Source organism: Actinoplanes sp. NPDC023936 (genome assembly GCF_040639325.1).
GTDB lineage: Bacteria > Actinomycetota > Actinomycetes > Mycobacteriales > Micromonosporaceae > Actinoplanes.
Map to the genome: position 1 here is coordinate 1 of NZ_JBEZZR010000053.1, position 51358 is coordinate 51358.

48 protein-coding genes and 1 pseudogene are annotated in these 51358 nt (G+C 68.7%); 24 read left to right on the forward strand and 25 right to left on the reverse strand.

What is annotated here, in order from left to right; all coding sequences use genetic code 11:
• The first annotated feature begins 130 nt into the window (after positions 1-130).
• Positions 131-739 (forward strand): DUF2399 domain-containing protein, encoded by a 609-nt coding sequence (locus AB0F72_RS38535; protein WP_360442897.1) that lies wholly within the window; start codon positions 131-133, stop codon positions 737-739.
• Here AB0F72_RS38535 and AB0F72_RS38540 read toward each other — a convergent pair.
• From AB0F72_RS38540 to AB0F72_RS38555, 4 genes and pseudogenes are all read right to left on the reverse strand, one after another.
• Positions 728-1472: pseudogene (locus tag AB0F72_RS38540) on the reverse strand (transposase family protein). The gene AB0F72_RS38535 and the pseudogene AB0F72_RS38540 overlap by 12 nt on opposite strands.
• Before the next feature lie 662 nt (positions 1473-2134).
• Positions 2135-2821, reverse strand: coding sequence for a hypothetical protein (locus AB0F72_RS38545; protein WP_360442901.1), 687 nt, complete (start codon positions 2819-2821; stop codon positions 2135-2137).
• The gene (locus AB0F72_RS38550) at positions 2818-3318 is read right to left on the reverse strand and encodes a hypothetical protein (protein ID WP_360442904.1); all 501 of its coding nucleotides are present in this window, start codon (positions 3316-3318) and stop codon (positions 2818-2820) included. Before AB0F72_RS38550 ends, AB0F72_RS38545 begins: the two co-directional genes overlap by 4 nt.
• A gap of 753 nt (positions 3319-4071) precedes the next feature.
• Positions 4072-4896, reverse strand: a complete 825-nt coding sequence (locus tag AB0F72_RS38555) for a hypothetical protein (RefSeq protein WP_360442907.1) — start codon at positions 4894-4896, stop codon at positions 4072-4074.
• A gap of 454 nt (positions 4897-5350) precedes the next feature.
• Between AB0F72_RS38555 and AB0F72_RS38560 the strand changes: the two genes are divergently transcribed.
• Genes AB0F72_RS38560 through AB0F72_RS38570 form a run of 3 tightly spaced genes read left to right on the forward strand, consistent with a single transcriptional unit; the run spans position 5351 to position 9203 of the window.
• Positions 5351-5665, forward strand: a complete 315-nt coding sequence (locus tag AB0F72_RS38560; RefSeq protein ID WP_360442910.1) for a hypothetical protein — start codon at positions 5351-5353, stop codon at positions 5663-5665.
• Positions 5662-6798 (forward strand): hypothetical protein, encoded by a 1137-nt coding sequence (locus AB0F72_RS38565; protein WP_360442913.1) that lies wholly within the window; start codon positions 5662-5664, stop codon positions 6796-6798. Before AB0F72_RS38560 ends, AB0F72_RS38565 begins: the two co-directional genes overlap by 4 nt.
• A 44-nt stretch (positions 6799-6842) precedes the next feature.
• A complete protein-coding gene (locus AB0F72_RS38570) occupies positions 6843-9203 on the forward strand; it encodes a DEAD/DEAH box helicase family protein (protein ID WP_360442916.1) in 2361 nt (786 codons plus the stop codon).
• A 50-nt stretch (positions 9204-9253) separates the two neighbouring features.
• Here AB0F72_RS38570 and AB0F72_RS38575 read toward each other — a convergent pair whose 3' ends face one another.
• The 3 genes from AB0F72_RS38575 to AB0F72_RS38585 form a co-directional block, all read right to left on the reverse strand.
• Positions 9254-9472, reverse strand: coding sequence for a type II toxin-antitoxin system HicA family toxin (locus AB0F72_RS38575; RefSeq protein WP_360442919.1), 219 nt, complete (start codon positions 9470-9472; stop codon positions 9254-9256).
• Positions 9472-9684, reverse strand: a complete 213-nt coding sequence (locus AB0F72_RS38580; protein ID WP_360442922.1) for a hypothetical protein — start codon at positions 9682-9684, stop codon at positions 9472-9474. Before AB0F72_RS38580 ends, AB0F72_RS38575 begins: the two co-directional genes overlap by 1 nt.
• Before the next feature lie 246 nt (positions 9685-9930).
• The gene (locus AB0F72_RS38585) at positions 9931-11658 is read right to left on the reverse strand and encodes a plasmid pRiA4b ORF-3 family protein (RefSeq protein WP_360442925.1); all 1728 of its coding nucleotides are present in this window, start codon (positions 11656-11658) and stop codon (positions 9931-9933) included.
• Positions 11659-12180: 522 nt separating this feature from the next.
• Between AB0F72_RS38585 and AB0F72_RS38590 the strand changes: the two genes are divergently transcribed.
• The 6 genes from AB0F72_RS38590 to AB0F72_RS38615 all read left to right on the forward strand — a co-directional run bounded on the left by AB0F72_RS38590 (position 12181) and on the right by AB0F72_RS38615 (position 16169).
• Positions 12181-13320 (forward strand): hypothetical protein, encoded by a 1140-nt coding sequence (locus AB0F72_RS38590; protein WP_360442928.1) that lies wholly within the window; start codon positions 12181-12183, stop codon positions 13318-13320.
• A 306-nt stretch (positions 13321-13626) separates the two neighbouring features.
• Positions 13627-14067, forward strand: a complete 441-nt coding sequence (locus AB0F72_RS38595) for a hypothetical protein (RefSeq protein ID WP_360442931.1) — start codon at positions 13627-13629, stop codon at positions 14065-14067.
• Between the two features lie 40 nt (positions 14068-14107).
• Positions 14108-14263, forward strand: a complete 156-nt coding sequence (locus AB0F72_RS38600) for a hypothetical protein (protein ID WP_360442934.1) — start codon at positions 14108-14110, stop codon at positions 14261-14263.
• Between the two features lie 34 nt (positions 14264-14297).
• Positions 14298-14606, forward strand: coding sequence for a hypothetical protein (locus tag AB0F72_RS38605; protein WP_360442937.1), 309 nt, complete (start codon positions 14298-14300; stop codon positions 14604-14606).
• 10 nt (positions 14607-14616) lie between these two features.
• Positions 14617-15846, forward strand: coding sequence for a hypothetical protein (locus tag AB0F72_RS38610; RefSeq protein WP_360442940.1), 1230 nt, complete (start codon positions 14617-14619; stop codon positions 15844-15846).
• The gene (locus tag AB0F72_RS38615; protein ID WP_360442943.1) at positions 15843-16169 is read left to right on the forward strand and encodes a hypothetical protein; all 327 of its coding nucleotides are present in this window, start codon (positions 15843-15845) and stop codon (positions 16167-16169) included. Before AB0F72_RS38610 ends, AB0F72_RS38615 begins: the two co-directional genes overlap by 4 nt.
• A 190-nt stretch (positions 16170-16359) precedes the next feature.
• Here the strand turns inward: AB0F72_RS38615 and AB0F72_RS38620 are convergent, their stop codons facing one another.
• From AB0F72_RS38620 to AB0F72_RS38630, 3 genes are all read right to left on the reverse strand, one after another.
• Entirely contained in the window at positions 16360-18498 is a 2139-nt protein-coding gene (locus AB0F72_RS38620; protein ID WP_360442946.1) for a glycosyl hydrolase, read from the reverse strand.
• Complete coding sequence (locus tag AB0F72_RS38625) at positions 18495-19268, reverse strand: HlyD family efflux transporter periplasmic adaptor subunit (protein WP_360442949.1); 774 nt, start codon at positions 19266-19268, stop codon at positions 18495-18497. The genes AB0F72_RS38620 and AB0F72_RS38625 overlap by 4 nt, the downstream gene beginning before the upstream one ends.
• Before the next feature lie 63 nt (positions 19269-19331).
• Positions 19332-20945: a glycosyltransferase family 2 protein gene (locus AB0F72_RS38630; protein WP_360442952.1), complete on the reverse strand. Its 1614-nt coding sequence runs from the start codon at positions 20943-20945 to the stop codon at positions 19332-19334.
• Positions 20946-21391: 446 nt separating this feature from the next.
• On the opposite strand from AB0F72_RS38630, the gene AB0F72_RS38635 reads away from it, so the two are divergent.
• Complete coding sequence (locus AB0F72_RS38635; protein WP_360442955.1) at positions 21392-21862, forward strand: helix-turn-helix domain-containing protein; 471 nt, start codon at positions 21392-21394, stop codon at positions 21860-21862.
• A gap of 9 nt (positions 21863-21871) precedes the next feature.
• Entirely contained in the window at positions 21872-22360 is a 489-nt protein-coding gene (locus AB0F72_RS38640; RefSeq protein ID WP_360442958.1) for a PIN domain-containing protein, read from the forward strand.
• Between the two features lie 135 nt (positions 22361-22495).
• Here AB0F72_RS38640 and AB0F72_RS38645 read toward each other — a convergent pair whose 3' ends face one another.
• Complete coding sequence (locus AB0F72_RS38645) at positions 22496-23161, reverse strand: hypothetical protein (RefSeq protein WP_360442961.1); 666 nt, start codon at positions 23159-23161, stop codon at positions 22496-22498.
• 198 nt (positions 23162-23359) lie between these two features.
• Between AB0F72_RS38645 and AB0F72_RS38650 the strand changes: the two genes are divergently transcribed.
• The gene (locus tag AB0F72_RS38650; protein ID WP_360442964.1) at positions 23360-25141 is read left to right on the forward strand and encodes a hypothetical protein; all 1782 of its coding nucleotides are present in this window, start codon (positions 23360-23362) and stop codon (positions 25139-25141) included.
• Here the strand turns inward: AB0F72_RS38650 and AB0F72_RS38655 are convergent.
• From AB0F72_RS38655 to AB0F72_RS38670, 4 genes are all read right to left on the reverse strand, one after another.
• Positions 25138-25752 (reverse strand): DUF6346 domain-containing protein, encoded by a 615-nt coding sequence (locus tag AB0F72_RS38655; RefSeq protein ID WP_360442967.1) that lies wholly within the window; start codon positions 25750-25752, stop codon positions 25138-25140. The two genes, AB0F72_RS38650 and AB0F72_RS38655, sit on opposite strands and share 4 nt — an antisense overlap.
• Before the next feature lie 60 nt (positions 25753-25812).
• Entirely contained in the window at positions 25813-26490 is a 678-nt protein-coding gene (locus AB0F72_RS38660) for a hypothetical protein (RefSeq protein ID WP_360442970.1), read from the reverse strand.
• A gap of 87 nt (positions 26491-26577) precedes the next feature.
• Positions 26578-27243 (reverse strand): lytic transglycosylase domain-containing protein, encoded by a 666-nt coding sequence (locus AB0F72_RS38665; RefSeq protein WP_360442973.1) that lies wholly within the window; start codon positions 27241-27243, stop codon positions 26578-26580.
• A 120-nt stretch (positions 27244-27363) separates the two neighbouring features.
• Positions 27364-28422, reverse strand: a complete 1059-nt coding sequence (locus AB0F72_RS38670; RefSeq protein WP_360442976.1) for a DUF2293 domain-containing protein — start codon at positions 28420-28422, stop codon at positions 27364-27366.
• Positions 28423-28688: 266 nt separating this feature from the next.
• Between AB0F72_RS38670 and AB0F72_RS38675 the strand changes: the two genes are divergently transcribed.
• The 4 genes from AB0F72_RS38675 to AB0F72_RS38690 are packed head-to-tail and all read left to right on the forward strand — an operon-like array spanning position 28689 to position 35484.
• Positions 28689-29561 (forward strand): DUF559 domain-containing protein, encoded by an 873-nt coding sequence (locus tag AB0F72_RS38675; protein WP_360442979.1) that lies wholly within the window; start codon positions 28689-28691, stop codon positions 29559-29561.
• Between the two features lie 2 nt (positions 29562-29563).
• Complete coding sequence (locus AB0F72_RS38680; RefSeq protein ID WP_360442982.1) at positions 29564-30247, forward strand: hypothetical protein; 684 nt, start codon at positions 29564-29566, stop codon at positions 30245-30247.
• Positions 30247-33453 carry a DUF87 domain-containing protein gene (locus AB0F72_RS38685; RefSeq protein WP_360442985.1) on the forward strand — a complete coding sequence of 1069 codons (3207 nt, stop codon included), beginning with the start codon at positions 30247-30249 and terminating at the stop codon, positions 33451-33453. The genes AB0F72_RS38680 and AB0F72_RS38685 overlap by 1 nt, the downstream gene beginning before the upstream one ends.
• 45 nt (positions 33454-33498) lie before the next feature.
• Positions 33499-35484: a prolyl oligopeptidase family serine peptidase gene (locus AB0F72_RS38690; protein ID WP_360442988.1), complete on the forward strand. Its 1986-nt coding sequence runs from the start codon at positions 33499-33501 to the stop codon at positions 35482-35484.
• Positions 35485-35600: 116 nt separating this feature from the next.
• On the opposite strand, the gene AB0F72_RS38695 is transcribed toward AB0F72_RS38690, so the two are convergent.
• Complete coding sequence (locus AB0F72_RS38695) at positions 35601-35936, reverse strand: hypothetical protein (protein ID WP_360442991.1); 336 nt, start codon at positions 35934-35936, stop codon at positions 35601-35603.
• A 25-nt stretch (positions 35937-35961) separates the two neighbouring features.
• On the opposite strand from AB0F72_RS38695, the gene AB0F72_RS38700 reads away from it, so the two are divergent.
• The gene (locus AB0F72_RS38700) at positions 35962-36747 is read left to right on the forward strand and encodes a hypothetical protein (protein ID WP_360442994.1); all 786 of its coding nucleotides are present in this window, start codon (positions 35962-35964) and stop codon (positions 36745-36747) included.
• Positions 36748-36749: 2 nt separating this feature from the next.
• On the opposite strand, the gene AB0F72_RS38705 is transcribed toward AB0F72_RS38700, so the two are convergent.
• The 7 genes from AB0F72_RS38705 to AB0F72_RS38735 form a co-directional block, all read right to left on the reverse strand.
• Complete coding sequence (locus tag AB0F72_RS38705) at positions 36750-37286, reverse strand: hypothetical protein (RefSeq protein ID WP_360442997.1); 537 nt, start codon at positions 37284-37286, stop codon at positions 36750-36752.
• Positions 37287-37309: 23 nt separating this feature from the next.
• Positions 37310-38692, reverse strand: a complete 1383-nt coding sequence (locus AB0F72_RS38710) for a hypothetical protein (protein ID WP_360443000.1) — start codon at positions 38690-38692, stop codon at positions 37310-37312.
• A gap of 215 nt (positions 38693-38907) precedes the next feature.
• Entirely contained in the window at positions 38908-39195 is a 288-nt protein-coding gene (locus tag AB0F72_RS38715; protein ID WP_360443003.1) for a hypothetical protein, read from the reverse strand.
• Positions 39192-40304 carry a hypothetical protein gene (locus AB0F72_RS38720; RefSeq protein WP_360443006.1) on the reverse strand — a complete coding sequence of 371 codons (1113 nt, stop codon included), beginning with the start codon at positions 40302-40304 and terminating at the stop codon, positions 39192-39194. The genes AB0F72_RS38715 and AB0F72_RS38720 overlap by 4 nt, the downstream gene beginning before the upstream one ends.
• Positions 40301-40603, reverse strand: coding sequence for a type VII secretion target (locus AB0F72_RS38725; RefSeq protein WP_360443009.1), 303 nt, complete (start codon positions 40601-40603; stop codon positions 40301-40303). Before AB0F72_RS38725 ends, AB0F72_RS38720 begins: the two co-directional genes overlap by 4 nt.
• A gap of 56 nt (positions 40604-40659) precedes the next feature.
• On the reverse strand, positions 40660-41064 hold the full coding sequence (locus tag AB0F72_RS38730; protein ID WP_360443012.1) for a YbaB/EbfC family nucleoid-associated protein: 405 nt from the start codon (positions 41062-41064) through the stop codon (positions 40660-40662).
• Between the two features lies 1 nt (position 41065).
• Entirely contained in the window at positions 41066-42211 is a 1146-nt protein-coding gene (locus tag AB0F72_RS38735) for a hypothetical protein (RefSeq protein WP_360443015.1), read from the reverse strand.
• A gap of 157 nt (positions 42212-42368) precedes the next feature.
• Here AB0F72_RS38735 and AB0F72_RS38740 point away from each other — a divergent pair, with 157 nt between their 5' ends.
• The 3 genes from AB0F72_RS38740 to AB0F72_RS38750 are packed head-to-tail and all read left to right on the forward strand — an operon-like array spanning position 42369 to position 44165.
• Positions 42369-42686: a hypothetical protein gene (locus AB0F72_RS38740; RefSeq protein WP_360443018.1), complete on the forward strand. Its 318-nt coding sequence runs from the start codon at positions 42369-42371 to the stop codon at positions 42684-42686.
• On the forward strand, positions 42679-43806 hold the full coding sequence (locus AB0F72_RS38745) for a putative T7SS-secreted protein (protein ID WP_360443021.1): 1128 nt from the start codon (positions 42679-42681) through the stop codon (positions 43804-43806). The genes AB0F72_RS38740 and AB0F72_RS38745 overlap by 8 nt, the downstream gene beginning before the upstream one ends.
• Positions 43800-44165, forward strand: coding sequence for a DUF6188 family protein (locus AB0F72_RS38750; protein WP_360443024.1), 366 nt, complete (start codon positions 43800-43802; stop codon positions 44163-44165). The genes AB0F72_RS38745 and AB0F72_RS38750 overlap by 7 nt, the downstream gene beginning before the upstream one ends.
• Positions 44166-44196: 31 nt before the next feature.
• Here the strand turns inward: AB0F72_RS38750 and AB0F72_RS38755 are convergent, their stop codons facing one another.
• Together AB0F72_RS38755 and glpK (AB0F72_RS38760) are read right to left on the reverse strand one after the other, a co-directional pair.
• A complete protein-coding gene (locus AB0F72_RS38755) occupies positions 44197-45918 on the reverse strand; it encodes a glycerol-3-phosphate dehydrogenase/oxidase (RefSeq protein WP_360443027.1) in 1722 nt (573 codons plus the stop codon).
• 22 nt (positions 45919-45940) lie between these two features.
• Positions 45941-47398, reverse strand: a complete 1458-nt coding sequence (gene glpK, locus AB0F72_RS38760) for a glycerol kinase GlpK (RefSeq protein WP_360443030.1) — start codon at positions 47396-47398, stop codon at positions 45941-45943.
• 86 nt (positions 47399-47484) lie between these two features.
• Here glpK (AB0F72_RS38760) and AB0F72_RS38765 point away from each other — a divergent pair, with 86 nt between their 5' ends.
• The 3 genes from AB0F72_RS38765 to AB0F72_RS38775 form a co-directional block, all read left to right on the forward strand.
• Entirely contained in the window at positions 47485-48243 is a 759-nt protein-coding gene (locus AB0F72_RS38765; RefSeq protein ID WP_360443033.1) for an IclR family transcriptional regulator, read from the forward strand.
• On the forward strand, positions 48240-49700 hold the full coding sequence (gene glpK, locus AB0F72_RS38770) for a glycerol kinase GlpK (protein WP_360443036.1): 1461 nt from the start codon (positions 48240-48242) through the stop codon (positions 49698-49700). Before AB0F72_RS38765 ends, glpK (AB0F72_RS38770) begins: the two co-directional genes overlap by 4 nt.
• Before the next feature lie 61 nt (positions 49701-49761).
• Positions 49762-51358, forward strand: a 1597-nt coding sequence (locus AB0F72_RS38775) for a M1 family metallopeptidase (protein WP_360443039.1), incomplete at its 3' end; no start/stop codon positions are given.

The window sequence follows — 51358 nt, forward strand, 5'->3', positions numbered from 1 at the left end:
CCTACGGGCCGCCCCAGCGGCAGCCCACCACCCACCCGAACCGAATCACCAGCCACTGCCCACGAGCAGCCAACCCCAAAAACCAACAGGCTCTAAGGCCCGCGACGATGTGCATCATTTGCTCGCCGCAATGGGCTTCGACCACGAGACACTCATCGCGCTCGGGGTGGCCCGTAACCCGTACATAGGGCTCGGCGGTCCGATCCTGCTGTACACGACCGGCGGCTCCGTCCTCGACCTGTCGGCGATGCCTGGCCCGCATGACATCCGGCTGAGCCCCCACGCGCTTCCGCGATTGGCCGTCACCGGGCAGGACGGTGTCCTGCTGGTAGTGGAGAACCGGCAGGCGGCCGAAACGGTCTGTGACACCCGGCCCGACTTGCCGGTCATCTGGTGCCACGGGCAGCCGCCCGCAGCCGTCGTGTCGATGATCACCCAAGCGGCGGGGCAGATCTCCGAAGTCGTCATTTGCGCGGACGCCGACCTCGGTGGTGTCCGCATCACCGCACGCATCCACGATCACATGCCACCCGGAACCACCGTCCACGTCGTGGACGTCGGCACGGTCCAACACGACGAGGGGCGACCCTTCAACAGCCATAGCCGTACTCATCTGTGGCAGCTTGCGCAACGTTCGGACGAGGTCGGCGCCTTCGCGCGACGATGCCTGGACCGGGGCTACGCGATCGAGCAGGAAGCCACCGCCCGAGCCGCCCTGCAGGGCATCCTAAATCGCTAACCATGAGGCTTTTTCATCCTGCGTAGCGGTTGGCTTCGACGTGGTGCAGAACGGGATGGCCTGCAGGATCGCGGTTGCTCGGCGTGGACAGCAACGCAGCTTGACGAGGATCCTCCAAGTCTTGAGGGTGGCGATCGCCCGCTCGCCGAGGGCGCGGATCTTCGCGTGCGCTCGGTTGACCGCCTTCTGCCGGCGTGACAGCTTCGGCCGGAAAGCGGCGCCGCTTGAATGGGGTGCGCACGCTACCGCGGGCACCTTGATAACCCTTATCGGCGAAAGTCAGGACGTCTGCGCTGGTCAGCGCGTCGATGATGCCGTGGGTGCGGGCGGCGGTCAGGTCGTGGGTGGCGCCGGGCAGCGCGGCCGAGGCCCACACCAGGCGTCCGAACGCGTCGGCGATGACCTGCACGTTCACGCCGTGACGCTTGTGCTTGCCGGAGTAGTACGGCTTCTGGTCGGCGACCCGGTCGATCGGGATCAGGGTGCCGTCCAGGATCGCGTATGCCAGCTGCCGGATGCGCCGCATGGCCGTGGCCAAGTCCTCGACCACCGTACTGAGCAGGGCGATTGCCTCTTGGACGTAACGCCAAGCGGTCGCGATGCCGATCTCGAAGCCGGCGGCGAGGCGGGTGTAGGTGTCACCGTTGCGCAGATGGGCCAGGGCCAGCAGCGCCTGGCGACCGGGGTTCAGCCGCCGCCATCGGGATTTGCGCTGCTGGCGATGGCCGCGGATGCGGTCGGCGAGGTGGTTCAGGGTCCGGCTGGACAACGAGATCGTGGACGGGTAAGACAGCATGGCGAGGCTCCCGGTCGGGGCATCGGGTTTTGGTCGATTTGCTGTCCTACCTGGAGCCTCGCCCTCATCGATCACCGACCCCCAGCGACCGGGACTGACCTGCAAGATCAGGTTGGAAAAGGCTCCATGACCAGTTACGCGCCCAACGCCTCGGGTCGTCGTACTGCCCGTGAGCGGGTCAAGCGTCCCGGCAACGGGCCGCCGGTGACGGTGGCCGGGAGGTTCGCACAGTGCGTCGTCCGGGCCACATAACACTTGACCTGGGCATATGCGCGGGTGGAATAAAGCATTGCGCGAACCGCGTCGGCGGCGAGGTCATCGTTGCCGAGGGCGGACCGGTCGATCTTGCCTCGCTCGTAGACGGGTCACCGTACACGGCGAACGGCGGGTGAGACAGCTTTGGGCGGAGGTACCGCGCCCATCATGCGAGATCACCGAGAGCGGTGATCTGGACACTGATGTTTCGACCCGAATCGATGTCATCAGTAGCCTGAGTTTGACGACGTCGGCGGGTGTTTCCAGCGTCTCTCGGCAGGAAGCAGCATCGGCATCAAGCGCGAATACGAGATATGAGGTCTCGGGCGGGCACCAGTCTAGGGTTAGACCTGGTGGCCGAAATCAAAGCCGGCCACCCACGCCTTCAACACTTCTCTGATCTGCGCGCGAACATACGTCTGGAACCGGGTTTCCGGCATCGCAGCGAACTGGAACGGCAGTCGCTTGGCGTGGCTGAGGCACTTGTTCGCGTGCGTTGAGAACGTGTTGCTCACGAAAAGACTTGCCATTGACGGCGGGAAGCTTTTCCGCATGCCGACGTATTTGATGGCTTCGTCGCGAGGTACACCGAGCGGGTAGTACTTGCCCTCGATCGTCAGTACGCAGCCGGACGGCTTCGGCAGTTGCTGCTTGTCCCGGCTCTCACGGGCCGCCTTCGTGTCGATGAGCAAAACGTCCGACTCGCCGTCGAAGTTCTTCCACTGGACCTTGACTCGAAGATGAACCTCAACCGGTCGAGCGGCACCAAAGTACAGGACGGCATGCGTGAACGACCGCCGCCGGGCGTGGATGACGCCAGGTGCCCCTCGTAGAACGAGATTCTGCACCTCTTTCTCGTAGCAGTCCTCGTATATCACCCGCCCACCACATTCGGCTGCGGTCGCGATCACCTGTGCGAACAGATAGCCCTCGTAGATCCTATCCGCCTCATCGGCGTGAGTGAATGGGGTGGTCACACCCTGCATGGCGCTTGCCAGTTCGGTAAGCAGGTCACCGATGGGATCAGTCACTCCGGCACCACCGCCTGCCGCAAGGTGATCAGGGAGCCGATGACCCGCTGCCGGTTCTGCGCATCGACGGCGGTTTCGGACCGCCAGGAGATGACGGCTTCCTCATCGTCTTCGTCGAGGGCTGTGACGATCTGTTCGGGGACCGCGACCCTTCCCTGGAAGCCGTCGGTGAGTACGCGTACCGTCTCGGTGCGAAGGTTCGGCAAATCGCGGTAGACCGCGAGCATCGCGTCGAGCAGTAGCAAGACTCGTTCCTCACCCGTATACGGCCGCTCTACGATCTCGGGTTCGATCCTGCTGCGCTCGTCCGAGCGTATTCCGTACCCGTATGGGGAGCCGCTGCGTCGCCGGTAGTGGCTACTGCTGCCCTCGGTAACCGATTGGGCGTGGCCCTCGGCGATGGCGGCGTCCACTGCCTGTACTACCCATTGCAGCTCATGATCGGCACACAACTGCCGAAGGGTTTGATCGACCCGGGCCAACTCCGCAGCCTCCATCGGCGAGACCCTCTCCGCATCTCGTGTGCAGTGCCGGCGTGCTTACGCAGGACTGGGTGACGCTCGCGGTACGCGCCGTTCCCTCCAAGACACCATAGTGGACTTGAGGGTCCATCGGTGTCCGCTCCTCCGTTAGGCGACTCCCCAAGCCAGCGCTCAAGCCCTACGAGATTGCGGCGATTCATCCCGACGATTTACTCGTGAATCAGCTCGATCTTTACCCCGGAGTGATCATGGAGGTGCTTGTCACCAGGCAACTTCATATCGGCGAGCGCCGGAGATCCTGGTCCTGCTGGAATGAAGCCGGCGTACCCAGGTTCGCAGCTGGAGTGCGACGCCATCTTCGCCCATCCGGGCTCGGTAACTCAGCACGTCGAGGCTGCCGACGGCGGCCGTAAGCCGGGTCATCGGATCGCCCTTATGCCTCTTGAGCTGTTCGAACGTCCCGGCAATGGGTCGCCGGTGACGACGGTTGGGCGGTTCGCATGGTGCATCGTCCGGCCCACCTTTGTCTGCCTGGGGGCGACCCCCAGACCCACGTTACGGTGGGCGCGGGGGATGGCCCGGTCACGGTGGGAGGCCTGGCTGGGCATCCTCCGGCTGCCTGGCCGCCAACGTCGAAGCTGGCGATCTGGCGGGTGGATGACGTTGGGCAGGCTCGGCGGGGCGCAACCGTGCTGCGCGGTGCGATCATGCCCGGCGCACCGAACCGACCGCCTGCTCCACGTCACGTGGTGACGTGAGGCGACTGCGTCACGGTTCGTTTCGCTGCGCCGGAGTGTCCGCCTTGGTGCCTTCGCCCACGTAGAACTGCATTTCGTTCCAGTGGTCGAAGTGGTAGGTGACGTCCGGGGTCAGCGCCAAGTCGCGTGTGAACAGCAGGAGTTCGATATCGAGGTCGCCCAGGACTTCCGCCAGCCATTCATGCCAGTCGTCTCCGTCGTCTTCGAACAGGTCAGGTGCCATGTCGGCGAGCATTTCGGCCTGTCGGAAGATGAGGTAGAGAGCTAGTTCCTCCAGGACGGTGTGGGCAACGAGGTCTCCATGAGCAAACCGTCGGCGGAGCCTGACCACCGCAGCCTTCAGCCCGTAAACGAACTCGTAGTCGTATCGGGGCAGGAACTGCGGCGGCAGGTCTTCGTCCAGCCAGGACGCCGCGAGTTGACCCACATGTGTTCCGCGGGGCTCGCTGGCGAGGGCGCTGAGGTCGTCGGCGATGTGGTCGTAGACGAGATCACTCCCGACCGCGAATCCGATCGCACACGTCCGGCCGTTGAGTTCGCTGAGTGCCTCAGACCACGCCTCGTGGCTGCGGTCGATCTTCTCTAGCCAATCGATGTCAGCGTTGTCGGGATCGGCCTCTGCCTCTGCACCTGGCAGCTTGCTCCATCCCAGGGCTCGGCAGACACCACGGACCTTGTCGTGGCGGATGGCGCCTCCGGCTTCATAGCGGCTCCATGACTTCGCGCCGATTCCTGCCTTCGCTGCGGCTTCTTCGATGCTGAGGCTGAGGGAAAGTCGTCGTTCGCGGATGGCCGTCGCCTGGTCGGTGCTTCCCGACTTGGTACGGGGAACCATGAGGCATCCTTTCTGGCCGGACATGACATGGTCAGTGTGACGGTTGATCGTGTCGGCGTCGAGGCGGGAATTTCGCGACGTTCTTGAAGGCCTGGCGACAGTGAGAGGCGATCAGGTCTCGTTGCCGAGGAATCGCCGACGCGGGGCCGGGACGCGGTTCATCAGCCCGGCGCTCTCCCTCCCGGATTCGGACCTGACGCATCCTGCGTACCTGGCGATTTCGTCCGGAGAGGACCGCCCGGCGCCCGCTTGGCCATCGCCAACGATCAGCGCGTGTCCCAACGCCGCGTGAGCTGGTCAAACGTACTGATAGCGGGTTTCCTGGGATGTTGATGGGGCGGTTCGCGTGGTGCAACGTCCGGCCGGCGTTGATCTTGCATGCGAATGACAGCTTGGTGGTTCGCTGTCGTCGGCTGCTGGAGAAGCGCCGGAGGTGGTTCTCTATCCTGCGCGGGTGTCTTCGCTCAGTGATGCCGAGCTCGATGCCTTGGTCGCCGAGGCGGTTGTGGACTGCTACGACGAGCATGAGCAGCTCAGTGGCCTGTTTGCCATGATTGAGGGCGATCTGGCGGTGCCGTTCGAGACCGAGGTTCTCGGCGTGCCGGTGGTGGTCCGAAAGGTGGATCTGCGCTCGTCGGGGATCGTCGCGATCTGCCACCGTGGCCGGTTGCGGCAGGCGATCGGGATTCTGGACCTTCCGTTGCCGGATCCAGCGCCGGATGGTGCGCAGTGGATCGAGGCGTACCGGTGGTGGGCGGGCGCACAGTGAGCGAGTACCAGTACTACGAGTTCGTGGCGCTTGACGAGACTTTGACGGCGAAGCAGCAGGGTGAGTTGCGTGCGGTGTCGTCGCGGGGGCGGATCACGTCGTCGAGTTTCGTCAACGACTATCAGTGGGGCGATCTCAAGGCTGATCCGGCCAAGTGGATGGAGCGGTATTTCGACGCGCATCTGTATCTGGCGAACTGGGGTACGCGGCGGATCATGCTGAGACTGCCCCGAGCGGTGCTGGACCCGGAAACGGTGGAGGATTTCTGTGTCGGCGATTCGGCAGCTTCCTGGGCGACCCGTACCCATGTGATCCTCGATCTTCGTAGTGAGGACGAGGACGGCGACGAAGAGTGGTGGGACGAGGAAGGGCGGCTCGCGGCGATCGTGCCGGTCCGGGCCGAGCTGGCCGGCGGTGATCGGCGGCTGCTGTATCTGGCTTGGCTGCTGTGTGTGCAGAACCGTGAGTTGACTGATGAAGAGCCGGAGCCTCCGGTCCCGGCCGGGCTGGCGAAGCTGAGCGGGCCGTTGCGGGCCTTGGCCGATTTCCTTCGTCTGGATCCTGATCTGCTGGACGTGGCGGCGGTGAGCCGGCCGTTGATCGAGAAGGAGCCCTCCGCCGCCGACCTACGGCGATGGGTGAAGGCCCTGCCGACGGCGGACAAGGACGAGGTGCTGCTGCGGGTGCTGCGCGGGGATGCCTGGTTGCTGCGGTCGGAGTTGCTGCGGCAGTTTCACGGTGTGCGGGAGGAGTCGCTCGCCGGCGGAGGACGGACCGCAGGGGACCTGCTCGCCGCTGCTGAGGAACGATGGGCGGCGCGGCAGCAGCAAGAGCGGGAGCGGGAGGCGGCCGAGCGTCAGCGTCGTGCGGAAGCGGCGGCCGCGGCCCGCGAGCAGCGTCTGGACGAGTTGGCCTGTGACCCGGTCCGCACGTGGAACCAGGTGGACGAGTTGATCGCAACGAAACGCCCGAAGGACTACGACACGGCGGTGGCACTGCTTTCAGATCTTCAAACGCTGGCGGTACGGGAGGGTGAGATCTTCGAGTTCGCGGAGCAGATGACGCGACTGCGGGAGCGTCATGCGCGGAAGCCGAGCCTGATCGACCGTTTCGACCGGGCCCGGCTTGACTGAGTCGGCTGTCGGGCTTGCGGCGGCCGGCGTGTGAAGATTGGCCGGTGGTGTCCGTTGACGCGGTGACTGACGGCGAGTTCGCTCGGCTGCGTCGTGAGCTGGAGCGGTTACGGTCGGAGAACCACCGGCTGTCGCGTTTGCTGGGGCTGCGCGGCCAGGACACCGCTCCGGCTCCGGAGCAGCTCGCCGCGATAGCCACGCCGGGACCGGTCATGATGGCGTCGCCGGTGCGCGAGAAGTTGGCCTTCTATGCCAACCTGTTCCGGGCGCGGCGGGATGCCTATGCGAAGCGATGGGAGAACAACCGGCTCGGAACAGCGGGCTGGTCTCCCGCAGTGGCGGGTGGCTGGCGCAAGGGAATGGACCGGCGCACGGCGGCCTATCTGCCGCTCACCGCGGAGGTGGTTGCCGCCCATCTGGTCGGTGATGTGTTCATGGGCCTGTATCCGCTGCTCACCGATAACACCTGCCAATTCCTGGCCGCGGACTTCGACGGCAGCACCGCGATGCTCGATGCGCTGGCCTATTGCAAAGCTGCCCGAGCCAGCGGTATCCCGGCGGCCTTGGAGATCTCCCAGTCGGGACGCGGGGCGCACGCCTGGATCTTCTTCACCCACCCGATTCCAGCTGCCACGGCCCGGGCAATCGGGACGGTCCTCCTGCACGAGGCCATGGTGCTGCGCGGCTCGATGGATCTGCGCTCGTACGACCGGCTGTTCCCGAACCAGGATGTCCTGCCTGACGGAGGACTTGGAAACCTGATAGCGGCCCCGCTGCAGGGCCAGCGCCGCAAGGACGGTCTCACGCTCTTCCTCGACCTTGCGACCCTGGAACCGTACGAGGACCAGTGGGCTTTCCTGTCGGTCCTCGACCGGCTCAGCCCCGGCGACGCGGAAAAAATCGCCCGCCGTGCCAAACAGGCCGTTGTGGGCGCCGGTGTGGCGAAGATGAGCAGGTCGGACGCAACGAAAGTCCACCCGCCATTGCCGATGACGGTGCAGGCAGATCTCGCGGCGGGACTGAGTATCGACATCTCGCAACTGCCGGCGGCCGCGCTGGCCACGTTCAAGCACGCGGCCTCGCTGGCCAATCCGAAGTTCTACGAGTTGCAGCGGCTTCGCAAGTCAACCTGGGACACGCCGCGGTTTCTTCGTGGGTACGACATCACGTTGGACGGTCGCCTGGTCCTGCCGCGCGGGTTGCGGCACGCTGTCGGAAGAATAGTCGAGGAGGCCGGATCCCGGCTGGTGATCACGGATACGCGGGATGCCGGCAGGGAGATCGAGGTCGCTTTCACCGGCGAGCTGACCACCAGGCAGAGCGCCGGGGTGAGTGCGATGCTCGCCCACGACGACGGCATGCTGGTGGCTCCACCGGGCTCCGGCAAGACCGTCATGGCCTGCGCGATGATCGCCGAACGCGCCACCTCGGCCCTGATTCTCGTCGATCGCAAAGCGTTGGCCGAACAGTGGCGATCGCGCATAGAGCAGTTCCTCGGCGTACGACCGGGGCAGATCGGCGGCGGCCGGCGCAGGCTCACTGGTGTGGTGGATGTTGCGATGCTGCCCTCGCTGGCCCGGCGTGCCGACGTCGCGGACCTCACCGCCGGGTACGGGCACGTGATCGTCGACGAATGTCACCACCTTGCTGCCGCCGCGTACGACCATGCGGTCAAGCGGATCGGCGCGCAGTTCTGGCTCGGGCTCACCGCGACACCGACCCGCCGTGACGGGCTAGGGGAACTCGTGACCTGCCAGCTCGGCCCTATTCGGTACACCGTGACCGCCGAGGACCCGGATACCCTCGCCGCCGTCTGGCAGGAAGAGACCGGCCCGCGACGCCTGTTGTTCGTGCACGAGACCCAGTTCCGGGCTGATGAGGAGGACCTGTCGTCACCGGGCGCACTGGCGGCCGTGCACCGCTCCCTGATCGGGGATGAAGCACGAAACAGCCAGATCGTCGACGACATCGCGGCTGCCCTCGCCAAGGGGCGGAACTGTCTCGTGCTGACCCGCCGGGTCGCCCACGTCGAAACTCTGGCTTCGCTCCTCGCGGATCGCGGACATCAAGCACTCCTGTTACAGGGTGGAATGACCACTGCGGATCGGCGTGCTGCAGTCGACCGGCTCGCCGAGGCGAAGGTCGGCGACGGGATCCTCGTCATCGGCACCACGCCGTTCATCGGCGAAGGTTTCGACGCACCCGTACTCGACACTCTGTTCCTGGCCGGGCCCATCTCCTTCGACGGTCTGCTGATCCAGTGCGCCGGCCGAGTCATCCGCGCGGCACCCGGCAAGGACCTCGCGGAGGTGCACGACTACCACGACCCGGCAACGCCGATCCTTGCCGTTTCGCTGCGGCGTCGTATGCCCGGCTACCGCGCACTGGGCTTCGTCAAGCCGTAGCGGCGTTTCGAGTCACGTTTGCCCGCATGAAGAACCATCAGGCAGGACGCTCAGGGTGCGAGTTGGTCGATCGTCATGCTGACATCGCTGAGGATGCCCCGCAGGGTGCCCTTGGCGATGTCACGGTTGCCGTGTACGGGAACCGTGGTGCCCCGCCCGTCGGAATGACGCATGACGTGATGGCTGCCAGCAACCCTTGCCACCTTGAATCCGTGCCGTTCCAAAGCGCGCACGATGCGAGAGCCGGAGACAGCGGGAAGAGGCGGCATCAGGCAGTGACGGTCACGGAAAGTTCTCGGGGAACGCCGAATTCCTCGATGAGACCAGCCAGTGCCTCGCGGAGGTCCTCCAGCGCGGCTTCCTCGGTGTCGCCTTCGCCGTGCGCTCCCACGCCCGGACGCAGTTGCGCGTGGGCGCACCACACGCCATCCTCGTCGAGCTCCACGACGACCGGCACAGTTACCGTGCGAGATTCGGCCATGTGGCCACGATAGCGCGAACCGGTGATCGACTATCAGCGCGTTTCCACCACCGCCCTTCTAGGTCGTGAGCTGGCCAAACGTCCACGTAGCGGGTAGCCCGGAACGATGATGGGGCGGTTCGCGTGTGCAACGCCCGGCCCAGCCCGCCGATGAGCATGGCATTCGCAGAGGACCAGGTGAACTGTGCGAACCAGGCGGAGGGCGATCCCGAGTTACGGATCAGCCTTCGACTCTGTCGTACGCCGTCACCGGTCTTCGTCGTCGGTGCTGTTGAGTTTGGCGAGGCGCCGGTTGGTTTCGGCGAGGTCGAACGGCTCGGGCTCTTGCGGGTCGTCCTCGGACCAATACTCGACGGGGGAGTCACCGGAGAAGCCGGTACACAGGGGGTACGTGATACCGGGGTCGCGTTCGGTGGTCCGTTCCAGGGTGATCTCATGCCACCAGCTCGCACCGAAGTCGTACTCGTAGCGGATCTTCTTGGCCGCCGTGGCGAGCACGTCCCGTAGCCGTACGCCGGATTCGTCTTTCTCGTCGCCGCCCAGGTCGAAGAACGGGTCGCTGTACCGTTTGCCGCCGGCCTCGAACTGGTGCAGGTGGTCGCCGTCCCAGCCGAACAGGATCTGGATGACCGCATGCAGGTCACCGAGCGTGATCGTGGAGGGCACCAGGATCCGCCGCCAGATCGGTGGGCGCCAGCGCATCAGCCCCACCTTGAGCTGGTACATCTGGTCGATCGATGGGACAGCGCCCGAGTCCAGGAATTCGCGTACCGCGGCGGCGACGCGGGCGGCGTCTGGGTGATCGACGCCCGCCGCCACGTTCACGCGGGCTTCCAGGCTTTCTCCGGGGAGGCGGTCGAACAGCACGGTCAGCGCCTCGTCCGGACCGATCCCGTCCAGGGCGGCCGTGGCGAACTCGACCGCAAGCCACCGGGCGTCGGCGGGCGCGATGCGCGGCTCGTCATCCGCAATGGCGGTCAGGGACACCCGGGCATGCGCGCCGAGGTTCGGCAGATGCGCCACCGCCTGCCACGCGGCCAGTGCCTCGTCGCCCAGGCTGTCGGCCACGTCGCCGGCCCCGATCCGGGCCGCTGCCGACAGATCCGCGGCTGCGGTCAGCAGTTCTCGGGCCGCGTCGGCCGGGCGTCGGTACTCGATCCATTGCCAAGCCGCCGGCCACGGGTCCGTGCCGCGGCGCACATGGTCGGCCAGCAACTCGACTACGGCATCGGCCGGCATGTCGAGGGTGACGGTGCGCGGGCGGTCGGCCTGAGCCTTGGCCAGCGACCACCGGCCCAGCGCGGTCACCGCAGCGGTCGTGCTGTTGTGGCCGGTCACCGCGCCGAGCCGCCGGAGCAGGTCTACCAGACCGGCGAACGGATCACGGGTCTCGTAATCCGCATACTGGGTGAGCGAACCGACGTATCCCAATCCCAGCGGGTCCTCGTTCTCCTCGCGCCGCTCGATGATCGCGACCACCCTGGGCCAGAGGCTGTTCGGGTCCGCGCCGTCCGGCATGGTCACAGCCTCCAAGAACGCGAGCGCCAAGGTGATCACGCTTCCTTCGTGCCGGGTGTCGGACTCGGCCGTGCACACGGCCCGGAACCCGGCCCACCACGCGTCCAGGGCTTCGGTGTCCGTCGATGAGGACCCCTGTTCCAGTGCCGGCCCGGCCGCAGCGACCGAGCCGCTGATCTTCAACAGTCCTGAGCCGAGGGCGAAACTCCATGGCCGGTGCAGGGCGGGCACATCCGCTGCCGTGCGCACCCTGTCCGGCACCGGAACTCCCACCACGGTTCCGGCGGCAGCGACATCAGCACGACGTACCACCCGGCCGGCCGTCACCGTCCGACCGGGACGGCCCACCCACTTCGCCAGCGCGCAGGCTTGCTCGGCCATCAGGCAGCTGCGGGCCAGGCGTGCCGCGTCGGCGACATCGAGAGGAGCATCCACCGGGAAGGGCTGCGAGTCCATCCGCGAACGCTATCCGCATGGCGGCGTCCCGCTGAAGCTGGGGACCTGAAGGATGGACGCGAGCCGGAGTACCGATGAAGTCAGGGCACTGATGGGTCTCGTCGTAGAGCGTTCGTGTAATGATCAGTTGGCCGGCTGCCAGGGATCATGAAGGCTTCACCGCATCGTCGAGTTCTCTGATGCTGAGCGCCGCCATGGGTCCTCCCTCGATGGCGAAATTTGACAGCAATGCTGGCGCGCCAGCCGGGCATGTCGTGCCCGCCAAGAGTGATGTGCCGGGCGTGCCGACCCAGTCATGTGGGGTGGTTCGCATGGGTGCAACGCCCGGCCCACTTCATGCTTCGCCTGCGTGTTCATGCTCGTCGAACGTGGCGAACCGCGAACCGCGGGTCGCTCGAGCCTGGTGCCGGGCTCGATGTGGTAGACGGGTACATGCCCAAGAGTCGTGGTCGTCCCGCGGGACGAGGTAAGCCGAGGCGCCCGCAGCGCCCGGTGCATGAGTTGCGGTTGTCGGATCGGTTGATGCGTGACGCGGTGACGATCGTGTCCGAGGACAGTGCGCTTGACGTCGAGCGGTGGGCCAGTGGGTGGCTCGGCTCGGCGTGGTCGGCCGCGGGGCCGGGCGAGCGTGAGCCGGAGAAGATCTTCCACCTGGAGGTGGCGGGGCGGGCGTCGACCCGGCCGTCGCCGCGCGGGCTGGCCGCGGTGGCGGCGCTGCGCCGTGTCGCCGCTCCGGACGAGTGGTTGCTGCTGGATGGCACCTTGGAGATCTTGTCGGAGAGTCAGCCGACGCCGGAGTGGTTCGAGGTTCCTGCCTTCGAGCCGGTTCGGGCGTGGCGGGCGGTGGATGTCTGGGACAGCGAGCACGTGGTGTTCGTCGAGTTCGCCGGGCAGACGCCGCACACGTTGATGGCGCAGATCTCCCTCCCCGGCGGTGTGCTGCTGGAAAAGTTGGCGGTGCTGCAGCCCGGGGCCGCGGAGACCTGGGACCGGCTGCGTGAGCCCGGTGAGGTGCCGATGCCGGCCGTCGAGTGCCCGGTCGATGTCGCGTTGGCGGAGCTGGCGGATGCTCTGCGGACCACGGACATGATCTGGCCCCGCCACGATGACGAGGACTTCGTCGACTTGCGGGCGCTGGCCTGGTCGCGATGCTTGCCGTACCTGCCGGACTTCCGTGACTGGCAGCCGACGAGCGATGAGGAACGGGAACGGCTGCTGGACGGCTTCGCGCAGGCCGACGACACGGTCGCCAGGTCGCTGGCCGATCTGTTCCTGGACTACGGCGATGGTTACATGACCAGCGGCGCGCTGTGCTGGAGCCCGAGGCAGGTCGGCTTGTTCCTGGCCGACTGGTTGCCGCGCAAGGCGGCGCTGGACGCCGAGCAGCGTGCCGCGCTGCCGGATGTGTTACGGCGCTGGATCCGGTATGCCCTGGAACGCCGTGCGGTTGACCCGGTATGGATCAGTCCGGTGGTCGAGGCTGTCGACACGTTCCTTCCCGCGTTCGAGGAGGCGTTCGACGACTCGGCGGCGTGGGGGCCGGCCAAACAGATCGCCGCGGAACTGGCGGCCCGCGGTATCGACCTCACCGACCCGGAGGCTGTCGACGGAGCAGTGCGGGGACTCAACGCCGAACGCCTCGCTCGGTTTCCGATCGACTGATCACCCGAATGAGGTACGCCGTGACGATGTCGTTCTGGCGGCTCATAGGTCGGTGGTTGATGCCGGGTTGCTACGACGGGCCGGTGACCTCAAGGGCGAGTTGGTGGCGTTCTCTCAGCAGCCACGCTACGACCGGGCTGCATCGGATTTCCTGACCGAGTACGGCAACGGCATGGAAGACGCCGATGAGCAGCGATGGATGCTGCTCTGGGACTGCTTCGTACTCGAGCACAGGCCGGCGAACGGCCGGACGGTGGTGGAACAGTTCGTTGATGCCGGCCGGACCTGCCCGAGGCCGAGCGGGAGATGGTGCTCGGCTGGCGCGATGTGGTGCAGGGTCCGTTCGAGGTGCTGCGGAAGGACGGGTTGGCGCTCGTGGTGGAGGGCCTGGTCGACGATTTGACGTACCGGGTCCGATCGAACATGGGGCCGGCCGTGTTCCGGCAGATGCCGCGCCGTTCGTTCATCATTGCCCGGCTGGTGGCGGTCGGTGACGAGTGGATGTTGAGCGGGCCGGTGCAGATGCTGCGGGCGAGCGAGCGGGACTTCGCCTATCAGCTCGCGCTGGACATGTCGTTGCGTACGCCGGCGGCGGTGTTCCGGAATCCGGAGAAGCAGGCTCGGGCATGGGAGCACCAGCGTGCTGACGGGGCACGGTTCGTCGAGTTCTTCGGCACTGATCTGCTGGTGGTGCCGGGGGGAGCAGGCACAGGAGCGACTCGACGGCTACAACACGTACTGTCGTGACGCGGTTCTCGGTCCGGAACCGAAGGAGGTTCCCTCTTCGGTGTCGATGACGTTGCCACCGGATCTGACCGACGCGGAAACGGTGGCGATCATCTACGACGAGACGGACGGACTCGGTTTCTACGCGGAGTTCGGCCTTGTGGAAGAAGCGTTCGCGAACCCTGACCTGCTGCGATGCCGCCGGTGGCGTGAGTAGACGCTGTCCTATCTCGAGGACGACGTTGCCCCACTTGGAGACGATCTCGATCGGGGTGTGGTCCTGGTTGACGCGCCATGAGCGGGAAGCGCGATTCGCGTTCCTCGATGGCGCGCGACTGCTCATGCGTGAGCTGGTCAAACGTCCGCTCGCGGGCTACCCGGAACACCGGCAGAGCGGTTCGCGTGCGCATGTTCGGCAGGCGGTCCTGCGGGAGCATGCCGGGGCAGTCGCCTCCGATCCTGAACCGGCCGACCTGGATATCGGTAAACGTCGAATGAAGCAACGTGCGGACCCGGGCGGGTTCGTGGCGCTGGCCGTCGGCGGAGGTGGGCTCCAGTGAGTGATCTTCGATGAGCAATCCACTGGTCGCTGAGGTGCACCATTCCACCACCTGGTCGACTGGATTGGGGCTGGTCGAAGACGCCCGGCAGGTCGCCGACGGAATACGGGATAACAGCTGGGTCGACGTCACGCTCGGCGGAATCGGCGGTAGCCTCGACGCCCTCGCGGTGGGGGTCGATCCGCTCGGCTCGCTCTTCGCCTGGGGCGTCGGCTGGCTGATGGAACATGTCAGCCCGTTGACGGAAGCTCTCGATCGGCTGGCCGGAAACCCGGACGAGGTTGCCGGGCATGCGGCGACGTGGCAGAACGTGTCTGCCGCTACCTCGGAGGCTCAACAACGGTACGCGTCCGCGATTCGGGCGCAGACCGCCGACTGGATCGGTATGTCCGCCAATGCGTACCGTTCCCAGGCCGCCGAGCAGCTCACCACGATCCAGGGGATCGCGACGGCCACGAACGCCATCGCGTACGCGGTCGAGGGTGCCGGTCTCCTGGTCGGGATGGTTCGGGAGATCGCTCGTGAATTGATCGCCCAGTTCGTGGCGACGCTGGCGGTGCGGTTGCCGCAGTGGCTGGCGGCGGAGGGCATCACGCTTGGCCTGGCCACGCCCGTGGTCGCGGGACAGATAGCTTCACTGGTCGCCCAATGGGCGAATCGAATCCAGCACTTCATCCGGGCGCTCCTGCACAGCCTGCGGCGCCTCAGTGAAAGGCTCACCGAGCTCGTCGCAGTTCTCGGCCGCCTCCAGAAAGTGCTCGGACGGCTGAGCCGCACCGACCCGACGGCAGTGCCGGCCGGGCGCGGCGCGCCTTCGGGTGGCTCCGCCGGGAGGGGCGAGGCCGGTCTGTTCCGGGAAGGCGACGGTATCGTCCGTAACGGCGAGAAGCTCCTGATGAGCAGGGCGAACGTGCTGGCGGTCGCGGAGAAGTTCGGGATCGATCTGCGGGACGTCCGGTTTTCTTTGGACAAGATTCGGCGCGGGTCCGGCCCCGGCAAGGAGTTCTATGGTGTGACGATGCCGGACGGCGAGATCAAGCTGGCACGTGACGCGTTCATGAATGAGCAGCAGTTGGCGCGGACCTTGGCGCACGAGACATTTCACCTCACCGAGCTGCGCGGCGGGATGAAGTACCCGTGGAACGAGGCCGACCGTGCCGCCTATGAGATTCGTGCATACGCATACGAGGAGCAGTGGTGGCAGACGAAGAAACACCTGCTCGACCCGGAGCAGGGATGACGGATCCCAGCCGTAGGTGGCAGGCCTGGTTCGATGCCTTCACGAAGATCCGGGACGCATGGCCCACCCGGCTCGATGTCCGCTGTCCGGATGGTGATCAAGGGCACCTGCACATCACGTACACGGGAAGCGCAGAGTCCAGGGTTGGCTTCGCGACGATGTGGTGCGACGTGGGTCGTGACGGCATCTTTCTTCCGCGGGTCGGGATTCCGGAAGGCGCGGAGATGCTGTCCTTCGAAATGACGGCGGAGGAACGAGCCGCCGTCATTCCCGACATCAGCCTCATCCCGATAGGTCCGTCCATCCCGGACGAGGATGAGTGAGATCTTCGAATTCGCCGAGCGGATGACCCGGCTGCGGGAGCGGCACGCCCGCAAGCCGAGCCTGATCGACCGTTTCGACCGGGCCCGGCTGGACTGACTCGGCTGGCGGGCGCGCGCCGGCCGGCCCAAGGGCATGGACCGGCCGTCCGGCGGCGTGGTGCCTCGCCCTTCCGCTCGGGACCGTCGTTCCTCAGCCTCCGGGCGCCCGGAGGATTCGGGGAGCGTCCGTCGGCCCGAACGCCAGCGACCCCACCGGCGCGGGGGCGTTCGGCTGTGGGGGTCCCAGCACGGCCAGGGCCTCGACCCAGTATCGGACCATCGCCCGGCTGGTGCTCTCCTCTCGGGTGACGCCCGCGTCGAGCCGACGGCGGGCGGCCTCCGGGTCGGACAGGGCGAGGTCGGCGGCGAAGAGGTTGCCCCAGACCGCGGGCTTGTCGCCCAGTTCCTTCTGGCGGGCGGCGGACGGGCCGCGGTAGAACGCGCCGGCGGTCAGCGGCAGCAGCTGGATGCCGAGGACGGACTCCGGCTTGGGGTCGAACCAGGTCGCATAGTCGATTTTGGCGTCCCAGACGATGCCCGCGGTGGTGTGCGCGTATCCGGCCTCGCGGGTCAGCCCTTCACCGAGCCAGTACATCCGGGCCGTCGCCGCCTCCAGGGCGTAGTGGGCGATGCCGTACCCGGTCATCGCCGCGTTGTCGCGGACGACTCCCCACCGGGCCACTGCCTCCCAGGCCGCCACCGCTTCGCTGGACGACTCCTGGTTGTTGCCGTCCGCGAAGGGGGCGAACCCGGAGGCGGCCGAACTGCCGAGATAGGCGTTGAAGGCCCGAAACGGGGGCAGCCCGCTCGCCGGGCCGATCGCCAGCGATCCGGCGTAGTCGCGGACGATCAGGTCGACCACGTCGCCGTACTCGCGGGCGAATCCGGGATCTGCTGTTGCCAGCACGGCGGCGGCGCGGACCAGGTAGCCGTACTGGAAGTGATGGTCGTTGTAGTCCTGTGCGCCGAACTCGGCCGGAACGGCTATCAGCCCACCCCAGGTCGGGTCGTAGCCGAAATAGCGCCCGTCGGACGGTCCGGTGTGGGTCAGCCAGTCGACGAGTTGCGGCCGCAGCCGGTCGAGCGCCGCCGTGCGCTGAGCGTCCGCGCCGGCGGCGGCCGCGACCTCGGCGATGGTGGACAGCCGGCCGAGCTCCTTGAGTCCGAAGTAGCTGCCGCCCGCGCCGGGCGGATCGGCCAGGTCACGGTCCAGGTCGGCGAGCACGGCCTGGTGCGCGGCCTTGCTCAGCGGCACCTCGGGCACGGCGGTGAGCAACCCCGGCATCGGGGTCTTGACCTGCACCGCGTCGGCCGTGACCACCGACATCGTTCCCCGGGCGTCCGGATAGGAGCCGGCCAGCGGCGCCGGCCCGGCGACCAGGCCGGCCTGGTGGTGCGGCAGCAGGGCCCACGCGCCGGCCCCGCCGGCGGCCCGGCGTGCGGTGAGTGTCTGGCTGACCGTGCCGGCCGCGGCGTCGTACGCCGTGGTGGCCGTGGTCTGCACGATCGGATCGGTGGTGCTGGCCTTCTCCCAGCTCGCCTGATCGGCGCCGGCCGGCACCCGGGCGACGGCGAGCTGCTCGCCCGACCCGGTGACGGTGGTCCCGGCCTGCGTCAGATCGGTGCCGAGAACGTCCCAGCGTGCGCCCGCGATGTCGAGCCGGGCCCGGGTGGCCGAGCTGCCGACGTCGCGGAAGGTGCCGTTCAGGGTGGGCGCCGCCCCGTCGAAGCGCAGCCACACCACCGGGCTGCCCTGCGCGAGGGTGACATCGACGTGGCCGCCACCGGCGAGCCCGACGCGCAGGACGACGTGGAAGGCGCCGTAGCCGACGACGCTCACGGCGCCGGTGGCAGCGCCGACGGTGAGGGCCGGCACGAACGGGGTGATCACGGCATTCGCGGAGGCGGTGAGCGGCGCGCCGCTGATCTGCAGGCCGCCGGCGGCGGCCTGCACGGCCAGCGGGTGGGTCCAGATCGGTTGGGTACGGGGCCCGGTCAGTGCTGAGCTCCACCACTGGTTGGTCGGCGCCGCCTGGCCCGCGAGGTCGCCGGCCTGCGTGGGGGCCTTGGTCGGGGCGGACCCGGCCGGCAGCTTCTCGGCGATGCTTCCGCTGCCGGTCACCACCGGAACGGTGAGCGGCGACGCGGCGGCGTCCTCCATGACCGTGCCGGCGTTCCGCGCCGGCGCGGCCGGGACCCGGTCCACCGGCTCGGCGTCCGGTGTGGAGGTGCACGCGGTCAGCGCGGTGAGCGCCGCGATCCCCGTCATGGCCAGGATGCGGCGGCTCATGCGCTGTTCACGGCAGGGGTGCTGCCGGTCGCAGTGGTGGTGTCGACGACGACGGCGAACTGCAGCCCCGGCACCAGCGTCCGCACTGTCGCCCGGGCCGCCGGATCCGGCCGCAGCACGACGGTCAGCTCGTCCGCACCGCTCGCCTGCTGGCCGGCATCGACCTTGGGCTCGACCTTCTCCAGTGTCGTGGTGATCCGGCTGGACAGGCCGGGACCTGTCACGTAGGCGGTCATCCCGAGCCGGAACTTGCGGAGCTTCTCGAGCGGCACGTCTACCGCGAAGACGACCTTGGCCGGGTCGTACAGGGTGACGATCGGCTCACCGGCCCGGGCGATCTGCCCGGGCGCCACGTTGATCTTGGTGACGATGCCGGCGGCGGGCGCCTGCAGCTTCTGTACGCGCCGCCCGCCGCCGTCCGCGGTCAGGGTGATGGTGGCCAGGTCCGCGCCGGCGGTGACGCTCGTCCGCTCGGTGGTCATCATCTCGGTGACGACGGCGGCATCGGCCGAACCGACGGTGATCGGCTGCGCGGTGAGCACCGCCTTGCCGGCATCCACCATGTTCCGTTCGGCGAGGCGCTGCCGCACGATGTGGGTGCCGCCCGCGCCGGCCGCCGTCAGCAGGATCAGCACCACCACGCCGGTACGCATGACTCGCAGCGCACTGCGTCCTCGGCGCTTCGGCGTCGGGGCCGCCGGTTCGGGACGCGGAATGACAGTGGTCGAGCTGTTGTCGAAGGTTCTGGCATTGTCGATCGTGGCGCTCATGGTGGTACACCTCTCGGCGGTGCGGCCCGGATCAGGCGGCGGATGGTGGCGGGCAGAAGCCGGTCAGGCAGTGGCCGCGACGTGCTGCGGCTGGGTGGCGGATGGTCCGCCGTAGGGCGTCGAGCGCGGGACTTCCGGCGATCCGGCCGGCGGTCTGGCGCCGTGCCGGATCCGGCCGCCGGTGACCGATTCGAGGATCATCCGGCCGAGGATCAGAACGATCATGGAAGCCCAGCCGACGGAGAGCCAGGTAGGCGCCGGATCGGCCATCACCAGCACACCGACCACGATGGCGGTGACGTTCAGGACGAGCAGGGCGAAGAGCGGCATGACCGCCCACAGCGACCGGGTGCCGTCGCCGCCGGCGTTGGTGACCTTCCACTTCGCCGGCCGGCCGACCAGCACGCCGCCGAGCGCCCGCATATGTACCGGCGTCGCGCCGATGCTGGCCACGATCGCCGACAGCTTGAACCCGCCCGACTGCAGCCAGGTGACCAGCAGCACGGCCGCCTGGAACGGCAGGTAGTGGGTGGCCCAGGCGAGGCCGTCGGCGCGGATCGGGCTCAGCGCGAAGAGCAGGTAGAGCGCCGGGAACAGCATGAAGGTCAGCATCGCCATGGACAGCAGGTAATGCGTGCCGCAGAACAGGTACTGCAGTCGCTGGTCGATGGTCAGGCCGATGCCGCGCCTGAACAGCCGCCCGCGTAGCAACACCTCGAAACCGCCGCCCGCCCAGCGCAGCTGCTGCTTCAGGTACGAGGGGACGTCCTGCGGGGCCAGCCCGCGGGCCAGCACCTGCGGGACGTAGATCGACTTCCAGCCGCGCTTGTGCAGCTCGATCGACGTCCAGAGGTCCTCGGAGTTGCTGCCCGTCCAGATGCCGCCGATGGTGTCCAGTGCGGTCCGGCGGAACATCACGTTCGTACCTACGCAGAACGCGGCGTTGAAGTGGTTCTTGCCCGGGCAGACGAGCTCGTAGAAGATGCGCTGAGCCTCGCCGGAACCGGTGGCGACCAGATTCACGTTGTTCGTGTAGTACTGCGGGGACTGGACGAATGCGACGTCCGGGTCGTGGAAGTGCGGCAGGACGCTGAGCAGGAAGTTCGGCTCGGGCACATGGTCGGCGTCGAAGATGACCACGAACTCACCATTCGTACGGGCCAGCGCGGCGTTGACGTTGCCGGCCTTCGCATGCTCGCCGCCCGGGCGGCGTAGGTAGCCGATACCCACCTCGTCCGCGATCTCGCGCAGCTCCTCGTTGTCGCCGTCGTCGAGCAGGAACGTGCGGTGCGGCAGAACCATGTCGCGGGCCGCGACCATGGTGCGCCGGACCAGCGCCGGCTCCTCGCCGTACGCGGTGATGAAGACGTCGATGGACGGCGCCTCCGCGCCGGCCCGCAGCCGGTTGCGCCAGACCGTGGCGTCCACCGATTCGGGCCGGTCGTCGTGGGCCAGGATGGTCCACCACGTGCCGATCAGGTGCAGGGCGGTCAGGCCTTCGGCGGCCAGCATGGCGAACCAGAGCCAGCCGGGCCCGCGGTACGCCGGGTTGAGCAGGAAGAGCTGATAGAACAGCGTGGCGGCGAGCGCCGCGATGATGGCGACGCGCGTCGAACGCTGCAGCGGCCGCCATGCCAGGCGAGCTGCCCGGGCCGGCGGAACTGGCGGTGCCGTCATGAATGCTCCCGAAAGCCTTCGATATCCAGCGCCGTGGATTCGGTGCCGTAGACCAGGGAACAGGAACATCCGCCGGCGCGCGACCCACCCGCGTCGAACATTTATATTCGGCGCGGGTTACGAGTTCAGAAAATCGTCATCTTCATGTGGACTTATGATCTTCATTCATCGATTTGTGCCGCTCTGAGCTGCGGATAATCATTTAGAAATGTAAATCTTTTGTGACCGGCAGGTCTCTTTTTTTCGGGCTGTAGGGCTGGCTAGTGGGTGAGGTCACATGGCTTGCGGACGGGTGCGATGGGTTCTGTCAATGCGACCGAAACGCTGCCGAAACGAGGCAGCCTCGGTTCGGGTGGACTACTTGCACGTATGCCCGGCTACTGCGCGCAGGATGTTCCAAACCGTACTGGGCTTTCGAATTTTTCGAATAGCGGTATGCTCAGGTCATGTCGAGCACGCTGCGTGAACGAACTGTTCTGCCACCGGAGGACCCTGCCGACCTGGTGCGCTTCGCGCGGGGTCTGGCCGACGCTGAGGCCCCAGCGCGAGCGAAGCTGGTGGGGCCGGACGGATCGCAGATCGACATTCCGGCCGAGCTCTACGAACTGCTGCGCGAGGTCGTCGGTGCCCTGTCCCAGGGCATGGCCATCTCGATCGCCCCGCACAACACGATGCTGACGACCCAGGAAGCGGCTGACCTGCTCAACATCTCGCGGCCGACACTGGTTCGGCTGCTCACTGACGGTGAGATCCCGCACAGCATGCGTGGCCGGCACCGGCGCGTCCTGCTGCGCGACATCCTCGAATACTCTGAGCGCACCCGAGCCGAGCGCCGCAGCGCCCTCGACCAGATGGCAACCGATGCCGAGGATGACGGGCTGTACGAGATCACCATTGACTCCCAGCCGTCCAGGTGACCACCGCCCATGGTCGCGTTCCCCGCGTTTCTCGACACCTGTGTGCTCTACCCCGCCTACCTGTGCGACACGTTGCTTCGCCTCGCCGAAGCCTCCGCGTACCGGCCGTTGTGGTCGGCTGATGTCTTCGCCGAGCTGCGGCGCAACCTCGGCGACCGCGGGCTACCACCGGATCGGGTCGACCGGCGGCTCGGGCAGATGGCCCGGTCATTCCCCGACGCCCAGGTGACGGGCTATGAGTCACTCATCGACGGTATGACGAACCATCCCAAGGACCGGCACGTCTTGGCTGCGGCCGTGGCGATCCACCCTGACGACTTCCTTCTCGACCAGCTCGATCTCTACCCCGGCGTGACCATGGATGTGCTCCGTCGCCAAGCCGCTTCCTACCGGCGGGTGCCGAACACTGTGCCGGAGATTCTGGTTCTCCTTGACCGCACTGGCGTACCCGGATTCGCGGCTGAAGTGCGGCGTCATCTCGGGCCGCCGACTTGGTAGCGCAGCCGACCGAGCAGCCGACGCCGGTTTCAAGCCAGGGGCCCGTTGCGGCGACACCCCGCCGGTCGGCGAACGCCTGATCGGCACGCTGTGATTGAAGCGCCGTCGCGGCCAGATGCCGCACTGCTTGGAATGTCAGAGCTTCTCCGTGGTGTCCGAGACGCTCGCCCGTGACCAGGCAAGGTCGAAGATGCGTAGGCAAAAGTCGTACATCGGGCTGGGGTTCTGGAATACGGTGCAGGGGGAGTTGCGGCCGTGCTCCCGCGGCGAGTAAGTGGTCAGGTAGGCGATCCGGTCAGTCGCGATCATGCGTGCGAGGTGCGGAAAGTCGTAGAGCCTGAGCTCCACCTCGGCCCGATCACCGCAGTGAGCCAGGAGATAATCCACGTTGGCCTTGACCTGGCGGCCGAGTAAGCCGGCACGGAAGGCGGCGTCGTGCTCGCTCACCTCACGTTCGCGATGGTCCAGCCAGCTCCCTTCGACGCTGGTGCTTGGGTCGGGGAGCAGGATCTTGACAGGCACTCGCCCGGATCGTCGGCTCCACAGGTCAGCGAAGCTGTCACGAGTGAGTTCGTTGCCGCGGCTGGTAAATATGCGAACCCATTTCGCATTCTGCAAGTCATCGGCGAGTGCCGCATTCGCCAATGACTGCTTGGGATAGGTCCGAGTGACGCCGGCACCGGTCAGCCGTGAGAGCCAATTGATCAGCCTTCCGCGAAGCCTTCGTGATCCAAACCATGCGACCCCCGCCACCAGCAGGCTCGCGGTCAGCGAACTGAGCACTCCCCAGGTGAAATCCACGAGTCATCCCCTTCCGTGGTTCCTCTATTCTCGACACTTGTGCAAGTAGAGTTGCCACCCGGAGCGAATTTGACCTTGACTCCCGGTGAATGCCGTTCGTGGCTGAGGCGCGTTCCGCGGACACCTGAGGCGAAGCAGGCGTGCGACTCGCTCCGGCCCCGTGGGCTGGGATTCTTCCGGGCCAGACCGCCGCTCCCCGTGCTTCTGTTCCTGGCAGCCAGGGAAGGGCGGCTGATCGGATCGGCGGACGCGTTCGCCGTCATCGAGCCGCCGATCGCCCGGATGTCCGAGTGGAACGCGGCGATGCGAGTTCTGCCACGGGATGTGCGGGCGATCGCCTGGCTGGCCCGTGCTTGGCAGTTCATACTGCCGGTGGCCCCGGTATTGATCGCCATGTTGGTGGCGGTTCCACTGGTTCTCCTCCACAGAGCGAACGCACTCACCGCGCTGGTGCTGATCCTGGCAGGCCTGACAGTGTTGGCCGGCGACATGACAGTCTCCGTGATCCGGCTCGCCGGGGAACTCATCCGGTCGGGGAGCGCGAATACGACCGACAACGAGATCATTGGCAATGAGCTACGGGGACACTGCTGGACCATAGCCTTCGGTCATGCCCTCGAACCCGCCGATGTGGACCGGCTCAGCGCGGAGGCATTCCGGCGAGTGTCGGCGCTGACGGACGCGATGTTGCCCGAGGACCCGGCATTCGGTTCCGAATGCCTCGGCGTTCGTGTCCAGAGTTTCGCCGGACGCGATGCCCGGGATGCTCTTGGATCTCTGCCTTCGCTTCAACGGATTCCGCGGACTGACTGGTTCGTCATCGGTGCCAGGACAGACTTCAAGAGACCAGATCACGAGGCCGTCCGGCCGTTGAGCATCGTCCGGCTCATGCTCGTGGCCACGACCCTCTGTGTGCTGGTTTCCGCGCAGGTCGTCGCCTCGTTAGAGCGTCAGGCATGTTCGACTCCCGGCTGTGATGATCGACAGCTCAGCTACCCGTGGGCACTGCGCTGGATCATCGAGTACGTCTTTTTCCAATTCCCGGAGTCGGTGACCTGGCAAGCACAGCTGTTGGGATTGCTGGTCATGGTCGCTGTTCCGGTGATGGTGATCTGCGTCTTCATGGCAACGCGCCAGCGTCTCCGGTACCGACGCGCACGGAGAGATCTGATGTACGACGCCATCAAGCGGATGGCGGCTCAGCCCGCCGTGGCAATTCTCGTCGTCAACGAGGCCGAGTCCAAAGCCGTCCGGGACGCCTTCGTCGCGCGCTCACCCGGCCTCGTTCCGGCGACCGGCAAGGTGGGTGGCAAGGCCGTGACCCAGCTCGGAGTTCTTGGCGGGGCTCGTATCGTCATGGCACAGAGTGAGCAGGGGACAGTGGGGGCCGGCTCGATGCCGTGGACCGTCGACAACCTCGTCAAGAACCTAGATCCGGTATTCCTGGTCCTGACCGGTGTCTGTTACGGCTTGGATTCCCGTGAGCTCGACGGTGGAAAACAGGACATCGGTGATGTCGTGGTCGCCACTCAGTTGCGCGCCGTGGAGCATCGCAAGGTGACCACCCGCGCCGATGGTTCTCAGTACGAGATCACTCGCGGCCCTCGCCCGGAAACGTCGAGCGACCTCTTGAGCCATGCACGCGTTCTGGGTCACGCTCGGCAGCCGGCGGTTCACTTCGGCCCGGTCCTCTCGCTCAACACCCTGGTCAACAGCGCGGAAGAGCGCGCCAGATTGCGTGCCCTCGACGAGGAGGCAATCGCGGGGGAGATGGAGGCGACCGGTCTCTACGCCGCTGCCAGCCAGGTGAAGAGCGATTGGATCATCGTCAAGGGCATCTCTGACTGGGGAGTGGAAAAGGCCGATGACTTCCAGGCCGCAGCGGCTCGCAATGCCGCGGACATCGTCGCCGACCTGATCGTCCAGATCGCCCCCGGCGCTGAGCGTGGCCGAGCTGGGTCGGACGTCCTGGAGAGTTAGGGCGTCATCTTCTTCTTGGTTGCCCAGTCGACGATGGCGAAGTAGCGGTGTGGGCCGACCACCGCGTCGAGCAGGTAGAAGGCCGTGGTGCCGATCAATACGATGATGAACGCGATCTGGGCCAGGTGGAGCAGCGCGAGCAGCACGGCGAAGATCAGCGGGGCGGGCCGGCCGACCGCGCAGTCCAGTGAGTCGCCGTCGCAGGCCGCGCGGAACTCCACCGGGCGGCCGGCGTCGGCGGGGGTGACCATCGAGTTGAAGACGACCGTGTGGAACGTGCGTCCGTCCTCCAGCGCGACCTCGACCTGGCACTCCCACCAGTTGCCGAAGCCGTTCACGCTCACCGGTCCGACGCGCCGGCAGTCGCCCACCTGGGCGGTCGCCGGCGCCTCGCTACCCGCCCACGGCGTGCCGGTTCCCGGATAGAAGCCGGTCAGCGTGGCGAGCAGCAGCCATACCAGCGGCACCGAGGCGAGCGCGACGATCGCCTTGCCGAGCATGACGAGCCGGTACCCGATCGGCCCGCGACTCCGGTATTCGGCCAGCGCTCTGGTTCGCGCCGACAGGTCAGCCGGATCGTCGCCCTGGTTGGCCGTTCGCTGGTCCACCATGTGTAAGCCCCCGGCAGTGATCGTATTTGATCGATGCACCGGGCGGGCCGGACGCGACGGTTACTCCGGCCGAGGCTTGCGGGCCCTCTCCGGGAACAGCAGCAGCGCGCCGATCAGGAAGCACAACGCCCCCAGCGCCGTGCAGCTGTTCACCACCGCCGTGCTGCGCTCGTCGCCCACCGAGGGTACGACGTACGACGCCACGGCTGAGGCCCCGAACGCCAGGCAGCCGAGCAGGTTCACGGTGGCGATCGCCGACTCCAGCGTCCGGCGCGGCCGGCCCAGCGGATGCCCGGTGACCTGGACGTATGCCAGGTACCCGGAGATCAGGAAGCAGATCGAGCCGAGCGCGTCCGGCCGCCACACCAGGCGGTCGTAATCGGGGGATTCCAGCCCGACCCGCAGGGCCCGGAACGTTGTCGCGTTGAAGAACAGCGTCCCGAGGAGTTGCACGCCGCTGCTCCACCAGCCGATCCGGCGCGGCTCGAAGGTCAGCAGCCTCAGCCGGTGGCCGGGCTCGCGGCCGGAGTTGATCGTCTCCAGCCACTGCAGGCCGGCCGCCGTGGTGAACAGGAGCGACCCCACGAAGAAGACCAGGCCGTCAACGCCCGGACCGACGAGCCGCGCGAAAGCCGGGATCGGGGCGACGAGGAAACAGGCCGACCCGGCGGCGAACAGGGCAGCGATCCACCATGACGTCCGGGAGGGGAGTTTCGTCGGGTGCCGGGTCGCGGGCATGGACAAGTCCATCCCGTGGGCGCCCACCGGCGCGTCACCCCGGCGGGATGATTCACCCGGGTGGAGATGGCCGGCCTGCCTCGCCGATCAGTAGTGCCCGTTGTTCTGGAAGTAGGTCCAGGCGCCGCACGGTGACTGGTAACGGCCCTTGACGTACCCCAGGCCCCATTTGATCTGGGTTGCGGGGTTGCTCTTCCAATCGGAGCCAACCGAGGCCATCTTGCTGCCGGGCAGGGCCTGGGGGATGCCGTAGGCGCCCGAGCTGCGGTTCTCCGCCTTGTAGTTCCAACCGCTCTCCTTGTTCCAGAGCTGGTTGAGGCAGGGGAACTCGGCGATCCCGAAGCCGGCGTCGAGCATCAGCGTGCAGCCGATCGCCCGGCTGCCGCTGAACTCCCTGCAGGATCCCGGGATCGGCCCGTTGAAGGCGACCGGCCCGGCGTTCGCCTCGGCTTCCGCCTTCTTCTTCGCGATCCGCTTGGTCTCCAGGGTGCGCGCCTGCTTGGCGGCCCGTTTCGCCTCGGTGGCCGCTTTGCCGGCAGCCTCGTTCTCCGCCTGGTGCCGCATCGCGCGGGCCGCGGTGTGCTCGTTCTGCCGTTCCTTGAGCAGCTGCATGTCACTGATCTCGGCCTGGGCGAGCGCGACGGGCGCGGGCGTCTCGCGCTGCTGTCCTAGATAGACACCGCCGACCAGGCCGGCGAGCAGGACCGCGACCGAGGCGGTGCGAGCACCGGCCTTCTTCCACGCGTGAGTCACCGGGCATCCCTTCATTGCGGAGGAGCGCTTGAGGGTACGACGTGGCGGGCCGCTTCGTGCAATCGCTCATGGTGGCGTACGGCGCGCCGTCCGGCCGGCCCGGTTGCGCGAATCGCCCGGTTACCGCTGGTGGCGCCAGCGGTCCAGGACGAGGTCGATGTCGGCGCGGATGCGGTCGCGGGCCTCCTCCCGGGGGACCCCCGACATCAGCAACTCGTCATAGTCCGTGTCCTTGTGCCGGATCGAGGCCACCACCGCGCGCGTCACCGCCTCCGGGTCCAGTGCCCGGCCCGCGGCGCTGCGCCCGACCCGGCCGCTGCCCCGGACGCCGGTGTGCCGGCTGATCGCTGTGGCTCGGGCGGGCGGGCAGCCGGGGAACAGCCGGGCGATTGCTTCGGCGAGCTCCTGCTGGAACGACTCGTCAGCGACCTCGCGGCGTTCCCGGTCGCGCTCACGGCGGCGGGCCCGGGCGTCCTCGTCGGACAGACATTCCCGTTCGGCCTCCTCGACGGCGGCCTGTTCGACAAGCAGGCCCTGTCGTTCGTGGCGTCGGCGGGAGCGGCTGAAGCGCACCACCACGGCGGAGAGCCCGCTGTTCTTCTTGGCACGGCGGGTCAGCGCCACGTTGCCGGCCGGCAGGAAGACCAGGTGGTCGAGGTCGGCGCAGGTCAGGCAGAGCGGCCCGGCGTCCTCCATGGTCAGCATGTCGGCGCCGGTCTGGCCGCAGCCGGTGCAGGTGAAGTCCTTCAGCGGCTGCACCACCACCAGATCGAGGGCTTTGCTCTGCTTGGCGGTGAGCCGTTCCCGCTGGCGTTCCGGCAGGTCGGCGGGCATCCAATGGGTGCGGAACGCCAGCTCCTGCTCGGGCCGGCCGGCGGCGGTGAAGCGCAGCGGACGCCGGTCGCGGGTGGCGGACAGGTAGCCGACCTCGCTGGGACGCAGCCCCCGGCTGGTCACCCAGCGGTGGAACACCTCCAGCGCGTCGGTGATCCGGTCGGCCGACACGGCGGTCAGCGACTCCAGGTCCGGCACGCGGCCCTGCTGCCAGACTTCCACCTGCCGGTGGGACACCCATCCGAGCCCGGTCAGCACGTCGATCAGGCTCACCTGATGCTGGTGCGTCAGGGCCTGCTCGGCGGCGGTGATCACCCGGCGTTCCAGCTTCGAGACGGGCTGCATGGCGGGAAGAGTATCGGTCTAAGGTGGCGCGGTGACGTCTTGGAGCGCACCTCCCGCCGCACCCGTGCCGCCGCAGCACGGGATCCGGATTCAGGACGAGGCGTGCTCCCGCCGGTGGTTCGCTCCGAACTCGTCCACGACCTGCGGGTGATCGACTGAGATCCCAGCTGGCGGGCATTCCCGTCGATCGTGTCGTCCAGGTTCGCGGTGCGGATGCTGGACGGGTCGCCCGTGCCGTCGCCGAGCACGGCGCTGACCTGGCGGCGGTGGTGACGAGCGCGGGCTCCGGCGGGAAGACCCCCGCCGCGTTCGTCGCCGCGCTGCTGGACGACCTGGAACGAGTCGCCGCCGAGCTGCTTCCCGCATGGCTGCCCGAGGCATCCGACATCAACCGGACCGATCTCGGTGGTGTGGCCGCCATCCGGATGATCGCCGAGGCCCGGGCGGTTCGGGCGCACTACAGCCGGCCGTTCCTGCGCGACCTGGCCCTTCTCGCGGTCACCGGGCACCGGGCGGAGAGCCGGCTTCCGGCCCGGGCCCGCGCCGGCCAGCTCGCCCGCCTGATCGCCGAGAGCTTCGGCCGGGACCGATGTGTGCTGCTCGTGTCGCCCGCCGCGGGCCTCACCCCGGTGGAGCGCGATGCGATGCTGGCCGGCGGTGACTGGCTCGCCCTCCACGCCCGGGCCGGGATCTGGCTGCTCAGCGACTCGCCGGTCGACGTGGAACGCGTCCCGGTGGTGACTGTGGACGGCCCGGTCGGTGAGCCGGAGCCGGTCGTCCTCGGCAGGCCGCACCCGGCCAGCGCGGTGGAGGCGGCTCTGGAGGCAGCGCTCGCCGCCGAGAGCTGGGCCACCGGCCGCCGGTGGAACCAGACCTATCAGTCGAACGCGCTCAGCGCCCCGATACGGCTGGATCTCTGCTGGCCGCGCGAGCGGTGCGTGGTGGAGCTGGACGGGCCGGAGCACTGCCATCCGGTGCGCTTCGAGGCCGACCGGCAGCGCGACGTCCAGTTGCAACTCGACGGCTACGCCGTCCTCCGGTTCACCAATGCACGTGTCGTCCACGACGTGGGCGCCGTGGTGCATCAGATCGGCACCTATATTCGGGGCCGGCGGCGCGACACAGCGGAAGGAAACTGACCATGGCTGGTGACGAACTCACGCCCTCGGAGAACGCCATTCTGATCGTTCTCATGGCGGAGGCACGCGAGGTCCTCAATACCGAGCTCCGCGAGACGTACGGCCTCGACGTGCGCAAGCCGGCCCGGGACAAGCTGGGCCGGAAGGGTTACGCGGTCAGCCGGAAGAGCGGGCGCACCTTCGCGCTGGAGCTCGGTGACAAGGGCTGGGTGCACGTCCAGGACCAGCTCAACTTCCGGTCGAACGGCGCCACCGCCCAGGCTGCGGCACTGACCGCCCTGCTCAGCGGCCTGCGGAGTCGCGTGCTGGACCGCAGCGGATGCACGTCCTTCGCCGAGCTTTTCGCCCTCAACGACGTACGAGGCGACGTGCGAGGCGACGTGCCAGGCGACGTGCGCGACTCGGCGGTCGCTCCGGATCAGGATCAAGTGCTGCGGACGCGCATCGTGAACGCGTACCAAGCGCTCACGGACGAGCCCGGCGGCTGGGTCAGTCTCACCCGGCTGCGGCCGTTCTTCGGCGACGTCTCCCGGGCCGCCCTGGACGACGCCCTGAGCCGGGTGAGCCGGGAGCCCGGCGTCACGCTCGCGCCCCAGTCGAATCAGAAGGTGCTGACCGACGCGGATCATGCCGCCGCCCTGCACATCGGCGGGCAGGACAAGCACGTGCTGTCGATCGGTGTGTGATGGACGAGCAGGAACGCGCCGCGCTCGCCGCGCTGAGATTCAACTGGGCGCCGGTCCCGGACGACGTCTGGCGGCCGATGCCGTTCCACGTCGACGGCCTGCACCCGGCAGTGATCCGTGACGTGCTCGACGGGGTGGCCGACGCCCGGACCAGCGACGGCGGCAGCCCGATCGGACTGGTGATCCAGGGACAGCGTGGTTCCGGCAAGACGCACCTGCTCGGCTGGGTCCGGCAGCAGGTGCAGGAGCAGGGCGGCTACTTCTTCCTGGCCGGACTCCTCGACGGCGCGGGATTCTGGGACAGCGTGCTGGCCGCCATGCTGGACGGCCTGTCCCGCCCGGTTCCCGGCAGCCAGCAGACGCAGCTGGTGCAGCTGCTGCGACGGCTGTCCGCGATGGTCGGCGCGCCGCGCACGGCGCGGCGGGCCGTGATGGGGGAGACCGAGCTCACCCGTCCGTCTCTGGACGCGTTCATCGAAGGGCTCGGTGAGTTCGACCGGCAGGTCGCCCGCGCGAGCCAGGACACCGCCCGCGCGCTGGCCCTCAGCGCCTCCGAGGATCTCGGCCATCGTGACCTGGCGGAGAACTACTTCCTCTCCGGGGAGGAGTCCGAACCCGGCGAACGCGCGGCGTGGGGCATGCGCCGAGCCCCGCGACGCCCGCAGCTGATCGTGCAGGACCTGTCCTGGCTCCTGGCGCTGACCGGCCCCTCGGTGATCGCCATCGACCAGATCGACACCCTCATCGCGCAGAGCTCGATCGCCGCGGGCGCCGATCTGCAGAAGGCCGTCCGGATCAGCCCGGAGCAGGCCTACCTGCTCAGCCAGATCGCCGAAGGCCTGATGGCGCTGCGCCAGGTGACCCGGCGGACGTTCACGGTGGTCGCCTGCATCCCGGACTCCTGGGCGACCATCCGGGCCATGGCCACCGACACGGTCGGCGACCGGTTCCGCCTGGCGCCGACACTGGAAGTCATCAAGGACGACGACCTCGGCCGGGCCATCATCGAGAAGCGCTTCACCGTGCGGTACGCGGACATCGGGTTCACCCCGCCGTACCCGTCCTGGCCGATTCTGCCGCAGGCGTTCGCCTCCGCGGGCGACTACACACCGCGGCAACTGCTCATCGAGATCGACACGCATATCCGCCGGTGCATCGCCGAGGACGTGGTTCTGGAGCTGGGCCGTCTCGGCGCGCCGCCGGCCACCGAGCCGCATGCGCCGCGGCCGATCGCGCCGGTGGTCACCGTCGACGAGCTCGACCGGTTCGACACCCGTTTCGCGGAACTGAAACGGGACGCCGACGTCGTCGGCCCGCTGGCGAAGTCCGGAGAGGACAGTCTCGTGCCGGGCCTGCTCGCCGCCGGGCTGACCGCGTGGATCCTGGAACGCGGTGACGCCGGCGAGGCGTTCTCCGTCGACCCTCCGCCGAGTACGAATCCACCGCTGCACGCCCGGCTCCGGCTGACCCTCGACGAGAGCACCGAGGACCAGGTCCACTGGTGTTTCCGGGCGATCAGCCACGAGCATCACGGCAACGCCGCGCTCTCCCGGATCCGCAAGGCTTCCATGGCGACCGGGCTGGACCAGCAGATCACCAAACGCAAGCTGTTCCTGCTCCGCAACGGCGGCTGGTCCGGGGCGGCGACACGGAAAGCCGTCGACGCGTTCGAGGCGGCGGGTGGCCGGGTGCTGGAACTGGACAGCGAGGACGTGCGGGTGCTGTCCGCGCTTCGCGTGATGCTGGCCGAGGAGAGCATCGACCTGCAGGCGTGGCTCGCCGATCGCCGGCCCACGAAGGACGTGCGGCTGATCCAGCACGCCCTGTCCGACGCCGCCACCGGGAGCGGGCATGCCGAGCCCGCCGCCGAGCCCGCCGCCGAGCCCGCCGCCGAGCCGGAGCCGGAGGCGGCGCCCCGGCCCGTGCCGGCTGCGCCCCAGCCTGTGCCGGCTGCGTCGGCGATGCCGGCGACGTCGCCCGAGGGGACCTTCACCATCGGGTACGGCTACGACTCCGGCGACCCGATGACGCTCCACCTGGAGTCGCTCCGCAAACACGCGACGATCTTCGCGGGTTCCGGCTCCGGCAAGACCGTGCTGATCCGCCGGATCGTCGAGGAGTGTGCCCTGCGGGGCGTCTCCAGCATCGTCCTCGATCCGAACAACGATCTGGCCCGGCTCGGTCAGGGCTGGCCGGAACCGCCGGCGCAGTGGCGCCCGGGTGACGCTGCCAAGTCGGCGGAGTACCTGGCCACGACGGACGTCGTCGTGTGGACGCCGCGGCGGGTGGCCGGCCGTCCGCTCAGCTTCCAGCCGCTCCCGGACTTCCGTGGCGTGCTGGACGATCCGGACGAGTTCGCCGAGGCGGTCGAGGCGGCCGTCGCCTCGCTGGCACCCCGGGCGATGGTGTCCGGGCGTGCCGCCAAGGCACATCTCGGTCTTGCCGTGTTGCGCAAGGCGGTGGAGCACTACGGCCGTCGCGGTGGCACCGGGCTCAAGGGCCTGATCGACACTCTGTCCGACCTGCCCGACGGCATCATCGACCTGGACGGCGCCGACAAGATCGCGCTCGGCCTCGCGCAGACGCTCACCGCCGCCATGGTCAACGACCCGCTGTTCGGCGGTGAGGGCACACCGATGGACCCGGGCACCCTGCTCACGCCGGCAGCCGGTAAGCGCGCCCGGGTGTCGGTCGTCAGCCTGATCGGGCTGCCCTCCGACGACGTGCGCCAGAGCTTCGTCAACCAGCTCCAGATGGCCCTGTTCGCCTGGATCAAGAAGAATCCGGCCGGCGACCGGCCCCTCCTGGGTTTGCTGATCATGGACGAGGCGCAGACCTTCGCTCCGTCCGGAGGCATGACGGCCTGCACCCAGAGCACCCTGGCGCTGGCGGCGCAGGCCCGCAAGTACGGCCTCGGGCTGATCTTCGCGACCCAGGCCCCGAAAGGCCTGCACAACCGGATCCCCGGCAACGCGGCGACCCAGCTCTACGGCTTGCTGAACAGTCCGATCCAGATCGAGGCGGCCCGGGAGATGGCGAAGGCCAAGGGCGGCGACGTCCCGGATGTCTCCCGGCTGACCGTGGGCGAGTTCTACCTGGCCGCGGAAGGAGCGGCGCCCGCGAAGATCCGGACCCCGCTGTCCCTGACCCATCACCCGCGCAGCCCCATGACGGTCGAGGAGGTCCTGCGAGTAGCCAAGCGATGAGGCCGGATCCTTGGCAACGGACACGGAAGGTGGCATCGTCGAGCGGTGATCGACCCGTACCCGTGGCTTGAAGATCTTGATTCGCCGGAGGCTCTTCGGTGGGTCTCGGAGCGGAACGCGGAGACGCTCGCGGCGCTGGCCGACGCGGAGTTCGCGCGGCTGCGGGACGCTGCCCGGGAGGTGCTGGACAGCACGGAGCGGATCTCGTTCCCGGCCTGGCGCGGGGACGGGTTCTACTACGACTTCTGGCGGGACGCCGACCATCCGCGCGGGCTGTGGCGGCGGACCACGCCCGAGCAGTTCCGGCAGGACGAGCCGGAGTGGGACGTGCTGCTGGACCTCGACGCGCTGAACGCGGCCGAGGGCGCCAACTGGACGTGGGGCGGCGCCACAGTGCTGCGGCCCGGGTACGACAGGTGCCTGATCTCGCTGGCCCGAGGCGGTTCCGACGCGGTGGTGGTCCGCGAGTTCGACCTGGTCGCCCGGGCGTTCGTCAAGGACGGGTTCGCGCTGCCGGAGGCGAAATCCGACGTCGACTGGATCGACGCCGACCACATCTTCGTGGCGACCGATTTCGGCGCCGGCTCGCTGACCTCGTCCGGGTACGCGCGGATCGTCAAGCGGTGGCGGCGCGGCACCCCGCTGTCCGAGGCCGAGACGGTCTTCGAAGGGCAGCACGACGACGTCCTGATCAGCGCGTCCCATGACCCGGCGCCGGGTTTCGAGCGGGACTTCGTCGTCCAGCGCGTCGAGTTCTTCCGCACCCGGTACCACCTGCGTCTACCGGACGGGACGCTGGTCCGGATCGAGATACCCGAGGACGCCGACTTCGACGTGCACCGGGAGTGGATGCTGATCCGCCTCCGGTCGCCGTGGCTGCGGTTCCCGGCCGGCGCGCTGATCGTCACGAGCTTCGACGACTTCCTGGCGGGCCGGCGCGACTTCACCGTGCTGTTCCAGCCCGACGAGCGGACGTCGCTGAGCTCCTACGCGTGGACGCGCAACCACCTGCTGCTCGCCACGATGGCCGACGTCAAGACACGGATCGAGATCCTGACTCCGGGCTCGCCGTCGTGGAAGCGGGAGCCGCTCGCCACGGCCGGCGAGTTCGACAACACGTGGATCGTGGACACCGAGCCGGAGAGCTCGGACTCGTACCTGATCGCCTCGGAAGGTTTCCTGCAACCGGCGTCGCTGCGGCTCGGCGCGAGCACGGTCCTCAAGCGGGAGCCGGCCTTCTTCGACACGGACGGCCTGGCGGTCCGGCAGCATTTCGCTGTCTCGGCGGACGGGACCCGGGTGCCGTACTTCGTGGTCGGCGGCGACGGCTGCGGGCCGGCGCTGCTCACCGGGTACGGCGGTTTCGAGATCTCCAGAACCCCGGACTACGGCGGTGTGCGCGGGCGGGGCTGGCTGGCCCGTGGCGGCACCTACGTCCTCGCGAACATCCGGGGCGGCGGCGAATACGGCCCGGCGTGGCATCAGGCCGCGCTGCGGGAGAACCGGACCCGGGCCTACGAGGACTTCGCGGCCGTCGCCCGGGACCTGGTGGACCGCGGCATCACCACGCCCGCGCAACTCGGCATCACCGGGGGCAGCAACGGCGGGCTGCTGATGGGCGTCATGCTGACCCGTTGTCCGGAGTTGTTCGGCGCGGTGGTCGCGGCGGTGCCGCTGCTCGACATGCGCCGCTACACGAAACTGCTGGCCGGAAAATCCTGGATCGCCGAGTACGGGGATCCCGACGTCCCCGGTGACTGGGAGTTCCTGCGGGAGTATTCGCCCTATCAGAACGTCCGGCCCGATCGCCCGTACCCTCCGGTCCTGTTCCTCACCTCGACCCGCGACGACCGTGTGCATCCCGGGCACGCGCGGAAGATGCTCGCGCTGCTGCGCGACCACGGATACGACGCGTGGCTGTACGAGAACGTGGAGGGCGGGCACGGCGCGGCCGCGGACAACGAGCAGGCCGCCACCCGGGAGGCGCTGACGCTGGAATTCCTCTGGCGCAAGCTTCACCAGGGTGGCTGAAACCCGGACAAGCGTGGCGACGGCCTTTGCGCAGGTCGGTGACGTCCGTACCATCGGGCGGTGCGAATTCGAGGGGTCGTCGCAGCGCTGATCAGTGCCGGTCTGCTGAGCGCGTGTCAGAGTGGTGGCTCCGTGGGGCGGGTGACGGGTCTGCCCGTACCCTCGATCGCCGCGCCCTCCGCGTCGCCCTCGGCGGCGCCCTCCGCGTCGGCCTCGATCCCCCCGTCGTCCTCCGCGTCGGCGTCCGCGTCCACCTCCGCGTCAGCGTCTGCCACGGCGTCGGCTTCGGCTTCGAAGCTTCCGAAACCCGGCAACCCGAAGGGGCGCGCTTCCGTTCCGGCGGCGGCCAAGGCGGCCGACACCAGCAACCCCACGCGTACGGTCGGTGACGGCACCCCGGAGAGCTGCACCTCCGCCGCGGTGGTGAAAGCGGTCGCGGCCGGCGGCGTCATCACGTTCGACTGTGGACCCGCGCCCGTGACGATCACGATGAGCGCGACGGCGAAAGTGCGCAACTCCAGCTCCAAGGTGGTCCTCGACGGCGGCGGAAAGGTCACGCTCAGCGGGGCCGGCCAACGCCGCATCCTCTACATGAACACCTGCGACGACGCGCAAGGATCGGTCAGCGGTCCCTGCAACGACATCGACGCGCCCCGCCTGACGATCCAGAACATGGCGTTCACCAAGGGAAACAGCGCGGACGACGAGGGCGGCGGCGCGGTCTACGTGCGCGGCGGACACGTCAAGGTGGTCAACTCCCGATTCACCGCGAACCGGTGCGCCCGGACCGGGCCGGACCTCGGCGGCGCGGCGCTGCGCGTCTTCGACCAGGGCGGTGACCAGCCGGTCTACGTGGTCGGCAGCACGTTCACCGGAGGCCGGTGCTCGAACGGCTCGGCGCTGAGCAGCATCGGAGTGTCCTGGATCGTGCTGAACAGCTATTTCTCCGGCAACAAGGCGGTCGGGAAGGGCGCGAACCCGGCACGTGAGGGCACCCCCGGAGGTGGCAGCGGCGGCGCCATCTACATGGACGGCGACGCGATCGCGCTGACCCTGGACGGCACGGTGATCGAGAAGAACACGGCGGCCGAGGGCGGGGGCGCCGTCTTCTTCGTCAGCAACAACCGCACGGGGACGATGACCGTACGCAATTCGACGCTGCGCAAGAACCCGAGCGCGGTGTTCGAGACGAACGGCTTCCCGGGCATCTTCTTCATCGGCGCGGGTGAGCCAGTCGTGAGCGGCTCAGCCCTCCGCAAATAACGCTAATCCAGCGGTCCGATCACGTAGCCGAACTGCGCCGTCGAACCACTGCGGTCGATCTGATCAAGGGCGTCCGGCGCCAAGCTCGGCATCGGGGCGTCGGTCGCCCGCTTCCGCCAGCCCGCCATCGAGACCGACTTCCACTCGAGGTTGACCTCGCCGTTCTCAGTGTGGAAAGCGCCGCCCCGCTCGAACAGCAGAATCAGCGGCTCGAAGGGGTCCTCCAGCTCCGGCGACCACACGATGCCCGGAGTCGCGCGCAGTGCGGCCCAGTGCAGGATGAACGGGGTCAACTGCTTGACGTTCCACCCGCCGCCGCCGAGGGCGATCTTCTCCACCACTTCGTCAACCACCTGCTGGTCCGCGCGGATGGTCGGGTCGACGCAGGCGGCGATGTCGAAGAACGGCCCGCGAGCATCGCATTCGTACGCGGCTGACCAGCGTGCCGCCCGGCGGAAATACTCTTTCACCAGGGCGGCCTTCGACCATGCCTTGTCACCACGCCGTTCCCAGTCGACGGCGTTCAGACGGGTGGCCATCGCCCGCACAGCTTGGTCAGGAGTCATCGGCTCAATCCTCGCAGAACTGTTTCGACGATGGCGTCCAGATTAGAGAGGTCGTCGGCCATCCGGATTCCGGAACTGTCGATGCCGAACACGCGCCAATGCTGGAGTGGTTTGTCAGCTCGCCAGGCGTTGGGCGCGAGCTCGTGTGCACCGGGATGGTCCCGGCTCATGATGCGGTCTCCGTCGGCGTCAAAGGCGTCCGGATGTGCGGAGCGGTAGGGAAGGCCTGCCTCCATGAGGCGGTGTTCGACGTACTCATGGGCGGCGAGGCTGCGGAATGCCGTCAGATCGTCGGCATCCAGAGTGCCCTTCACGGCTCCCTCCCAGAGGGCGGCAGTGCGCTCGTCAGGAGTGAAGTATCCGCGCTCGACCCGGTTGGGACCGAGGGCGACATCATGCTGCTGGACGAAGAGATTCTGCCGCATCCCCTCGATGACACCGGGGTCCAGGCCGGTGTTGGCGGCGACACGGGGAGTGTCCTCGGGGCTGTGCCGGATACGCCGGTACGCCTCTGCGGCTCGCTCGGAGATCTCGTCGCCGTCGTTGACGAAGTCGGAACCACGAGGAAAGTCCGCGCGGAACTCGCTCGGCCCGGTACGCAGTGGGTGGGCGCGGGACTGCGTGTGTGCCCGAGTGGTCAGGCCGATGAGGTGGCCGGCCAGCTTGTCCAGCATGGGGTGGAGGCGACGGAGGCTGTTCAAGAGGCCTCGGATGAAGCGCTGGATGCGGTTGGACCATTCGAGTACCAGCGCGGACACCTGGCTCGCCACTGCGGGGCTGGCGATGCCGAGGGTGAGTCCCTCCATGGCGAGCCATTGCGGCAGGCGGACGGCGAGAGTGGCGACGAACTCGGCGATGAGGTCGCGGACGATGCCTCGGACCAGCGCGACGATCAGGCCGGCGCCCTCCACGGCGTAGGCGATGCCGCGGGTGGCGGTGGAGAGGCCGTCCAGGTTCGCCAGGTGCTGGCGGGCGTGGGCGCGGTAGGCATCGCCGGCCGCGCCGGACCAGCCGGATACGCCGGTACTGAGGTGGTGGGTGTAGTCCTGGCCGGCCTGATGGGTGAAGGCGCTGACGTTGGACCAGGTGGCGGCGTGTGCGGCGACCTGGTCGGCGTTGCCGGCGAGGTGGTCGAGGGCTTCCTTGAGTGGCTGGACGTGTTCCATCAGCCAGGAGACGCCCCAGGCCATGAGGCCGCCGAGCGGGTCGATGGCGAGCGTGAGCAGATCCAGGCCGGCGCCGACGCCGCCGAGGACCGGGTCCACCCAGCTGTTGTCGCGGATGCCCTCGGCGATGTCGGCGACGTCCCCGACCAGGCCCAGCCCGGTGTGCCAGGTCGTCGAGTCCTGGCTCTCCACGACGAGCGGGTTGACGCTCATCGCGACCTGCCGGTGCGCGCGATCGACATGGTGCGCCCTCTTCTCCGGTGGCTGTCCCCATCGGAGAAACCCCGCCGCGGGGGCGCGGGTTCAGTGGTAGTGGGCGTGCGCGGTTTTCGGTGGTTCGCCGGAGCGGGTGTCTCTCCGCAGGATCGACACGGCGACCTGGGCGAAGAGGGTCCGGTCGACGCCGTCGGCCGAACCGGTCGTGTCCCTCAGCTCGCGATCTGGAAGTTCGGGATCTTCGGCTCGCGCTCGTCCCGTGGCAGGCGACTGTCTTGGACGAGCGCATGCTCGGGAACGAGCGTGCGAGAAATTCCGATGCCCTGAAGACAGTTGTCGCACCAGAAATGGGCGCGCCCGACATCGCGGTCGGGCAGGCCGGTGAAGACGAGCCGCAGGCACTGCTGCCCGCAGTTGGGACAGGCGACGTCGATCGGCCCCGGAGTCATGTCGTAGGCGTCGCTGTAAGCGTCCAGCCATTGATCGTATGTCGCCATCATCGGGCTCTCGGCTCGGGTCGGATCGGCTGATTCTCCCACCATTCGTCCTCGTGTGCGTACGCCCTGTCCTCGAAGGCGTCGAACTCGGCGTCGTCGCGGGGATACGGTTTGCCGGCCGCGAGTTCGTCACGGTGGAACCTCTCGTGGACAAGTGTTCGGGCCAGGTCCTCTTCACTGCGGAAACCTTGCATGTAGAGCTTGATGGTGCCGTTGGGCAGGGTTTGACCACACGCGCCGCGGAATGTCGGTCTGCCGAGTTCGATCCGCAGATCGGAGATGTCGATGCCGTATTTCGCGGCGATCTGGCGTACCGAACGCATCTTGTAGGGCTGGGACGGGCCTTCGCCGAGCTTGCGCACCCGGTTGAGGGTCTCGGCCCCAGGGTCACCTGCTCGGGCTCGGGTGAACACCGCGGCCGCCTCGCCGATGTGGTCGGTGAGGGAGCGGGTGAGCGGGACCAGGTTGCGCAAGCTGCGCAGCAGACCCCGCAGAAAGCCGGCGATGCGGGCGCCCCACGAGCTGATCGCCGCGGTCACCTGGCCGACCACCAGCGGCGTCGCCAGACCGAGGGAGAACGCCGCTTCGGCCGCGTACACCACCAGCCTCGACACCAGGAACGCGATCGCGTCGCGGATCAGGAGGCGGACCGCGGCGATCAGCATGCCCGCGCCCTCGATCAGCGCGGCCATCGTCTCGGCGGCGGCGGCCAGCGCGAACGTGGCGCGCTGCTCGCCGCCGGACCGCGCGCGGTATGCCTCGGCCGCCGCGCCGTCCCACTCGGACAGGTCATGACGAACCGACCAGCCGATCTCCTCGGCCTGCTGCCGCAGGCCTTCGGCTACCTCCCGCCAGGTCCGTGCGCTTGATTCGATGGGTACGGGGTCACCCGCCAGCTGATCGAGAGCCGCGCTGAGGGGCCGCACGTGCTCGAGCAGCCAGGCAGTCCCGGATTGGAGCAGCATGCCGGCCGGGTCGGCGACGTAGGCGAGTGCTTCCAGCCCGGCGCCGGTGACGCCGAGCGTGCCGTCGATCCAGTTGCCGCTCCGGACGCTGCCGGCGATCAGTTCGATGTCCTCCGCGATGCCGATACCCGCGACCGCGGACGTCATCGGAACCCACCGGCCTGCCACAGGCCGTCGGCGGCCGTCTCGTCGGCGAGCTGATACTGCCCGGCGGCCCGCCGTACCGCGTCGGCGCTGCTGCCGGCAGCCCGGGCCGCCGCCCCGATCGCCGCGACGAGCGGCACCCGTGCCTGGTCGAGAAGAGCAGGCACGACGACGCAGAGATGACCGTAGGCGTCCGGCGTGATGCCGGTGTCATCTCCGGCATCACGGGCGCGCTCCAGCGCCTCGGTCGCCGCGTCGAGACACGAGGCGTGCCGACGCAGTTCCGCCGGGTCCGCTCTCATCGCGAGGGCTCCGTTCTCATCGCGAGGGCTCCGTTCTCATCGCGAGGGCTCCGTTCTCATCGCGAGGGGTCCGCTTTCGTCGCGAGGCGCGAGGCAGGAGGCGCGGTCAGCCGGTCGGTGAACGCGGTGAGCAGCACCCGGCCCTCGGCGGTCTCGTCGTCGCCGTTCTGCCGTGCCACCTCGGCAGCCCGCCGCGCGAGATCGGCGCGCGCCGCCTCGGAGGCGGCCAGCACCTGCTCGGCGATCCACCGCGCGGAGTGCCGGCGCACGTCCTCGGACAGGTGGAGGCCGGTCAGCGAGCCGGAGCTGTCGACGGCGACGACCACCAGGTCACCGCCGGCCGTCCCGGTTCCGGTGAGCGCGTGCAGTTTCCCGGCCAGGGCCCGGGTACGGGCGAGCCGTTCCTCCAGCCCGGCCTGCCAATCGTCGACCCAGTCGTCGGTACCGAACGGAGACGACATGTCACGACGTCTGGGTCAGGATGTCGTTGGCGATCTTCTGGACCTCGGCACGGGACTTCGCCGGCGCCGTCCCGGCCACTCCCACCTGCCACTTCAGGGGCGGACCGCCGAAGAAGTGGTCCATCTCCATCTGGTACCCGCCGTCCTCGGCCGCCTCCAGGAGATTCGTGGTGGCGTCGACGGATTCCGGCTCGGCGCTGAACCACTCGGTCGTCAACCGGGCGGTCTGTTCCTCGTCGCAGGGCGGTGCGCAGGCGCGCAGCAGCACGCCGACCCGCTTGTCGCTGCTGGGGTTGGTCGCGTCGGCGCAGATGTAGGCCTTGGCGTCCGCGAGGTCCACCTTGGCGCCGAGGCAGCCCCAGGTCGCCGGGGTGCGGAAGGCGAACGGCCAGCCCGGGAACCGCATCGTCGCGGTCTTCTCGGCGGCGCCGAACGAGGGCCCGGCGACCTTTCGGGCGGTGGCCCCGTCCCGCAGTTCCGGCCGCGAATCAGCTGACGAGCCGGAACCAGAGCCGGAACCGGAACCGGACAGCGGCGGCAGGCTGGGAATGGTCCGCACCGGCGTGGGTGTCCAGCTGGGGACGGACCGGGTCTCGGCGGAGGCGGCGACGATCGCGTTGCCGACCGCGCAGAACGCGAGCAGCACCGTGAAGATCAGCAGAACGATCGTGGCGGCCGTGCCGGGGTACTTCTGCGGCGGCGCGCCGAGCGCCCCGCGCAGGTAGGCGATCGTCGGCGCCCGGTACTCCAGCGGAGTGGTCTGCCCCGGCAGCACCGTGACGTCGAGGTCGGCCTTGCCGATCCGGCGGGGCAGAAGGTACGGCACATGAACGTGCACGTGGTGCCGGCCGGGCGCGAGCGGCACCACGATCGGCCGCTTCCAGCCGGCTCGCACCTGCTGACCGTCGACCGCGAGGACCGGGGTGAAGAGTCCGAGCAGGAGGGCCAGCGGCGAGTACCGCAGGGTGACCGCGAGCGCACTCCCGGCGGCAGGCTGACCGGCCCACCCGAAACCGGGCGAGTCCGGCGCCGGATAAGGCCACGCCGGCGGCGGCGCAGGCGGAACCTGCGGGAAGGCCCGGGTCTGCGCCAGGGGCGGAGGAACGGAATCAACGGGCGTATACGGCTGCCACTGCTGGTCGTACATCGCGACCTCTCTCCGGCGAAGGTGTGCATCCCTGCCTGGAGAAACCCCATCCTCTGAGACTGAGTTCAGACGTGCCAGATGGGCTGCGGCATTGAACTTCGTCGCTGCCGGGGCGGTAGTCCACCGAGCACGCTGTCCCGTGCCACGAGGAGAAGACATGGATGGAACGGTGTTCCACGTGGACCTCGCCACGATCGACGAGGCCGCGTCCGCGATTGCGCGAACCGTCGCTGAGCAGGATCAATCCGGTCTGCACGAACTTCAGAGTTCGGCGGCGCATCACGGCGACGACGAATTGGCCGGCGCGTTCCGCGACTACTGCGGCCGTTGGAGTGACGGGCTGGACCTTCTCACCGAAGACGCTCGGCTGATCAGCGACGCGCTGTCCCGGGCGGCGTCCGCCTATCGAGCCGTCGACGAGGCCTCCGCCCGGACCTTGACGGTCGATCCGGCGCTGGAGGCGATGGATGAGTGAGCTGGGCCGGACGTCCGATCCGAGGATGCTGGTGCCCGGTGACCCGGAGGCGGTGTCCGCCGACGCCGCGGCTCTGCGGGGACGGGCGAAGAGCGCCGGGGACGCCGGCAACGGCCTCCGCTCGATCGACACCGGCGCCTGGACCGGCGCGGCGGCCGCGCGGTTCCGGGACAAGTTCGGTTACGAGCCGGGACGGTGGTTCACGGCGGCAGACGCGATGCAGGCTGGCGCGGGCGCACTCGACGACTACGCGGCGACGCTGCGCTGGGCGCGAGAGCAGGCCGGCGAGGCGGTCCGGCTCTGGAATCAGGGACAGGCTTTGACCTCCGAGGCGCAGGGCACGGCCGTGCCGCCGCTGTCCGATCCCGGAGACGACTTCCGCTCGGCGGCCGTGGGCACGCTGGAGAACGCGCGGGCGCAGGTTCGGTCGGCCGCCTCGGTAGCAGCGCGGACACTGCGGGCGAAGGCCGAACTGGCGCCGGAGAAGTCGGGGTGGCTCGACGAACTCGGTGACGCGCTGCACGACGCCGGCGCGCATGTCGTGAACGGCGTCGCGTCGTTCGGCACCGCGATGGTCAACAACCCCGGCTCGGTGGCCCTGGCCGCCGCAGGCGCCGGACTGGCGCTGCTCAGCGCCGGAGGGGGAGGAACCGGTGTCGCACTGAGCGCGACAGGTGTCGGGGCCGTCGCCGGCGTGCCGCTGAGCGTCGTCTCGGCCGCCGGACTCGCGACCGGCGCTGGCATCACCACCGCGGCGGTGGGCAACCTCGCAGTTCAGGCGTCCGGTGAGGACCGGGTCACACCGATGGAGACCCGTGGTGACGCAGCGTCGTCCGGCGTCGCTGATTCGACGGCGGGCAATCCGGCCGGAGTGAAGCCAGGGTGGTCCTCGCGACCGGCCGACAACGGACAGGGCACCGTCTATCAGAAGCCGGGATCCGCTGGTAACGCTGATATGGTCCGGGTGATGGAGCCGACGCCCAGATATCCCGATGGATACGTGCGCTTCTACAACCAGCACGGGCAGCCGGTGGGCCTCGACGGGAAACCCGGGCCGAACCCGGCCACGCACATCCCGATTCGGCCGGACGGGTCCTACCCCGTACCCCAAGGATGGTGATCATGGAATTGGGTTTCGCCGGGCAGAAGGTCGTTGCTCAGGATTTCGGGTACACCGTGGCGCTGACGTTCAGTGGCGGCTACGAAATTCGCATCGAGACGGTCTTCGCCCTGTTGGATTCGAGCGGCACCCACGAGATCACACCCGGCGCGGAGAGCGATACCCGGCTGGTCGGCCGAGTGGTCACGTCGGCGGCGAGTGATGACCGCGGCGGCCTGCGGATCGACTTCGCCGATGATGTGCGACTGGTGGTTCTGGCCGACGACGACTTCGAGGCATGGACCTTGGCGGGGCCGGACGGCTTCAAGGTGGTGTCCGCGCCGGGCGGTGAGCTCTCCGTCTGGTCGCCGCCGACCTGATCGAAGATGCCGCCGCCCGGCGGGCGGGTGGTCAGGCGGCCGACGCCGCGAGTGGGGCGGTGCGGCGGGCCGCGTCGGCGCTCTCGTCGTCGGGCTGTTCCTGGGCCGACAGTTCGGCCATCACCACCGCCTCGTAGTGGGCGACCTCGCGCTCCACCTGCTCCGCGGTCCAGCCGAGCGGGCCCGCGATCAGCTTCGCGGTGGTCCGGGCCGCGGCGACGCCGCGGTCGGTGGTTTCGATGGAGATCCGGGTACGGCGGGAGAGGACGTCCTCCAGATGCCGGGCGCCCTCGTGTGTCGCCGCGTAGACGACCTCGGCCGCCAGATAGTCGGGTGCGCCGTCGAGTGGCTGGCCGAGCGCCGGGTCCTCGTCGATCAGGGTGAGCACCTCGTCGATCAGGGTGCCGTACCGGCGGAGCAGGTGCTCGATGCGGTTCACGTGGACGCCGGCGCGGCGGGCCAGCTGAGCCCGGCGGTTCCAGGCGGCCCGGAAGCCGTCGGCGCCGAGCAGCGGGACCTGATCGGTGCAGGAGGCCGGCACCCGGGTGCTGAGTTCGGCGACGGCGGCGTCGACCGCGTCCTTCGCCATCACCCGGTACGTCGTGTACTTGCCCCCGGCCACGATGACCAGGCCGGGCACCGGGTTGCCGACGGCGTGCTCGCGGGACAGCTTCGCGGTGCTCGACGCCTCGGCGGAGAGCAGCGGTCGCAGCCCGGCGTAGACGCCCTGCACGTCGTCGCGGGTCAGCGGCGTGACCAGCGCCTTGTTGACCTCGGCGAGCAGGTAGTCGACGTCCCGGCCGGACGCCGCGGGTTCGGCCTTGTCCAGGTCCCACGGGGTGTCGGTGGTGCCGATGACCCAGTGCCGGTCCCACGGGATGACGAAGAGGACGCTCGTCGCCGTACGCAGGATCATGCCGGACCGGGCGGAGATCCGGTCGCGCGGCACGACCAGGTGGATGCCTTTGCTCGCGGTGATGGTGAACTGGCCGCGCTCGCCGGAGAGCAGGGCCTGGCTCTCGCCGGTCCACACCCCGGTCGCGTTGATCACGGTGCGGGCGCGGATCTCCAGTTCGGCGCCGCTCTCCAGGTCCCGGGCGCGGACGCCGACGACGCGCCGCCCCTCGCGGAGGAAGCCGATCACCTCGGTGCGGGAGGCGACGTGCGCGCCGTAGGCGGCCGCGGTGCGGGCCAGGAACATCGTGTGCCGCGCGTCGTCGACCTGGGCGTCGTAGTAGCGGATCGCGCCGATCAGCGTCTCCGGGCGCAGCGACGGGAACGCCTTGAGGGCCTCGACGCGGGACAGGTGCCGGTGGCGGGGCAGGCCGGTGTTGCCGCCGGAGAGCGCGAGGGTGTCGTAGAGCGCGATGCCGGCGCCGACGTAGAGCCGCTCCCAGGCCCGGTGCTGCAACGGGTAGAGGAACGGCACCGGCCGGACCAGGTGCGGCGCGAGTTTCTGGATCAGCAGGCCGCGCTCCCGCAGGGCCTCGCGGACCAGCGAGAAGTCGAGCATCTCCAGGTAGCGCAGGCCGCCGTGGATCAGCTTGCTGGACCGGCTAGAGGTGCCGCTCGCGAAGTCGCGGGCCTCGAGCAGCCCGACGGTGAGCCCGCGGGTGGCGGCGTCCAGGGCCGCGCCCGCGCCGACCACACCGGCGCCGATCACCAGCACGTCGAGTTCGTCGGAAGCCGAGGAGGCGGAGAGCGCGGCCAGCGCCGCGGCACGCGCCTGCGTCGAGATCACTCCGGTGTTCATTTTCGGTCCTCTTTCCTACGGGTCAGCCGACCCAGCCGAGGGTGCGGTCGATGGCCGCTTTCCAGCGGGTGATGCCTTCTTCGCGTCGCTCGGGCGACCAGGTCGGCTGCCAGCGCCGGTCCTCGTGCCAGTTGGCGCGCAGGTCGTCGACGGAGTGCCAGAAGCCGACCCGGAGCCCGGCCGCGTACGCGGCGCCGAGCGCGGTCGTCTCGGCGACGGCGGGCCGGCTCACCGGCACACCGAGGATGTCGGCCTGCAGTTGCATGCAGAGCGCGTTGCCTGTCACGCCGCCGTCGACCCGCAGGCAGTCCAGGGTGGTGCCGGAGTCCTGCGCCATCGCCTCGACCACGTCGCGGGTCTGGTAGCAGATAGCTTCGAGCGCGGCCCGGGTGATGTGCGCGGCGGTGTGGTAGCGGGACAGCCCGACGATGGCGGCCCGAGCGTCCGGCCGCCAGTACGGCGCGAACAGCCCGGAGAACGCCGGCACGAAGCAGATGCCGGCGCTGTCCTCCACCTCGGCGGCGAGGGCTTCGCTCGCCGCGGCCGAGTCGAGCACGCCGAGCTGGTCGCGCAGCCACTGGATGGCGGCGCCGGCCACCGCGATCGACCCCTCCAGCGCATAGGTGACGGACGAGCCGAACTGGTAGCCGACCGTGGTGATCAGCCCGTGGCTGGAGCGGACCGGTGTGCTGCCGGTGTTCATCAGCAGGAAGCCGCCGGTCCCGTACGTGCACTTGGCCTCGCCGGGGGCGAAACAGGTCTGCCCGAAGAGCGCGGCCTGCTGGTCACCGATCGCGGCGGCGATCGGCACGCCCTCGAAGTGTCCGTAGATCTCGGCGGACGGCCGGATCTCCGGAAGCATCGCGCGGGTGATCCCGAAGAGGTCCAGCAACCGCTGGTCCCACTCCAGCGATTCGAGATCCATCAGCATGGTCCGGCTGGCGTTCGTCACGTCGGTCAGGTGCTGCCCGCCGGTCAGGTTCCAGATCAGCCAGCTGTCGATCGTCCCGAACAGCACGTCGCCGGCCTCGGCGCGGGAGCGCAGTCCGTCGATGTTCTCCAGCAGCCATTGGATCTTGGTGGCGGAGAAGTAGGTGGCCGGCGGCAGTCCGGTGCGCTCCCGCACGAACCCGGCATCGAGGCGGGCGACCAGAGCATCGGTACGGGTGTCCTGCCACACGATCACGTTGTGACAGGGCTTCCCGGTGGCCCGGTCCCAGGCGACCACGCTCTCCCGCTGGTTGGTGATCCCGATCGCGGCCAGGTCGCTGGGGGTGAGACCGGCTTCGGCGAGCGCCACGCTGATCGTCTTGAGCGTGTTCTCCCAGATCTCCGTCGCGTCGTGCTCGACCCGGCCGGCGGCCGGCAGGATCTGCCGGTGCTCGATCTGGTGCCGGGCGATCTCCCGGCCGGCCCGGTCGAAAATCATGAAGCGTGTGCTGGTGGTGCCTTGATCGATCGCGCCGACGAAGTGCGCCACAGAACCTCCCTGATCGCCTGCGGAGAGGTGCGACGTTAGGGAGCGGAGCAGAGGGCGGCAACGCCGTCCGTGCGACAATGTCGCACGTGCCGGGCTTGATCCAGTCCATCGAACGGTCCTCCGCGGTGCTGCGGCTGCTCGCCGCCGACCGGCTGCGGGTCGGTGAGGTGGCGGAGGCGCTGGACCTCCCCAAGTCCACCGCGCACAGCATCCTGCGCACGCTGGAGCACGTCGGCTTCGTCGAGCAGGACTCGCGGACGGCCCGGTACCGGCTGGGCCGTGGGGTGCTGGAGCTCAAGACCACCGGGTTCGACGTCAACGAGCTGCGGGGCCGGGCACTGGACTGGGCGGACACGCTCGCCGCGCGCAGCGGCCAGGAGGTGCGCATCGGCGTGCTCCGGGACCGCCGGGTGCTCGTCGTGCACCACGTGTTCCGGCCGGACGACTCGGCCCAGTCGATGGGCATCGGCCGGACGCTCCCGGCGCACGCCACGGCCCTCGGCAAGACGCTGCTCGCCTACCATCCGACGGCCGCCGCCGGGGTGGCCCGGGACGGCTTTGACGCGTACACCCGAAGGACGGTGACCCATCGCCGGGAGCTGGCCCGGCAGCTGGGTGAGACCCGCGCGCGGGGGTGGGGTTTCGCGGTCGAGGAACGGCAGGCGGGGGAGGCGGCGATCGCGGCGCCGCTGCGGACGATCGGTGGCCTGGTGGTCGGCGCGATAGGCATCTCCGGACCGGTGGAGGTCCTCTGCGACACCCGGCGGCAGGCACGGCCGGCGCTCGTCGAGCACGTGTGCGCGAGCGCCCGGTCCATCTCGCGGGATCTGGCGGCCGGAGCATGAGCGAGCGGTATGTGCTCGCGATCGACCAGGGCACTACCTCGACGCGCTGCATCCTGTTTGACCGCCGGGCGACGGTGGTCTCGGTGGTGCGGGGCGAGCATCCGCAGTCCTACCCGCGGCCGGGCTGGGTGGAGCACGACGCGGCCCGGATCTGGCGGGACGTGCAGCGGCTGATCCGCAAGGCGCTGCGCGAGGCCGGGATCGGGCTGGACCAGGTGGCCGCGATCGGGATCGCCAACCAGCGCGAGACGGTGGTGCTCTGGGACCGGGCGACCGGGCAGCCGGTGGCGCCGGCGATCTCCTGGCAGGACACCCGGACGGAGGATCTGGTCGCCCGCCTCGACGCCGGGTTCGTGCGGGAGCGCACCGGGTTGCCGCCGGCCACCTACTTCTCCGCCGCCAAAATCCAATGGCTGCTGGCGGAGCACGATCTCGGCGCGCGGGCGGCGCGGGGCGATGTGCTGTTCGGGACGATGGAGAGCTGGCTGATCTGGAACCTGACCGGTGGATCGCATCTGACCGACGTGACGAACGCCAGCCGTACCATGTTGATGGATCTTGAATCGCTGGAGTGGGACAGCGATCTCCTGGATCGGTTCGCCATCCCCCGGGCGATGCTTCCGGAGATCCGGTCGTCCGCCGAGATCTACGGGTATTTCGAGGGCGTGCCGATCGCCGCGGCGATCGGTGACCAGCAGGCCGCGCTCTTCGGGCAGACCTGTTTCGCCCCCGGCGAGGCCAAGTGCACGTACGGGACCGGCGGTTTCCTGCTGATGAACACCGGCACCACGCCGGTCCGTTCCAGCCACGGGCTGATCACCACGGTCGGCTACCGGATCGGCGCCGAGCCGCCGGTCTTCGCCCTGGAGGGGTCGATCGGCACGGCCGGTTCGCTCGTGCAGTGGATGCGCGACGGGCTGGGCCTGATCGGCACCGCCTCGGAGATCGAGACCCTGGCCGCGACCGTCGACGACAACGGCGGCTGCTACATCGTGCCGGCCTTCTCCGGCCTGTTCGCGCCGTACTGGCGCAGCGAGGCCCGTGGGGTGATCGTCGGGCTGACCTCCTACATCACCAAGGGACACCTGGCCCGCGCGGTTCTCGAGGCGACCGGCTGGCAGACCCGGGACGTGGTCGACGCGATGAACGCCGACGCCGGCCTGACGCTCACCGCGCTCAGCGTCGACGGCGGCATGACAGCGGACAACCTGCTGATGCAGTTCGTCGCCGACGTGCTGCAGGTGCCGGTGGTCCGGCCGATGGTGGCCGAGACGGTGTCGCTCGGCGCCGCCTACGCGGCGGGTCTGGCCGTCGGGTACTGGTCCGACCTGCGGGATCTGCGGGCGAACCGGCATCCGGCCGGCCGCTGGGTGCCGGCCATGGACCTCGACCGGCGCGCCGCGGAGTACGCGAACTGGCGCCGCGCCGTGGAATGCGCGGTGTTGTTCAGTCGATAAACATTCTTCGATATGTTGACGGTGAATGCCCAACGGTTTTGCCCAATGGGAAGGAACCACCGTGCGCAGACTGCTCGTGGCGGCGCTCGCTGTAGCGCTGACCCTCGCCGGCACCCCGGCATCAGCTCATTCGAAGGCCGCGCCCACCCCGGGCGGCCCCGGAGTGGGCGACGAGTACTACCCGGACTACGGCAACAGCGGGTACGACGTCTCCCACTACGACGTCCGGTTGCGGTACACGCCGGCCACCGACCGGCTCACCGGCACCACCACGATCCTGGCGAAGGCCACCCAGGACCTGAGCCGGCTCAACCTCGACTTCCTGCTGGACGTCTCGTCGGTACGGGTCAACAACCGTCCCGCCACGTTCACCACCGAGGGCGAGCACGAACTCGTCGTCACCCCGGCCCGCCCGGTCCCGGCCGGCGGCGCCCTCACGATCGTCGTGCAGTACGCGGGTGTCCCGTCCACCGAGGTCGGCGCCGGTTACACCGCGTGGATCCGTACCCCGGACGGCGCCCTCGCCATCGGTGAGCCGGAGATCGCCTGGTGGTGGTACCCGAGCAACGACCACCCGTCGGACAAGGCCACCTTCGACGTCTCGGTCTCGGTGCCGGACGGCGTCGAGGCGATCAGCAACGGCATCCAGCCGCGGCCGCCGGTCCGCGAGACGCTCGGCTACACCCGGTGGAGCTGGCGGTCGCTGAAGCCGCAGGCCACCTACCTGACGTTCCTCGCGGTCGGCCAGTACGACGTCACCACGGACACCAGCGAGAGCGGCGTGCCGGTCTACAACGCGTACTCGCAGCTGCTCAGCGAGGACTTCCGGTTCGCGGCGGAGGCCAGTGTGGAGCGGACCGCCGAGATCGCCGAGTGGGAGAGCACGGTCTTCGGCCCGTACCCGTTCGAGGCGCTCGGCGGGCTCGTCGCCCCGCCGGGCACGCTCGGGTTCGCGCTGGAGAACCAGACCCGCCCGACGTACTCGTCAGCGTTCTTCCGGCGCGGCGCCAACACCTACGTGGTCGCGCATGAGCTCGCCCACCAGTGGTTCGGCGACTCGGTCTCGGTGGCCGAGTGGAAGCACATCTGGCTGAACGAGGGCTTCGCGAGTTACGCCGAGTGGCTGTGGTCGGAGAAGAACGAGGAGGGCACCGCGCAGGAGATCTTCGACTACCTGTACGCGACGTACCCCGACGACGCGGACATCTGGACCACCGCCCCGGCCGACCCGGGCGTGGCGCAGCTGTTCGGTGACGCCGTCTACGACCGGGGCGCCATGACCCTGCACCAGCTGCGCCTCGCCGTCGGCGACGAGGACTTCTTCGCGATCGTGCGGACCTGGGCGGCGACGCAGAAGTACGGCGACGCCACCACCGAGGAGTTCATCGCCCTCGCCGAGAAGATCTCCGGGGAGGACCTGGACGCGCTCTTCGAGGCGTGGCTGTTCACGCCGTCGAAGCCGGTGGTGGCGTCAACGCTCAGTTTTGCGAAAAAGGCTCCGCCGAAGTCGTGGGGGGGGGGGGGGGGGGGCCCCCCCCCCCCCCCCCCCCCACCACCCCCCCCCCCCCCACCCCCCGAGAAACACCCCAAAAAACACAACCACCAAACAAACACCCACACCACCCCCCCCACAACACAAAACAGAACAAAAAAAAAAA

What these genes read in the sequence shown, in the direction of transcription:
- AB0F72_RS38535 (WP_360442897.1), top strand. Translation starts at nt 131, where the DNA reads ATGGGCTTCGACCACGAGACACTCATCGCGCTCGGGGTGGCCCGTAAC.
- AB0F72_RS38550 (WP_360442904.1), bottom strand. Translation starts at nt 3,318, where the DNA reads ATGGAGGCTGCGGAGTTGGCCCGGGTCGATCAAACCCTTCGGCAGTTG.
- AB0F72_RS38555 (WP_360442907.1), bottom strand. Translation starts at nt 4,896, where the DNA reads ATGGTTCCCCGTACCAAGTCGGGAAGCACCGACCAGGCGACGGCCATC.
- AB0F72_RS38575 (WP_360442919.1), bottom strand. Translation starts at nt 9,472, where the DNA reads ATGCCGCCTCTTCCCGCTGTCTCCGGCTCTCGCATCGTGCGCGCTTTG.
- AB0F72_RS38580 (WP_360442922.1), bottom strand. Translation starts at nt 9,684, where the DNA reads ATGGCCGAATCTCGCACGGTAACTGTGCCGGTCGTCGTGGAGCTCGAC.
- AB0F72_RS38585 (WP_360442925.1), bottom strand. Translation starts at nt 11,658, where the DNA reads ATGGACTCGCAGCCCTTCCCGGTGGATGCTCCTCTCGATGTCGCCGAC.
- AB0F72_RS38590 (WP_360442928.1), top strand. Translation starts at nt 12,181, where the DNA reads ATGCGTGACGCGGTGACGATCGTGTCCGAGGACAGTGCGCTTGACGTC.
- AB0F72_RS38595 (WP_360442931.1), top strand. Translation starts at nt 13,627, where the DNA reads ATGGTGCTCGGCTGGCGCGATGTGGTGCAGGGTCCGTTCGAGGTGCTG.
- AB0F72_RS38610 (WP_360442940.1), top strand. Translation starts at nt 14,617, where the DNA reads ATGAGCAATCCACTGGTCGCTGAGGTGCACCATTCCACCACCTGGTCG.
- AB0F72_RS38615 (WP_360442943.1), top strand. Translation starts at nt 15,843, where the DNA reads ATGACGGATCCCAGCCGTAGGTGGCAGGCCTGGTTCGATGCCTTCACG.
- AB0F72_RS38620 (WP_360442946.1), bottom strand. Translation starts at nt 18,498, where the DNA reads ATGAGCCGCCGCATCCTGGCCATGACGGGGATCGCGGCGCTCACCGCG.
- AB0F72_RS38625 (WP_360442949.1), bottom strand. Translation starts at nt 19,268, where the DNA reads ATGAGCGCCACGATCGACAATGCCAGAACCTTCGACAACAGCTCGACC.
- AB0F72_RS38630 (WP_360442952.1), bottom strand. Translation starts at nt 20,945, where the DNA reads ATGACGGCACCGCCAGTTCCGCCGGCCCGGGCAGCTCGCCTGGCATGG.
- AB0F72_RS38635 (WP_360442955.1), top strand. Translation starts at nt 21,392, where the DNA reads ATGTCGAGCACGCTGCGTGAACGAACTGTTCTGCCACCGGAGGACCCT.
- AB0F72_RS38640 (WP_360442958.1), top strand. Translation starts at nt 21,872, where the DNA reads ATGGTCGCGTTCCCCGCGTTTCTCGACACCTGTGTGCTCTACCCCGCC.
- AB0F72_RS38655 (WP_360442967.1), bottom strand. Translation starts at nt 25,752, where the DNA reads ATGGTGGACCAGCGAACGGCCAACCAGGGCGACGATCCGGCTGACCTG.
- AB0F72_RS38660 (WP_360442970.1), bottom strand. Translation starts at nt 26,490, where the DNA reads ATGCCCGCGACCCGGCACCCGACGAAACTCCCCTCCCGGACGTCATGG.
- AB0F72_RS38670 (WP_360442976.1), bottom strand. Translation starts at nt 28,422, where the DNA reads ATGCAGCCCGTCTCGAAGCTGGAACGCCGGGTGATCACCGCCGCCGAG.
- AB0F72_RS38680 (WP_360442982.1), top strand. Translation starts at nt 29,564, where the DNA reads ATGGCTGGTGACGAACTCACGCCCTCGGAGAACGCCATTCTGATCGTT.
- AB0F72_RS38685 (WP_360442985.1), top strand. Translation starts at nt 30,247, where the DNA reads ATGGACGAGCAGGAACGCGCCGCGCTCGCCGCGCTGAGATTCAACTGG.
- AB0F72_RS38695 (WP_360442991.1), bottom strand. Translation starts at nt 35,936, where the DNA reads ATGACGCCGCCGGCCGCGACCGCTTTCACCACCGCGGCGGAGGTGCAG.
- AB0F72_RS38705 (WP_360442997.1), bottom strand. Translation starts at nt 37,286, where the DNA reads ATGGCCACCCGTCTGAACGCCGTCGACTGGGAACGGCGTGGTGACAAG.
- AB0F72_RS38710 (WP_360443000.1), bottom strand. Translation starts at nt 38,692, where the DNA reads ATGAGCGTCAACCCGCTCGTCGTGGAGAGCCAGGACTCGACGACCTGG.
- AB0F72_RS38715 (WP_360443003.1), bottom strand. Translation starts at nt 39,195, where the DNA reads ATGATGGCGACATACGATCAATGGCTGGACGCTTACAGCGACGCCTAC.
- AB0F72_RS38720 (WP_360443006.1), bottom strand. Translation starts at nt 40,304, where the DNA reads ATGACGTCCGCGGTCGCGGGTATCGGCATCGCGGAGGACATCGAACTG.
- AB0F72_RS38725 (WP_360443009.1), bottom strand. Translation starts at nt 40,603, where the DNA reads ATGAGAGCGGACCCGGCGGAACTGCGTCGGCACGCCTCGTGTCTCGAC.
- AB0F72_RS38730 (WP_360443012.1), bottom strand. Translation starts at nt 41,064, where the DNA reads ATGTCGTCTCCGTTCGGTACCGACGACTGGGTCGACGATTGGCAGGCC.
- AB0F72_RS38735 (WP_360443015.1), bottom strand. Translation starts at nt 42,211, where the DNA reads ATGTACGACCAGCAGTGGCAGCCGTATACGCCCGTTGATTCCGTTCCT.
- AB0F72_RS38740 (WP_360443018.1), top strand. Translation starts at nt 42,369, where the DNA reads ATGGATGGAACGGTGTTCCACGTGGACCTCGCCACGATCGACGAGGCC.
- AB0F72_RS38745 (WP_360443021.1), top strand. Translation starts at nt 42,679, where the DNA reads ATGAGTGAGCTGGGCCGGACGTCCGATCCGAGGATGCTGGTGCCCGGT.
- AB0F72_RS38750 (WP_360443024.1), top strand. Translation starts at nt 43,800, where the DNA reads ATGGTGATCATGGAATTGGGTTTCGCCGGGCAGAAGGTCGTTGCTCAG.
- AB0F72_RS38755 (WP_360443027.1), bottom strand. Translation starts at nt 45,918, where the DNA reads ATGAACACCGGAGTGATCTCGACGCAGGCGCGTGCCGCGGCGCTGGCC.
- glpK (WP_360443036.1), top strand. Translation starts at nt 48,240, where the DNA reads ATGAGCGAGCGGTATGTGCTCGCGATCGACCAGGGCACTACCTCGACG.